General features: G+C 70.6%; 43 protein-coding genes, 1 tRNA gene and 1 pseudogene (1 of these 45 running past the window's edge). 22 read left to right on the forward strand and 23 right to left on the reverse strand.

What is annotated here, in order from left to right; all coding sequences use genetic code 11:
• Window positions 1–390: 390 nt before the first annotated feature.
• Both ACK4UM_RS12380 and ACK4UM_RS12385 read right to left on the reverse strand, forming a co-directional pair.
• The gene (locus ACK4UM_RS12380; protein WP_409799294.1) at window positions 391–1,353 is read right to left on the reverse strand and encodes a bifunctional riboflavin kinase/FAD synthetase; all 963 of its coding nucleotides are present in this window, start codon (window positions 1,351–1,353) and stop codon (window positions 391–393) included.
• A 71-nt stretch (window positions 1,354–1,424) separates the two neighbouring features.
• On the reverse strand, window positions 1,425–1,814 hold the full coding sequence (locus ACK4UM_RS12385; RefSeq protein WP_409799454.1) for a MaoC family dehydratase: 390 nt from the start codon (window positions 1,812–1,814) through the stop codon (window positions 1,425–1,427).
• Window positions 1,815–2,140: 326 nt separating this feature from the next.
• On the opposite strand from ACK4UM_RS12385, the gene ACK4UM_RS12390 reads away from it, so the two are divergent.
• From ACK4UM_RS12390 to ACK4UM_RS12400, 3 genes are all read left to right on the forward strand, one after another.
• Complete coding sequence (locus ACK4UM_RS12390; RefSeq protein ID WP_409799297.1) at window positions 2,141–2,524, forward strand: response regulator; 384 nt, start codon at window positions 2,141–2,143, stop codon at window positions 2,522–2,524.
• A gap of 71 nt (window positions 2,525–2,595) precedes the next feature.
• On the forward strand, window positions 2,596–3,180 hold the full coding sequence (locus ACK4UM_RS12395) for a protein phosphatase CheZ (protein ID WP_409799300.1): 585 nt from the start codon (window positions 2,596–2,598) through the stop codon (window positions 3,178–3,180).
• A gap of 76 nt (window positions 3,181–3,256) precedes the next feature.
• Window positions 3,257–4,027 (forward strand): TetR/AcrR family transcriptional regulator, encoded by a 771-nt coding sequence (locus ACK4UM_RS12400; RefSeq protein WP_409799303.1) that lies wholly within the window; start codon window positions 3,257–3,259, stop codon window positions 4,025–4,027.
• 22 nt (window positions 4,028–4,049) lie between these two features.
• On the opposite strand, the gene ACK4UM_RS12405 is transcribed toward ACK4UM_RS12400, so the two are convergent.
• From ACK4UM_RS12405 to ACK4UM_RS12425, 5 genes are all read right to left on the reverse strand, one after another.
• Entirely contained in the window at window positions 4,050–4,838 is a 789-nt protein-coding gene (locus tag ACK4UM_RS12405; RefSeq protein WP_409799306.1) for a class I SAM-dependent methyltransferase, read from the reverse strand.
• A gap of 83 nt (window positions 4,839–4,921) precedes the next feature.
• On the reverse strand, window positions 4,922–5,785 hold the full coding sequence (locus ACK4UM_RS12410; RefSeq protein WP_409799310.1) for a universal stress protein: 864 nt from the start codon (window positions 5,783–5,785) through the stop codon (window positions 4,922–4,924).
• Between the two features lie 99 nt (window positions 5,786–5,884).
• Window positions 5,885–6,382 (reverse strand): YHS domain-containing (seleno)protein, encoded by a 498-nt coding sequence (locus ACK4UM_RS12415; protein ID WP_409799313.1) that lies wholly within the window; start codon window positions 6,380–6,382, stop codon window positions 5,885–5,887.
• 111 nt (window positions 6,383–6,493) lie between these two features.
• Window positions 6,494–7,399, reverse strand: a complete 906-nt coding sequence (gene rpoH / locus ACK4UM_RS12420; protein WP_409799316.1) for an RNA polymerase sigma factor RpoH — start codon at window positions 7,397–7,399, stop codon at window positions 6,494–6,496.
• 229 nt (window positions 7,400–7,628) lie between these two features.
• Complete coding sequence (locus ACK4UM_RS12425) at window positions 7,629–8,621, reverse strand: RluA family pseudouridine synthase (RefSeq protein WP_409799457.1); 993 nt, start codon at window positions 8,619–8,621, stop codon at window positions 7,629–7,631.
• Between the two features lie 222 nt (window positions 8,622–8,843).
• Between ACK4UM_RS12425 and ACK4UM_RS12430 the strand changes: the two genes are divergently transcribed.
• Window positions 8,844–8,919 (forward strand) — tRNA-Glu (locus tag ACK4UM_RS12430).
• Window positions 8,920–9,025: 106 nt separating this feature from the next.
• On the opposite strand, the gene ACK4UM_RS12435 is transcribed toward ACK4UM_RS12430, so the two are convergent.
• The gene (locus ACK4UM_RS12435) at window positions 9,026–11,098 is read right to left on the reverse strand and encodes a hypothetical protein (protein WP_409799319.1); all 2,073 of its coding nucleotides are present in this window, start codon (window positions 11,096–11,098) and stop codon (window positions 9,026–9,028) included.
• Window positions 11,099–11,344: 246 nt separating this feature from the next.
• Between ACK4UM_RS12435 and ACK4UM_RS12440 the strand changes: the two genes are divergently transcribed.
• From ACK4UM_RS12440 to ACK4UM_RS12450, 3 genes are read left to right on the forward strand one after another with little or no spacing between them, the layout of a single operon-like run.
• A complete protein-coding gene (locus ACK4UM_RS12440; RefSeq protein ID WP_409799322.1) occupies window positions 11,345–12,034 on the forward strand; it encodes a glycosyltransferase family 2 protein in 690 nt (229 codons plus the stop codon).
• Window positions 12,031–12,369, forward strand: a complete 339-nt coding sequence (locus ACK4UM_RS12445; RefSeq protein ID WP_409799325.1) for a DUF2304 family protein — start codon at window positions 12,031–12,033, stop codon at window positions 12,367–12,369. Before ACK4UM_RS12440 ends, ACK4UM_RS12445 begins: the two co-directional genes overlap by 4 nt.
• The gene (locus ACK4UM_RS12450) at window positions 12,366–12,716 is read left to right on the forward strand and encodes a transporter (RefSeq protein ID WP_409799328.1); all 351 of its coding nucleotides are present in this window, start codon (window positions 12,366–12,368) and stop codon (window positions 12,714–12,716) included. The genes ACK4UM_RS12445 and ACK4UM_RS12450 overlap by 4 nt, the downstream gene beginning before the upstream one ends.
• Here the strand turns inward: ACK4UM_RS12450 and ACK4UM_RS12455 are convergent.
• Window positions 12,700–13,611 (reverse strand): class I SAM-dependent methyltransferase, encoded by a 912-nt coding sequence (locus tag ACK4UM_RS12455; RefSeq protein ID WP_409799331.1) that lies wholly within the window; start codon window positions 13,609–13,611, stop codon window positions 12,700–12,702. The genes ACK4UM_RS12450 and ACK4UM_RS12455 overlap by 17 nt on opposite strands.
• A gap of 151 nt (window positions 13,612–13,762) precedes the next feature.
• Here ACK4UM_RS12455 and ACK4UM_RS12460 point away from each other — a divergent pair, with 151 nt between their 5' ends.
• The 3 genes from ACK4UM_RS12460 to ACK4UM_RS12470 are packed head-to-tail and all read left to right on the forward strand — an operon-like array spanning window position 13,763 to window position 16,719.
• The gene (locus ACK4UM_RS12460; RefSeq protein ID WP_409799333.1) at window positions 13,763–14,551 is read left to right on the forward strand and encodes an ABC transporter permease; all 789 of its coding nucleotides are present in this window, start codon (window positions 13,763–13,765) and stop codon (window positions 14,549–14,551) included.
• A 12-nt stretch (window positions 14,552–14,563) separates the two neighbouring features.
• On the forward strand, window positions 14,564–15,802 hold the full coding sequence (locus ACK4UM_RS12465) for an ABC transporter ATP-binding protein (protein WP_409799336.1): 1,239 nt from the start codon (window positions 14,564–14,566) through the stop codon (window positions 15,800–15,802).
• A gap of 32 nt (window positions 15,803–15,834) precedes the next feature.
• Window positions 15,835–16,719 (forward strand): class I SAM-dependent methyltransferase, encoded by an 885-nt coding sequence (locus ACK4UM_RS12470; RefSeq protein WP_409799339.1) that lies wholly within the window; start codon window positions 15,835–15,837, stop codon window positions 16,717–16,719.
• 15 nt (window positions 16,720–16,734) lie between these two features.
• Here the strand turns inward: ACK4UM_RS12470 and ACK4UM_RS12475 are convergent, their stop codons facing one another.
• The 4 genes from ACK4UM_RS12475 to ACK4UM_RS12490 are packed head-to-tail and all read right to left on the reverse strand — an operon-like array spanning window position 16,735 to window position 21,036.
• Complete coding sequence (locus ACK4UM_RS12475) at window positions 16,735–17,409, reverse strand: class I SAM-dependent methyltransferase (RefSeq protein ID WP_409799342.1); 675 nt, start codon at window positions 17,407–17,409, stop codon at window positions 16,735–16,737.
• A gap of 44 nt (window positions 17,410–17,453) precedes the next feature.
• The gene (locus tag ACK4UM_RS12480) at window positions 17,454–18,578 is read right to left on the reverse strand and encodes a glycosyltransferase family 4 protein (RefSeq protein ID WP_409799345.1); all 1,125 of its coding nucleotides are present in this window, start codon (window positions 18,576–18,578) and stop codon (window positions 17,454–17,456) included.
• Window positions 18,575–20,323, reverse strand: coding sequence for an FkbM family methyltransferase (locus ACK4UM_RS12485; protein WP_409799460.1), 1,749 nt, complete (start codon window positions 20,321–20,323; stop codon window positions 18,575–18,577). Before ACK4UM_RS12485 ends, ACK4UM_RS12480 begins: the two co-directional genes overlap by 4 nt.
• A 2-nt stretch (window positions 20,324–20,325) precedes the next feature.
• Window positions 20,326–21,036 (reverse strand): hypothetical protein, encoded by a 711-nt coding sequence (locus ACK4UM_RS12490; protein WP_409799348.1) that lies wholly within the window; start codon window positions 21,034–21,036, stop codon window positions 20,326–20,328.
• A gap of 79 nt (window positions 21,037–21,115) precedes the next feature.
• Between ACK4UM_RS12490 and ACK4UM_RS12495 the strand changes: the two genes are divergently transcribed.
• The 3 genes from ACK4UM_RS12495 (at window position 21,116) to ACK4UM_RS12505 (ending at window position 24,573) form a co-directional block, all read left to right on the forward strand.
• On the forward strand, window positions 21,116–22,144 hold the full coding sequence (locus tag ACK4UM_RS12495) for a glycosyltransferase (RefSeq protein WP_409799351.1): 1,029 nt from the start codon (window positions 21,116–21,118) through the stop codon (window positions 22,142–22,144).
• A 153-nt stretch (window positions 22,145–22,297) separates the two neighbouring features.
• The gene (locus ACK4UM_RS12500) at window positions 22,298–23,197 is read left to right on the forward strand and encodes an NAD-dependent epimerase/dehydratase family protein (RefSeq protein ID WP_409799354.1); all 900 of its coding nucleotides are present in this window, start codon (window positions 22,298–22,300) and stop codon (window positions 23,195–23,197) included.
• Window positions 23,194–24,573, forward strand: coding sequence for a glycosyltransferase (locus ACK4UM_RS12505; RefSeq protein ID WP_409799357.1), 1,380 nt, complete (start codon window positions 23,194–23,196; stop codon window positions 24,571–24,573). The genes ACK4UM_RS12500 and ACK4UM_RS12505 overlap by 4 nt, the downstream gene beginning before the upstream one ends.
• Here the strand turns inward: ACK4UM_RS12505 and ACK4UM_RS12510 are convergent.
• The 7 genes from ACK4UM_RS12510 to ACK4UM_RS12540 all read right to left on the reverse strand — a co-directional run bounded on the left by ACK4UM_RS12510 (window position 24,506) and on the right by ACK4UM_RS12540 (window position 31,553).
• On the reverse strand, window positions 24,506–25,621 hold the full coding sequence (locus ACK4UM_RS12510) for a glycosyltransferase (protein ID WP_409799359.1): 1,116 nt from the start codon (window positions 25,619–25,621) through the stop codon (window positions 24,506–24,508). The genes ACK4UM_RS12505 and ACK4UM_RS12510 overlap by 68 nt on opposite strands.
• The gene (locus ACK4UM_RS12515) at window positions 25,618–26,826 is read right to left on the reverse strand and encodes a glycosyltransferase family 4 protein (RefSeq protein ID WP_409799362.1); all 1,209 of its coding nucleotides are present in this window, start codon (window positions 26,824–26,826) and stop codon (window positions 25,618–25,620) included. Before ACK4UM_RS12515 ends, ACK4UM_RS12510 begins: the two co-directional genes overlap by 4 nt.
• Before the next feature lie 3 nt (window positions 26,827–26,829).
• Complete coding sequence (locus tag ACK4UM_RS12520) at window positions 26,830–28,773, reverse strand: polysaccharide biosynthesis protein (RefSeq protein ID WP_409799365.1); 1,944 nt, start codon at window positions 28,771–28,773, stop codon at window positions 26,830–26,832.
• 193 nt (window positions 28,774–28,966) lie between these two features.
• Entirely contained in the window at window positions 28,967–30,466 is a 1,500-nt protein-coding gene (locus ACK4UM_RS12525; RefSeq protein WP_409799368.1) for a phosphomannomutase/phosphoglucomutase, read from the reverse strand.
• Between the two features lie 179 nt (window positions 30,467–30,645).
• Window positions 30,646–30,912 (reverse strand): DUF5985 family protein, encoded by a 267-nt coding sequence (locus ACK4UM_RS12530; protein ID WP_409799371.1) that lies wholly within the window; start codon window positions 30,910–30,912, stop codon window positions 30,646–30,648.
• A 12-nt stretch (window positions 30,913–30,924) separates the two neighbouring features.
• On the reverse strand, window positions 30,925–31,185 hold the full coding sequence (locus ACK4UM_RS12535) for a DUF5985 family protein (RefSeq protein ID WP_409799374.1): 261 nt from the start codon (window positions 31,183–31,185) through the stop codon (window positions 30,925–30,927).
• Window positions 31,185–31,553, reverse strand: coding sequence for a hypothetical protein (locus ACK4UM_RS12540; RefSeq protein WP_409799376.1), 369 nt, complete (start codon window positions 31,551–31,553; stop codon window positions 31,185–31,187). Before ACK4UM_RS12540 ends, ACK4UM_RS12535 begins: the two co-directional genes overlap by 1 nt.
• Before the next feature lie 196 nt (window positions 31,554–31,749).
• Here ACK4UM_RS12540 and ACK4UM_RS12545 point away from each other — a divergent pair, with 196 nt between their 5' ends.
• Together ACK4UM_RS12545 and ACK4UM_RS12550 are read left to right on the forward strand one after the other, a co-directional pair.
• Window positions 31,750–37,584, forward strand: coding sequence for a HAMP domain-containing protein (locus ACK4UM_RS12545; RefSeq protein ID WP_409799379.1), 5,835 nt, complete (start codon window positions 31,750–31,752; stop codon window positions 37,582–37,584).
• On the forward strand, window positions 37,581–39,635 hold the full coding sequence (locus tag ACK4UM_RS12550; RefSeq protein ID WP_409799382.1) for a response regulator: 2,055 nt from the start codon (window positions 37,581–37,583) through the stop codon (window positions 39,633–39,635). The genes ACK4UM_RS12545 and ACK4UM_RS12550 overlap by 4 nt, the downstream gene beginning before the upstream one ends.
• A gap of 188 nt (window positions 39,636–39,823) precedes the next feature.
• Here ACK4UM_RS12550 and ACK4UM_RS12555 read toward each other — a convergent pair.
• Window positions 39,824–42,823: pseudogene (locus ACK4UM_RS12555) on the reverse strand (efflux RND transporter permease subunit); the annotation flags it as partial.
• Between the two features lie 2 nt (window positions 42,824–42,825).
• Window positions 42,826–43,908, reverse strand: a complete 1,083-nt coding sequence (locus tag ACK4UM_RS12560) for an efflux RND transporter periplasmic adaptor subunit (RefSeq protein ID WP_409799385.1) — start codon at window positions 43,906–43,908, stop codon at window positions 42,826–42,828.
• A gap of 100 nt (window positions 43,909–44,008) precedes the next feature.
• Between ACK4UM_RS12560 and ACK4UM_RS12565 the strand changes: the two genes are divergently transcribed.
• A complete protein-coding gene (locus tag ACK4UM_RS12565; protein WP_409799388.1) occupies window positions 44,009–44,638 on the forward strand; it encodes a TetR/AcrR family transcriptional regulator in 630 nt (209 codons plus the stop codon).
• Between the two features lie 27 nt (window positions 44,639–44,665).
• Here ACK4UM_RS12565 and ACK4UM_RS12570 read toward each other — a convergent pair whose 3' ends face one another.
• Entirely contained in the window at window positions 44,666–45,220 is a 555-nt protein-coding gene (locus ACK4UM_RS12570; protein ID WP_409799391.1) for a TetR/AcrR family transcriptional regulator, read from the reverse strand.
• A 153-nt stretch (window positions 45,221–45,373) separates the two neighbouring features.
• Between ACK4UM_RS12570 and ACK4UM_RS12575 the strand changes: the two genes are divergently transcribed.
• From ACK4UM_RS12575 to ACK4UM_RS12600, 6 genes are all read left to right on the forward strand, one after another.
• Entirely contained in the window at window positions 45,374–46,498 is a 1,125-nt protein-coding gene (locus tag ACK4UM_RS12575; RefSeq protein WP_409799394.1) for an efflux RND transporter periplasmic adaptor subunit, read from the forward strand.
• Entirely contained in the window at window positions 46,495–49,599 is a 3,105-nt protein-coding gene (locus ACK4UM_RS12580; protein WP_409799397.1) for an efflux RND transporter permease subunit, read from the forward strand. Before ACK4UM_RS12575 ends, ACK4UM_RS12580 begins: the two co-directional genes overlap by 4 nt.
• Before the next feature lie 497 nt (window positions 49,600–50,096).
• Window positions 50,097–54,206 carry a hypothetical protein gene (locus ACK4UM_RS12585; protein WP_409799400.1) on the forward strand — a complete coding sequence of 1,370 codons (4,110 nt, stop codon included), beginning with the start codon at window positions 50,097–50,099 and terminating at the stop codon, window positions 54,204–54,206.
• Window positions 54,207–54,338: 132 nt separating this feature from the next.
• Entirely contained in the window at window positions 54,339–55,265 is a 927-nt protein-coding gene (locus tag ACK4UM_RS12590; RefSeq protein WP_409799403.1) for a sulfite exporter TauE/SafE family protein, read from the forward strand.
• Window positions 55,262–56,047 (forward strand): TIGR02186 family protein, encoded by a 786-nt coding sequence (locus ACK4UM_RS12595; protein WP_409799405.1) that lies wholly within the window; start codon window positions 55,262–55,264, stop codon window positions 56,045–56,047. The genes ACK4UM_RS12590 and ACK4UM_RS12595 overlap by 4 nt, the downstream gene beginning before the upstream one ends.
• Window positions 56,048–56,207: 160 nt before the next feature.
• A protein-coding gene (locus ACK4UM_RS12600) for a M20 family metallopeptidase (RefSeq protein ID WP_409799463.1) crosses the window boundary here: on the forward strand, window positions 56,208–57,284 show its 5' portion. It continues 24 nt past the right edge of the window; only the first 1,077 of its 1,101 coding nucleotides appear in the window; its start codon is at window positions 56,208–56,210; the stop codon falls past the right edge of the window.

Consider the following 57,284-nt stretch of genomic DNA (forward strand, 5'->3'; position numbering starts at 1 on the left):
CTCCTTCCCCTCAGGGGAAGGTGGCCCGGCGCCGAAGGCGACGGGTCGGATGGGGTTTTTCGCCGCGACAGCGGCGAAGGGGCGTTGTCGTAAAGCTCCTTACGTGAGGCGGCTCCCGACGCCCCTTCGCTCCTTCGGAGCGAATGACCCCATCCGTCTCCGCCCCCTGTTCGGGGTCGGAGCCACCTTCCCCTGAGGGGAAGGAGAGGGAGCGTCCTGATGTGTGCACTCCGTAGCCCGAAGGAGGGTGGCCTCCGAGCCGAAGGCGACGGAGGTCGGGTGGGGCCCGGGTGGAGGCCGTCCTCCGCACGTCGTGCCCCGCCCGGCCTTTCTCGGCTCGCGCCTCGAAAGTCCACCCTCCCCTACGGGGAGGGATTTGCGCTCTCGCCCTCAAATCATCGAATCGAGCCCATCCTGCGCCGCGAGGCGGGTGCGGGCGGTGGCGGCGTCGCGGTCCATCTGGGCGACGAGCGCCTGCGCGCTGTCGAAGCGCTCCTCGCCGCGCAGCCGGGCGACGAGCTCGACCGCGACCCTCTTGCCGTAGAGATCCCCGGCGAAATCGAACGCGAAGGTCTCGAAGAGCGGCGCGCCGTCGTCGAAGGTCGGCCGCCGGCCCCAGCTCGCGACGCCGTCGTGGACGCGCCCGTCGATCGCGATCCGCACCGCGTAGATGCCGTGGGCGAGGCGGCAGCCCTCCGGCAGGCGCATGTTGGCGGTCGGATAGCCCAATGTGCGCCCGCGCTTGTCGCCGTGGACGATCTCGCCGAAGGCGAACCAGCGATAGCCGAGGAGCGCGTTCGCCCGCTCGACCGCCCCCTCTTCCAGCGCCGCGCGCACCGCGCTCGACGAGACCGGCGCGCCCGCCTCCTCGACGACCGGCACGATCGTGCAGGACAGGCCGCGGGCGGCGCACAGAGCCTCGAGCACCGCCGGCGTGCCGGCGCGCTTGGCGCCGAAATGGAAATCGTAGCCGACGACGACGCCCGCCGCGCGCAGCTCGCCGACCAGAAGGCCGTCGACGAAGGCCTCCGGCGAGAGCGCGGCGAGGGCGGCATCGAAGGTGCGCTCGTGGACGGTATCGATCCCGAGCCGATCCAGCACCCGCCGCTTCTCGGCCGCGGGCGTGATCCGGAAGAAGGGCACGTCGGGCTGGAAGAAGGCGCGCGGATGCGGCTCGAAGGTCAAAACCGCGCTCGGCGCGTGCAAAGCGGCGGCGGCGTCCCGCGTCGCCGAGACGAGGGTGCGGTGCCCGCGATGGACGCCGTCGAAATTGCCGATGGCGACCACCGGGCCGCGCGTCCCCACGCGGGGCGCGCGCCCGTCCTCGTGACGATGATGTGCGAGCGTGCTCATGGCGCGGTGTGGTGCGCGCTTCCGCGTGCGCGGTCAAGTGCGACCTTCAACCCGGCCCGCGGCGGGCGATCTCAGCGGCGCGTGCGCGAGGGCACCGCGACCCAGGCCTCGCCCTCGAGCACCGGCTTGCCGTCGACGCGGGCCTCGCAGAAGAGGCGTGCGCGCCGCCGCTCGGGCACGAGCTCGACCACCTCGACATAGGCCGCGACCACGTCGCCGATCTTGACGGGGGCGAGGAACTGGATCGTCTGCGAGAGATAGACGGCGCCCGGCCCCGGCAGGCGTGTCCCGAGCAGCGCCGAGATCAGGCTCGCCGTGAACATGCCGTGGGCGATGCGCTGACCGAACTTGGTCGTGGCCGCGAAATCGTCGCAGACGTGAATCGGGTTGTCGTCCCCCGAGATCTCGGCGAAGCGGTCGAGATCGCGCACCATGACGGTGCGCATCAGGCTCTCGCTCATCCCGACCCGCAGGTCCTCGAAGAAGAGCCCTTCCGGCAGGCGGGGCTTCGGTGCGGGCGGGACGGCCGCGGCGAGGGCTGGTGCGGGCATCGGGGGAGATCCTTCCGTTCGAGGGAGAAGGTATGGCGCGGGCGCCCCTCTCGCCATGAGACTTTGGTCCCGCCCGTCATCGCGCGCTTCGCCGCGCGCCGATTAACCGGTTTTCAAGAGGGCGTGGATTAAGTGGAGACACGAACGGCGGGTCCTCACGGGCTGCCGCGTGAAAAATCACTCTCGATGTCGCCCGTGGGGAGGCGGCATCGTGCAATCGAACCGGAGCTCGGGACATGGCCCTCGACCTTTCGATGCCGATCCTCGTCGTGGACGATTACCAGACGATGGTGCGCATCATCCGCAACCTGCTCAAGCAGCTCGGCTTCGAGGACGTCGACGATGCCTCGGACGGCACCGCCGCGCTCGCGAAGCTCAAGGAGAAGAAGTACGGCCTCGTCATCTCCGACTGGAACATGGAGCCGATGACGGGCTACGAGCTCCTGCGCCACGTTCGTTCCGACGAGCAGCTGCGCGCCACGCCCTTCATCATGGTCACCGCCGAGTCGAAGACGGAGAACGTCATCGCGGCGAAGAAGGCGGGCGTGAACAACTACATCGTCAAGCCCTTCAACGCGCAGACCCTGAAGTCGAAGATCGAGGCGGTCTGCGGGACCTGATCGCAGAGCGGCGGAGGCACCGCCGCCGAGCGCCCGACCGAGATCGCCCGACACCAGAGAGGCCGACGAGGATGGCGTCCGCTGCCATGAAGCCGCACGCGACCGCGTGTGCCGATCCGCTCGCGCCGCCCGACGGCGCCGCGAGCGGGCCGATCGATCTCGGCATGATCCTGCGCGAGCTGCAGGGCGTGGCCGACTACGTGATGCGCATCAAGCAGGAGATCGGGGCGCTGCGCGCCAACGAGCTCTACCGCTCGCGCATCCCCGTCGCCCACGACGAGCTCGGCAACGTCGTCAACGCCACGCAATCGGCGACGAACACGATCATGGCCGCCGCCGAGGAGATCCTCGGCTCGGCGGAGGAGGATTTCGAGGCCTACCGCACCCTCGTCCAGACGAAGGTGATGGAGATCTTCGAGGCGTGCTCCTTCCAGGACATCACCGGCCAGCGCATCTCCAAGGTGTCCGAGCAGCTCGCCCAGGTGGAGAAGCGCCTCTCGCGCTTCGCCGCCGCGGTGAATGCCCGCGACGTCGCGGTGCAGCTCGACGCCGACGAGGCGCGCCGAGAGGCGCGCAAGCAGGAATTGATTCTCCACGGCCCTCAGGGCGAGGGCGAAGGCGTCAGCCAGAACGACATCGACGCGCTCTTCGACTGAGCCCGCGTCGTCGGCCTGCTTCCATCCGCGCGCTCGCGCGTTATTGTCTCGTCCGGGAACAAGGAGACGAGACGACATGGCCAGAGCCGCGAAACCGTCCGACAAGAGCCCGACCGCCGCGAGCGGGGGGCGCAACGGCGCCGATTCCGACCGCGAGGCGATCGTCGACGCGCTGATGACGCTCGCCGCCGACCGGCCCTACGACGACATCGAGATCCCCGACATCTGCGAGAAGGCGGACCTCTCGCTCGCCCGCTTTCGCGCGTGCTTCCCGTCGAAGGGCGCGGTGCTCGCCGCCTTCTCGAAGCGAATCGACCGCGAGGTGCTCGAGGGCACCACCGACGAGCTTGCCCACGAGCCCGCCCGCGAGCGCCTGTTCGACGTCTACATGCGCCGGATCGACGCGCTCGCGCCCTACAAGGCGGCCCTGCGGCGCATCGCCTACGCGGTGCGGCGCGATCCGCTCGCGCTCGCGGCGCTCAACCAGGAGGCGTTGAACTCGCAGCGCTTCATGCTCGCCGCCGCCGGCATCCCCACCGAGGATTCGCTCGGGCTCGTGCGCCTGCAGGGGGCGGTCCTGGTGTTCTCGAACACGCTCGAGACCTGGTATTCCGACGACAGCGTCGACCTGGCCCGCACCATGGCGCGGCTCGATCGCGAGCTGCGCCGCGGCGAGCGGATCATGGAGCGCGCCCAGGACGCCGAGCGCATGGCGGCCCCGCTGCGCGCGCTCGCCGACGCCCTGATGCAGGGCGGCCGCCGCCTCGCCCGCGGCGAGGCCTTCGGCGGATCCCGCCGCCGCGACGAGCCGACCGGCGAGGAACGCGACCCGGCGGCGGCGATCTGAGGGCGGCGCCCGGACCGATCCCTCAGCGCGGCCGCACGCAGCGCAGGTGGAGGAAGATCGGCGCGATGCGCGTATCGGCGACGACCGGCTCGGCCGTCGCCTCCGCCAAGCTCGCTCGCGGCTCGCCGAGCGCCTCGACCACGAGCCCCGCTGCGGCGATTCTTGAGAACCAGGTCGAGAGCGTGGCGTGGAAGCGGGGGACGCGGAACGGCTTCGTCGCGTCGCGCTCCTCGGGCGAGAGCGTCGAGAAGGTCCAGGTCTCGACGCGCCCCTCCGTCTCCTCGAAATAGCCGCCGATCTCGATTGCGACGAGCTCGCCCGCCGCATCGCGGACATTGCGATGCCGTGGCGGCATGAAGCACGGGTGCAGGATCGAGAACTGGAGGAACCCTCCCGGCCGGAGCACGCGCTGCGCCTCGGCGAGCGCGCGCGCCTGATCGGGCATGTCCATCAGCGACATGAAGGCGGTCGCGAAGTCGAACGACGCGGGGGGGAAGGGCAGCGCGGCGGCGTCGGCCACGTGGTAGGCGATCCCGAGCGGCTGCTCGCGCTCGCTCGCCTGCGCGAGGCGCACGAAGCTCGGGGCGATGTCGATCCCGGTCATGCGCGCGCCGAGCCCGGCGACCGCCCGCGTCCCGGCACCCTCGCCGCAGCCGAGATCGAGCCCCTCGAGACCGGCGACCGGGGGCAGCATGGCCAGGAAGGCCGGCATGTTGAGGACGTCGCGGCAGCGATCGTGCCCCGCCCGCACGAGGCGGGTCCAGGTCGGCGCGTTCTCCTCCCAGAGACGGGCGACGTCTCGCGTGTCCATGCTGCACCTCCGCGGGGGCGTGCTCGTAGACCGGAGAGCCGCACGTTGCAAGCGAAAGCGCGACACGCACCCGGCGCGCTCCCTCACCCCCGCTGCGGCGGCACGGCGAGCACGTCGATCTCGACCTTGCGCAGGAGCGCGTCGGCGACGCTGCCCATCAGCACGCGGTCGAGGCCGGTGGCGCCGCGGGTGCCGATGACGAGGAGGTCGGCGCCGGTCTCCGGGATCGCGCCCTGCACCACGCTTTCGGGCGCGCCTTCCTCGATGCGCAGATCGACGCGCGCGGGATCGAGATCGAGGCTCGCGCGGAACGCTTCCAGCGCGCGCCGCGCGGCGAGCGCCTCCTCGCTCACGTGGCCCTGCACGAGCCGCTCCTCGACGCCGGCGATCAGCATCATGTCCTTGGCGGGCGCCGTGAAGGCGTTGAGCAGCGTGAGGCGCGCGCCATCCAGGAGGCCGAGCGCGCGCGCCGTGCGCACGGCGTGGAGCGCGGTGTCGGAGAAATCGATGGCGGCGAGGATCGCGGCATGCGGCGCGGGGCTCGCGGCATTCGCCATCAGGACCGGCACGCTCGCCCGGCGGATCACCCGCTCGATCGTCGTGCCGACGAAGATGTCGGCGAGGATGCGCCGGCGGTGGGCGCCCATCACCACGAGATCCGCGCCTTCCTCCGCGGCGAGCGCCGCGATCGCGCCGGCCGGATGGCCCGCCCGCACCACGATCTCGGCGCGCAGGCCGTGCGTCTCCTCGATCGCCTCCGCGATCTCCGCGAGCGCGGTCCGCGCCTCGCGCGCGTCCTCGCCGAGGATGTGGGCGGGCAGGTCCTCGTCGATCACGTGGAGTATCGTGAGCCGAGCGTGGACGCGCGCGGCGAGTTCGGCCCCGCGCGCGATCGCGCGGTCGCTGCGGGCGGAGAGGTCGGTGGCGACGAGTACGTGGTGCAGCATCGGTCGAGAGCGCCTGTGTCGTTTCGCGAGGCGCCATCATGAGCGACGCGAGCGCCCCGGGAAACGCGGGCGATCACGGAGGGGAAGGAGCGTCGCGGCTCAACGCCCGGCGAGCCCCGGCCAGTTCGCGTCGGCGCGCGCCACGTTGCCGTGCACGTCGCCCACCCAGCGCCGATGGACGGAGGCGTTGAAATTGAGGAAGAGCCGCCCGTCGACGATGCGCCAATGGCGCGGATCCCCCGGCGCGAGGTAGTTCTCCGCCGCCGCCCAGGCGCAATGGCCGCCATAAGCGGGCGCGTAGCGGGTCGGGTCCGCCACGAAGGCGTCGCGGCTCTCCGCGCTCGAGAAGCGCCAGACGGCTCCGTTCCAGCGGGCCTGAAGGGCGCGCGACCCGCGCACCGCCTCGCCGCGCGTGAAATAGGCGACCACGTCGTACCCGCCCGCAGCGACGTCGCCGGCCGAGAGATGGACCGTCTGCCCGCTCGCGGGCGCCGCCCGCAGAGCGCTCGCGAGGCCGATCGCGAGGGGTAAAGCGAGGAGGGCGCGGCGGGAGAGGCGGGTGCGCGGATCGGGATCGCGGGTCGGATCGCAGGACATCGCCGGGGCTCCGGGAGAGCGGGATGGCGATGATCATGGCGCAGGGCGCGCGCAGGCGCGATGCACGTTGCCTTCACGCGCGCTGACGAGGCCGTGAGGAGCCGCCGCCCCTCACCGCGCGTGCGTCAATTCCCGTCGCCCCTCGCCCTCTTCGATCGCGGCCATGTTCCGCTTGACCGCCTCCTGCACCTTCTCGAAGGCGCGGACCTCGATCTGGCGGACGCGCTCGCGGGAGACGCCGAACTCGGTGGAGAGGTCTTCCAGCGTGATCGGGTCCTCGGAGAGGCGGCGGGCCTCGAAGATGCGGCGCTCGCGGGGGTTCAGCACCTCGAGCGCGGTGCGCAGAGCGGAGAGCCGGTTCTGGCCCTCCTCCTGCTCGGCGAGCACGTTCTCCTGGCTCGCGGAATCGTCGACGAGCCAGTCCTGCCACTCGCCCTCGCCCTCCTCGCGCAGGGGCGCGTTGAGCGAGGCGTCGCCGCCGAGCCGGCGGTTCATGTCGATCACGTCCTGCTCGGTGACGCCGAGCCGCGTCGCGATCTCCTTGACCTGATCGGGGCGCAGGTCGCCCTCCTCCAGCGCGGAAATGCGGCTCTTGGCCTTGCGCAGGTTGAAGAAGAGCTTCTTCTGGTTGGCTGTGGTGCCCATCTTCACGAGGGACCACGAGCGCAGGATGTATTCCTGGATCGCGGCCTTGATCCACCACATCGCATAGGTCGCGAGGCGGAAGCCCTTGTCGGGCTCGAAGCGCTTGATCGCCTGCATGAGCCCGACATTGCCCTCCGAGACGACCTCGGAGATCGGCAAGCCGTAGCCGCGATAGCCCATCGCGATCTTGGCGACGAGGCGCAGGTGGGAGGTCACGAGCCGATGGGCCGCGTCCGAATCGCCGTGCTCGCGCCAGCGCTTGGCGAGCATGTACTCCTCGGCCGGATCGAGCATCGGAAATTTCCGAATCTCGTCCAGATAGCGAGACAGACCGCCTTCGTTGGCGAGTGTGGGCAGCGCGCCGGACGCCATGGTCACCTCCTTCGGCCCCCCTTGCGAGGGCGAGCCAGCCCGACCTCCTTCGGGACGGTCGCGCCGACTCCTCGATATAATGGATGCGCACCCTCCTTCCAAGGGCACGCCACCGAATCACCGTCCGAGTCTAACGCGCGAAGCGATGATAGTTCTCTAGCGTGGCCGCAATTGGGTCGCCTGCCGGGCGCGACTCACGGTCTCGTGAGCATGGCACGCGCGGCTTGCGTCACGCTGTCGCGCCCTCCGCCTCCAGGGCCGCGATCAGACGGGCGAGATCCTCGGGCGGCGGGCTCTCGAAGTGGAGCGCCTCGCCGCTCGCCGGGTGGGCGAAGCCGAGGATCGTGGCGTGGAGCGCCTGGCGCGAGAGCGCGTCGAGCGCCGCGCGCGCCGCCTCCCCGAGCCGCTTCGCCTTGGTGCGAAAGCCAGCGCCGTAGAGGCCGTCGCCCATGAGCGGGTGGCCGAGATGGGCCATGTGGACGCGGATCTGGTGCGTGCGCCCGGTCTCGAGCGCGCAGCGCACGAGGCTCGCGATCGGCGCTTGCGGGTCTCCGTAGACCGCCTCGATCTCGAAATGCGTGATCGCGACGCGTCCCCCCCGCCCCGCCGGGAGCACGGCCATCTTCTCGCGATTGTGCGGCGCCCGCCCGATCTCGGTCTCGATCGTGCCGTGACGCCGCGAGGGCACGCCCCAGACGAGGGCGAGATATTCGCGCTCGAGCGGGCCCGTGCGGCCGTGATCGGCGAATTGCGCCGAGAGCGCCTTGTGTGCGCGGTCGTTCTTGGCGACGACGAGGAGCCCGCTCGTGTCCTTGTCGAGCCGGTGCACGATGCCGGGCCGGCGCACGCCGCCGATGCCCGACAGGCTCTCCCCGCAATGGGCGACGAGCGCGTTGACGAGCGTGCCCGTCTCGTGGCCCGCGGCCGGGTGGACGACGAGCCCCGCCGGCTTGTCGATCACGATCAGGTCGTCGTCCTCGTGGACGATCGCGAGCGGGATGTCTTCCGGCTCCGGCGCGGCCGGCGCGGGCGGGGGGACGCGCAGCGCGAGGCGCGCGCCGGGGCGCACCTTCGCGGAGGCGCTCGCGGCTGCCGCCCCGTCGACCTCGGCGCGCCCGTCCCGGATCAGATCCTGCACGCGGGCGCGGGAGAGCTCCGGGAAGGCGCGGGCCAGCGCGCGATCGAGCCGCTCGGGCTCGCCCTCGTGCACACCCTCGCGCAGCGCCTCCCCCGCCGACCCGCCGTCGCCCGCAGCGTCGAGAGACGCCTCGTCCGCGTCCTCGTCGACGAGGACCGCCTGCGCGCGCCCCGTCGCCCCATCCCGATTTCCGTCCCGTCCGATCCCGCCCACGCCGTGTCCGCTCCCGCTCTTCGCGAAATAAATCGCCCGAGGGGCTTGCCCCCGCCGCGTCGCCTGGATATACGAACGCCCATCCGCCGGCCAGCTCCCTTCGTCTAGCGGTCTAGGACGTCGCCCTCTCACGGCGAAAACAGGGGTTCGAGTCCCCTAGGGAGCGCCACCCGGCCGATCGTGCCGTCTGATCCGCCGAAAAATCCGTCTCCCGTCCGCACCCTCACGTCGGTGAAGACCGACGCGACGGGACGTGCCGGTCTCGGTCGCGCCCCTCAGGCTTCGTCGACGAGCGTCCGCTGTCGGCCGGGCGGCGCGGAGGCGGTGGCGAGTCGTGCCGCCGGGATTGCCGCAGCGTAGGCGACCAAGGCGGCGAAGAAGAGCGACAGCGCGCTCAGAGCGGATTCGATCGTCAGAAGCCATCGGGCTCGTTCGTCGAGCAGGGCGACGCTGCGCCGCGAATCGCCGACGGCGTAGAGGTCGACCGTTTCCTCTCCGAAATCGGACGAGATCGTCACCATGCCGGACCAGGGATGGGAGACGAAGGTCAAGATCACCCGTTCGGCCGCAGGCGCCTGCATGGTCAGGCGCGCCGGCGCGCCGCCGACGAAGACCCATGCACCGGGCCGCCGCTCCCAAGCGCCTTCGGGCGCGAAGGCGTCGAGCGGGATCTCGACGCCGGATGCCGTGCGGGCGTCGACCAGCCACACCTCGGACCCGTGACCGCCCGCGCGGCGATCGCCGCCGGCCGTGATCGCCACGCTGCCTGCGCCCGCGGCCGGCGCGAGCGACGCCAAAGACGGAACCGGCGGCGCCGGAAACCAGGAGGCGAGGAGGGCGGCGACCAGCGACGCCACGAGGAGGGCCGGCGGCTTCCGCCATTCCCCGCTGGAAATCGCCACCCATCCCGCCGCGGCGAGGGCGACGAGCAAGCCGACCAAAACGACGGGACGCTCGCCGAACCAGACGACCGCAAGGACGAGGCAAGCGAACGCGCCGCTCGCGGTCGCGATCGCGCCGAGCCACGCCGACCACGGCCGCGCCTCAGCAATGGCCGATGCCAATACAGGTGCGGGTCGCGAAACCGCCGCCGCGCCCCACATTCGCGCACCGCCCCATCCGAGGAGCAGGACGGCCGCGAGCAGCGTCGTGGTGATCATCCAATGCGAGTAGCGATAGTCTCCGGACATCGCGATGAAGAAGAGGCCGGCCATGTGGCACAGACCGCTGGCGAGGAGCGCGGCCGCGAGCAGGGGCACCTCGTCGCGCGTGCGCAGAGCCGCGACCAGGGCGGCGGGCGCCAGGACGCAGGCGAGCGCGAGAAAGATCCACGGCGCGAAGAATCCGGAATGGAGGATCTGCGCGAGACCCGTGCCGAGCCGCGTCTCGGGGCGCGGTTGCACGCGCGCGACATGCGCCGCGGGTCCGGGGTCGATGCGCGTCCACACCGGGTCCCAGAGCGGCCAGCCTCCCAGGCCGAGAAGGCTGCCGAAAACGGCGCTGCGATGGGAGAGATAGGCGGCCGGGGCGCCGCGCACGCCCTCGAGCCAGGCCGACGCGACCGCGCGCCGCTGCTCCGGCTCGATCAGCCACGGTACCCGTGCGCGCTGCGTCGACGCGGCCTCTGCGGAGTGGATCTGAACGCCCGTCATCAGGGGGATGACGGAGCGCGGCGTGTAGAGCGCGCGGATGTCCTCTTCCGTCGCGGGCAGGAACATCTCCAGGGGTTCGGTGGTGCCCGAGCGCAAGGCGGTGCCGATGACGTCGTATTTCGCGAGCACGGTCCAGAAATGGGTCTTCTTCTCGACCACCGCGGCCGAAAAGGCCTGGCTCGCGATGAACAGGCCGATCGTGGCGAGGGCGGCGACGAGCGTCGAGCGAATCAGAGCCGGCTCGCCCGTTCGGCGCAGGGACGCGGTCGCGAAGGCCCAGACGAGGAGAGGCGCCACGGCCGCGAGCGCGTTGTGGCGCGCGCCGACGGCGACGAAGACGAGGAGCGCCGCGCACCCCCACGCGCCGATCGCGATCGCTCGGCGCATCGTTCCCGACAGGGCCACGAGGCCGACGGCCCCCAGGAGCGCCGCCGCCATCAGGACGTCGCTCCAGAGCGCGCCGACGATCCCGAGCACCGGCGGCATGGCCATCACGACCACGACGGCGGGAGGAAAGAGCCGGTGCAGGCGCGGCGCGTAGGCGGCCGCCACGGCGCCGATGCCGCCGAAGAACAGCGCGAGCTGCAGGGCGAGCATCAGAGCGGGATCGTCCGTGAGCGCCTGAACCCCTCCCCAGAGAACCGCGAGGATCGGCGGAAAGGAGTCCGATATGGCGCCGGTGCGCCCCTGATGCATGAGCGTGATCGTATCGGTCGATATTCCGCCAGGATACACGCAGACGAAGATCAATGCCGCCCATGCGAGCGCCAGTAACAACATGCGACACTGCCAAGTTTGGAAGACCAAAGTCACACGCCCCTCGGCTGTCCGCTATTTCTCCCTTAGGTCCGCTGCCGGCTTTACGCAACGCAAGAATTCAATCGATTCTGTGGACGGCAGCAATTCGTGGCGATATAAACTGCCGCGAAACTGGAGAGCAGCATGGCCGCCGTGGACGGAGCCTGGGTCGTCATCCCCGCGTTCGACGAGGCCGCGAGCGGCGTCGTGGGGCGGACGGTCGCCGACGTGCGACGTGCATTCCCCAACGTCGTCGTCGTGGACGACTGCTCGAGCGACGCCACCGGCGATCAGGCGCTCGCCGCCGGGGCTCATGTCTGCCGGCACGCGATCAATCTCGGCCAGGGAGCGGCGCTCGCGACGGGGATCCGTTACGCGCTCGAACGCGGCGCGGAGATCGTCGTCACCTTCGATGCCGACGGCCAGCACCGCGTCGCGGACGCGCTGGCGATGATCGATCGGCTCCGGGAGACCGGCGTCGACGTCGTTCTCGGATCGCGTTTCCTCGGGCGAGCGGTCGGCATGTCCGAGCGCAAGCGCCTGTTCCTGCGGCTTGCGACCGCCTTCACCCGCGTGACCTCCGGCCTCCCGGTGACCGATACCCACAACGGCTTGCGGGTGCTGAGCGCACGGGCCGCGCGGGCGATCGTCATCCGGCAGAATCGCATGGCGCACGCCTCCGAGATCCTCGACGAGATCCGCTCGCGCGGGCTGGCCTTCGTCGAGCACCCGGTGGAGATCGCCTACACGGATTATTCGATGGCGAAGGGCCAGCGCATGTCCGGGGCGTTCGCCATCGTCGCCGATCTCACGATGCGGAAGCTCTATCGATGATCGCTCAGATCGGTCTCCTCGGCGCCCTCGCGGCGCTGGCTCTCTACGCCTTGTCGCAGCGACGGCGCACGCCCTTCGTCGCGATCGCGATCGCCGCGGGCGCCGTGACGGGCGCCGTCCTGGTGGCGGCGCCGGGCATGGCGACGGACGTCGCGCTCGCGGTGGGCATCGGCCGTGGCGCGGACCTCGTCTTCTACGTCTTCATCCTCCTGACGCTGGCGGCGGTCTTCAACCTGCACCTTCGCCAGAGAGCCCAGCTCGAGACGCTCACGCAGCTCACGCGCACGCTCGCCCTGATGACCGCCCGCCAGCCGACGCCGGACGAGCGTCCATGAGCCTGCGGATGATCGCGGCCTGCATCGTGGTGGCGATCGCGCTCGCCGCGGGTCAGGTGCTGTTCAAGCTGGCCGCGACCCAGATCGCATCCCGCAGCGGAACGCTCCTGTCGGCGCTCGCGTCGCCGTGGCTGGCGGTCGCGCTCCTCGTCTACGCGATCGCGACGGCGTTGTGGATCTGGGTGTTGACGCAGGTGCCGCTGACCCGGGCCTATCCCTTCGCGCTCGTCTCGATGGCGATGGTGCCGATCGCCGGCGCGCTGCTCTTCTCCGAGCCCCTCTCCGCGCGCTACCTCGTCGGATTCGGCCTCGTTCTGGCCGGCTTGGCCGTCATTCAGAGCGCGTGACGGGCTCGCGAGCCGCGCCGCGCGACGCCTCCGCGATCAGGATCCCGGTCGGGAGGGGTGCCGCCAGGTTCGGCGGCAGCAGGCGTCCGAGGGCGCTCAGACGCAAGACCTCGAGGAGGTAGCGCACGCTGTATCCGACGTTCAGCGGACGCGCGGCGAGCTTCAACGCGTCCTCGCCGTAGCCGAGCGACGTCGCCGCACGGCGCAGCGCGGCGATCGCCCCCGCCCGCGTCGGGATCGACACGTGCTCTCCGGGCTCGAAATACGGCCAGCGGCGGCGCAGCACGCGAAAGGCGAGCGAGCCGGAATCGGGCGTGACGAGGACGAGCCGCCCGCCCGGAGCGACGAGCGACAGGCAATCGCGCGCGAAGGAGGCCGGGTCGAGCACGTGCTCCCATACCGCCACCGAGAAGACGAGATCGTAACGGCCTGCGAAGCCGTCCGTCCAGTCCGATCGGTTGAGGTCGCGCTCGTGATAGGCGACGTCCGCGGCGAGGCGTGCGGGGCGCGGGCCGATGTCGATCGCGGTGCCGGTCCAGCCGGGGAGCGCATCGCGCAGGCGCGTCGCCACCTCCCCGTGCCCCGCCCCGATGTCGATCCAGCGTCCGCGCTCGTGGGCGGCCCGTCGCGCGATCGTGCGCGCGTAGAAGGCATATTGCGGCTCGAGGGCCGAGTCGCGGGCGGCGGCGGCGTACCAATCGGGCCGCAGCGCGTCGTAATCGGCGTAGAACGCCGCGAGCCGCTCAGCCGAGGGCGGCGTGCAGGTCCCCAGCGAGCCGCAATCGCGGCACGCGAACAGGTCGAAGGGGCCGAAGGACCGGTCCACCTTGTGGCGCACGTCGCGGAACGCGACGACGAGATCCTCGCCTCCGCAATAGGGACAGGTCGCTGCCATGTTTCGTCGGCTCCCGGCCAATGCGCCTCGGCCGGGGATCGATACGTGATACCCTGGCCGACCGCAATGTGCGCCGCGCTTGTATGCGGGCGCGAGAGCGGTTAGACGGACGGGCGCGGCGCAGCCGCCGCGCGACGGGATCTCGGGACGGATGAGAACGCACTCGCTCCACGCCTTGAGCTGGAGGCAAAACGTCAATCTCGTGCGGGTGCTCGCCCGGCGCGACCTGCGGGCGATGCTGAGCCGGACGCTTCTCGGCTATGCCTGGACGCTGGCGCTGCCGCTCACCTACGTGATGGTGTTCTCGTTCTATCGGCTGATCTTCGGCATCTCGCTCGGGAGCGGCGTGCCCTACGTGCCCTTCACCTTCGGCGGGATCATGCTGTGGATGCTCTTCTCGAGCATCGTGGCGGGCAGCTACCAGTCGATCGCCTCGAACGCGAGCGTCCTCAAGAAGATGGACACGCCGCGCGAGGTGTTCTTCGCGACCGCCTTCGTGGTGCCGTCGATCAATTTCGGCGTCTCGCTGGTCTTCTTCCTCCTGATCTGCGCGTTCTTCGGCGTCTTCGGCTGGGGCATCCTCTGGCTGCCGGTCGCGTTGGCGCTGGTCTATCTGCTGGCGGCGGGGATCGGGATGCTCACGGTCGCGGTCGGCGTCTATCGTCACGACGTCGTGGTGGCGGTGCCGATCGTGCTGCAGGTCTGGATGCTGATGACGCCGATCTTCTATCCGGTCGAGCTCATCCCCGAGAGCGTCCGCTGGCTCGTCTATCTCAACCCGATGGCAGGCATCGTGGCGACCTTCCGCGAGCCGTTCTTCCTCGGCACTCCCGTCTCTCTCGCGATCCTCCTGCCGACCGCGCTCGGCACCTTCCTCGTCGCGGCGATCGGGTATTACCTGTTCCGGCGCACCGGACGCTACCTCGCCGACATCATGTGAGCCGATAGACCCATGTCCGACGACGACGTCATCCTCTCCGTTCGCGGCGTCTCCAAGCGCTACGGCCTGCCGCCGCTCCTGCCGTGGAGGAAGCGTCCGGAAGGCGGCCATTACGCTCTGCGCGACATCGATTTCGAGGTGCGGCGCGGCGAGAGCTTCGGGATCCTGGGCCCGAACGGGGCGGGCAAGAGCACGCTCCTCAAGGTGCTCGCCGGCGTCACGCCGCCCGACGAGGGCGAGGTCGAGGTCCGCGGGCGCCTCTTCCCGATGATCGAGCTGAACGCCGGCATGCACATGGAGCTGCCCGGGCGCGACAATATCGAGGTGCTCGGTGCGATCATGGGCATGAGCGCGACCGAGATCCGGGAGAAGATGCCCCGCATCGAGGCGTTCTCCGAGCTCGGGGAATGGCTGGACAAGCCGCTGTGGAGCTATTCGAGCGGCATGATCGCACGTCTCGGCTTCTCGATCGCGATCAACGTCGACGCCGAGATCCTGCTCGTCGACGAGGTGCTCGCGGTGGGCGACATCGCGTTCCAGAAGAAGTGCATGACGCGGATCCACGAGCTCGCCGCGGCCGGCGTCACCATCCTGCTCGTCTCCCACAGTCCCTACCAGGTCGAGCGCATCTGCGACCGCGCGCTCCTCGTCGATCACGGGCGCATGCTCGAGATCGGCTCGGCGAAGGACGTGATGAAGCGCTATTTCGCGATGATGGACGCCAAGATCGTCGCGGCCGGCGAGGGCGAGGCGAAGCCCGAGGCCAAGCGCCGCGGCACCGGCGACATCCGCGTCCAGCGCATCGAGATCCTCGACGCGAACGGCAACCCGACCGACACCGTGGAGACCTGCAGCCCCGTCACGTTCCGTCTGCACTACGTCGCCAAGGAGGACATCCGGCGGCCGAATTTCGCGCTGCGCCTCGTCGACCGGCAGAACGCGCTCCTCATGTCGATGTCCTCCGTCGCCGACCGACCCGAATTGATCCCGCAAGGCGAGCACGTGGTCGATTGCCGGGTCGACGGCATCCCGTTGACGACGAACAAGCTGTCCTTGTCGGTGAAGGTGTCGAACGCCGTGGTTCTAGACGCGGTCGAGGACTTCCTGCGCTTCGACATTCGCGCGACCGAGCACCAATCGATCCGAACCGGAGGCGTGGGAACCGCCTACGGCGAGAGCGCGTGGGACTTCGGCAGCGCCTCGCAGGCCGTGTCATCCGACGCGCGACGGGCCGTGGGAGGTCTCTCTTGAACCGCTCCTCCTTGAATTGGATCAGCGGGGACGTGCCGCTCGGGAAGTGGGAGGCGCGTGCCTGGATTTGGCTCAACCAGCTGAGCGCGAGCCTCCCGCAGCCGTCGCTCCAGCCGATCCTGACCTTCCGGCCGGAATCGATCGCCTATCCGAGCGAAGCGATCGCCGCGATCTGCTCGCCATCGCGCGTGTTGTCCAACCTCTTCTGGCAGAACCTCGATGCGCAGCGCATTCGCGCAGCCCTGGGGCCGTTGCGTCTGCTCGACGTCGGTTGCGGCAAGGGCGGGTACATGCGCCTCTTGGAGGAGTCGATCGGACCGGTCGAAACCTATCGCGGCATCGACATCGCGAAGCGCCCGAGCTGGGCGGAGATCGCGGCATCGGATCCGCGGTGCTCGTTCGTCGAGACATCTGCGACGACGCTCGGTCCCGAGCTCCTCGACGACGTGAACTTCGTCTTCTCGCAATCCGCGCTGGAGCACTTCAAGGACGACCTCTCCCTCGTCCGTTCGATCGCCGGGTCTCTGCGGCGCCGCCCCCGCCCGATGATCCAGGTCCACCTCGTGCCGCCGCCGCTCAGCTGGCGCCTCTATGGGCCGCATGGCTATCGCGGCTACGGACAGCGCGAGATCGCCAGGCTGCTCGCCGCCTTCGACGGCGCGCGGTCGGCGTTGTTCCTCCTCGGCGGGCCGCATGCCAATGATTGCCACTACCGCTGGATCGCCGACTATGCGGCCGACGGGCTCCACGATCGCCGGGAGACCGACCTCGATCGGTATGCCGAGGATGTCCGTGCGAGTCTGGCCCGCGATCTGGAGACGCCGCCGAAGTCGCTCGCCGATGCGGCCTTCGTGGCGATCGTCGTCTGCTCCGGGATCGACGTAGCCCCGGAGCAAATGGTCGGTCGTGCGTCCTGAGCGCCGACGCCCCGCTCACGCGCTTTTGCGCATCAGCATCGAGAAGCCCGTCCCGCAGCTGTTCGGCTCGTTCCAGTAATTCGCGCGGTCGCGCACCGCGGTGATCGCGGTCGGGTACCAATCCGATCGCACGACCTCCAGCATGTCGAAGAGATACCCCATCGCCGAGGGCGTGCACCGCCAATGGTCGCCGAAATGCGCGCCCTCGTGGATCGGATAGAAGAACGGCATCGCGATGTAGAGGTGTCCGCCCGGCCGCACGAGGCTCGCGATCTTGTCGGCGGCGCGCCAGGGACGGTCGATATGCTCGATCACCGACATCGCGAGCACGAGATCGGCCGGCGCGGGAGCGGTCGCCAGGACGTGGAGGTCGTCCTGGATGTGGCGGGGGTGGTCGACGGGGGAGAGATCGAGGGTCCGGAAATCGGCGCCCGGAAAGTAGGCTTCGTAGGTCGCCCCCTCCTTGTCGCCCGCGTCGGGCTTGGCACCGAGATTGATGATCGTCCGCGCACCGAGGCCGGCGCAATAGTCCCGCAGGAACTTGTTCTGGTGGCGGCGAAAGATCGAGGTCGGCCCGTATTCCTCGATCGCGATCGCGGGAGCGGCCGCGGGCGACGGGACCTCGGTCGCTCGTGCCGAGGCGGCATCATCGGTCGTCTGCGCGCTCTTGTTCTTGCTCCAGGGCCACATCGCTCGTCTCCTCGTCTCGATTGGTCTCGTATCCGCCTCGTCCCTCACCCGTCGCCCATCGCGGCGACGTGGACCGCCACCTCCCGCTCCTCGATCACGTCGAGCGCGAGATGCGCCAGCACGGTGGCGCGGGCGGCGGCGCCGAGGCGTTCGGCGCGCGCCCGGTCGTCGAGGAGGCCCGAGATCGCGGCGGCGAGGCTCTCGGGCTCGGGCTCGGCGAGGAGGCCGGTCTCGCCGTCGGCGATCGCCTCCGCGATTCCGGGAACGCGCGTGCCGACGACGGGCGTTCCCGCGGACATCGCCTCGAGCAGCGTCTTGGGATGGCCCTCGTAGAGGCTCGGCAGGACGAACAGCGAGGCCTCGCGCAGGCGCTCGGGCAGCGCCGCGTTCGGCAGCGCGCCGAGGAAGCGGACGCGCGCGCCGACCTCCGCCGCGAGCGTCTCGATCGACGCGCGCAGCAAGCCCTCGCCGACGATCTCGAGCTCGGCATCGGCGATCGCGGCGGCGCGCACGAGCGCGGGGAGGTTCTTCTGCGGCTCGAGCCGGCCGACGAACAGGATTCGTCGCGGCGCCCGCGCCCGGCTCGGGTCCGGCGCGAAGAGATCGGTGTCGACGTAGTTCGGGACGATCGCGACGCGCTCCGGGTCGAGCCCGTAATCGGCGACGACACGCTCTCTCATCGCTGGCGTCGTCACGATGCCGCGGGTCGCGCCGCGGAAGACGTCCTTTTCGAGCGCCCGCGCCGCGTCGGCTTCCGGCGAGGCGATGCCGTGGCGCCGTTCGGTGAAGTCCGAGAGGAGATAGCCGCAGCGCGCGACGAAGGGGCGCCCGATGCGGCGCGCGAAACCGAGCGCGGCGTCCGCGCCGTAGATCTGGTTCGACTTGACGACGATCCGCCGGCGCCCGCACGGGAAGCGCCGATGCAGCCGGGCGAGATAGGCGTCCTGTTCGTGCTCGGTCGTATTGCAGACGAGGCGGATGCCGCCGAGCCGGCTGCGGAAGTCCCGCTCCGCCCGCCCGCCCCAGGAGACGAGCGTCACGCCACGCAGCCGCTCGCGCAGCCGCCGATAGAGGGCGAGCTCGCGCTCGAGAAGGCCGCCCGCCTCCCAGCCGGCGAGGCTGCCGCCGCGCGTCAGGAAGACGACGAGCTCGATGTCCGAGGGCTTCATTCCCAATCCAGCCAGAGCTTGTCGGAAAAATCGCGGTGGCGGCGCAGGTCGAGCCGCGCGAGCGTCGGACGCAAGGCCGGGATCTTGCGCTCGTGCGTCTCGACGAAGATCGCGGGCAGCTGCGCCATCAGCCCGGACGCGACGAGGCGATCGAGCACGCGCCCCTCGGCGCCTTCGATGTCGATCTTCACGAGCGCCGGCGGACGCTCGAGGGCCTCGACGAAGGCGGCGAGATCGACGGTCTCGACCTCGACGGCGTTGCGCGCGTCGACATTCGCCTTCTCCGAGACGAGAGACGCGCCCTGCGACCAATAGAGAGGGTCCTCGGCGGCGTTCACGTGCTGAAAGAGGAGCGCCGTGCCGGCCGTCGCGTCGACGGCGGCGCGATGCAGGTGGACGTTCGGGAGGTCCGCCACGCGCCGCTCCAGCGCGGCGAAGGCGTGCGGGTTCGGCTCGAAGGCGTGGACGGTCGCGCCGGTGCGCGCCATCGCCTCCGTGTATTCGCCGACATTCGCCCCGCAATCGACGGCGATGTCCCCCGGACCCAGGCGCGCGATCGCCGCCGCGAAGGCGTCCTTCGTGCGCGCGACCGCCGCCGCGGCCCGCGCCTGCGCCGAGAGGTCCGGCGGGCGCGTTCCGTCTTCGGCGAAGGCGAGGATCGCCTCCGCTCGGCGCTCGTAGGCGAGCGCGGGCGCGAGGCGCGCGCCGGCCGCCGCGAGCGCCTGCCCGTAATCGGGGTCGTCGAGCACCTGGGATATGACGCGGGCGCAATCCGCCGGGTCGTCGGGCGCGAAGAAGGCCGCCTCGCGGTCGTTCAGCCAATGGCGCAGAGCCGGGATCTCGCTCGCCACGACCGGGCGCTGCGCGGCGAGGTACTCGCCGAGCTTCACCGGGCTCGTCCAGGCCGCGCTCGGATGATCGGCCGACGGCGGCAGGATCAGCGCGTCGGCGTCCCACAGATGGGCCGGAACCGCCCCGAGCGGCTTCAGCCCGTGCAGGACGACGTTGCCGAGCCCACGCTCGGAGACGATGCGCGCGCAGCGCGCGACATCGTCCGGCAGGCCGCCGACGAGCTCGAAGCGGATCGCCGGGAGGCGCTCGGCGGCGGCCAGGACCGTCGGAATGCCCTTGTAGTCGTAGAGATGACCCGCATAGACCACGCGCCGCACGCCGTCCGTCTGCGAGCGCGGCCGGGCTCCCTTCGGAGCGAACAGGTCGAGATCGACCGCATCGGGCAGGACCAGGATCTTCTCCTGCGGCACGCCCCGCGCGGCGAAGCTCTCGGCCAGCGTCGGCGCGATGGTGACGAGCCCCCGGTAGGCCTTGCGCCGCGCCCCGGCCACCATCCGCGCGAGCGGAGCGGACGCGTTGTCGGGCCAGGCATGCGATTCGGAGATCGTCGCGATCCCGAGCGCCGCCGTCGCGGACGGCAGGACGAAGCTGCGGCTGAAGACGAGATCCGGACGCAGCGCGAGCACGATCGGCAGAGCCTGCAGGGCGAAATGCCAATGCGCGTCGAGCACGCGCGCGCCGAGATTCGGGCGGACCTGATGCCAGCGCAGCCGGGCGGACAGGCCGTAGACCCGCGCGAGCGCCTGCTCGTCGAGCGCTCCGGAAGCCGGGCGGCGGCAGACGAGATGGACGTCGTGCCCCAGACGCGCGAAGCCCTCCGCGGTCTTGACGGTGTTGATGGCGTGGGCGAGCGCGCTCCCCGCCTCGAAGGACGAACCGACGACGATCCGCATGGTCAATCCAGGACGTTCCCCCCGATCACGTTGCGGTAATCGGGGCCGTACAGGGGTTTGTCGGGGTCGAGGGCGAGATCGAAGCGCTCGGGGACCTCGGGCGAGCCGTCGCCGCGGAAGCCGAGGCAGAACAGGTAGATCGAGGCCCGGTCCGCGCCGTTCGCCGAGCAATATCGCAGCGCAAGCCCGTTCTCCTCGTAGAGACGCTTCATCGTCTGCGGCGTGAATCGCCAGAAGTCGCCGTAGCCCGAGCCGTGCATCTGCTGGATGTAGGGGACGACGATCATCACCGCGTTCCTCGCCATGGCAGCGAGGTTCGCGAAAGCTCGGCGGCAATCGAAGACGTGCTCGAGCGTGGTATGATTGAAGACAAGATCGAAGCGGCCGAGGAGATCGGGCGGCAGCGGGGCCTCGAGATCGAGGAACACCTCGCCTTCCGTGCGTTGCAGGCCCTTGCCGTCGTCGAAGTTCGTCGTCTTGTACTCGCTCGCGGAGCAGAAGTAGTCGCGGTAGAAGCCGCCCTCCTTGTCCTCGTCGGTCCAAGCGCTCACATTGACCACGGCGCCGCGGAACAGGGGGGCGAAGCGTCGGATTTCGCCATTCGACCACGAACGCGGCCTGCGAAAACGCAACCAAGCCGGATCTGGGTTGTCGGACATGGCAAAAATCCTATCCGGTTGGGAGACGATCGCTCCTAGCAGACCTGCGGCCAAGACGCTAAAGAGTTCGATGCGGCGCCCGAGGAGCGCCTTCGTCTAGCACATGCCGCCCGCCGAACAAGGGAATTGATGCGTGCCGCGACTGAGCGTCGTCATGAGCGTCTATGGTGACGTCCGCTTCCTCGACGAAGCCGTCGAGAGCGTTCTCGCCCAGACTTTCGACGACTTCGAACTCGTCGTCGTCGACGACGGCTCCGAGGATCCCGCTCCCGTCGCGTCCCTCGCGAAACGCGATGCGCGGGTCCGCACCGTCGCCAACGATCGCAATCTGGGGCTCGCCCGCTCGTTGAACCGGGGCGTCGCCCTCGCGCGGGCGCCGATCATCGCGCGGATGGATGCGGACGACATCTGCCATCCGAGCCGTCTCGAAGCCCTGTGCCGCGCGCTCGACGAAGACCCCGCGCTCACGGTCGTCGGCAGCCGCTTCGTCACGACGAACGAGGCCGGCGAGGACCAGGAGAGCATCGCCATGCCCCGCACGCATCCCGACGTCGTGTGGGCGAGCCTGTTCTTCAACCCGTTCTGCCACTCCGCCATCGCTTTCCGCCGCGACGCGTTCGAAGCCGTCGGCGGCTACGACCCGGCTTTCGAGGCCTCGCAGGACTACGACCTGTGGGTACGCATGCTGGCGTCGGGGCGAGGGGGGAACCTGGACGAGCCTCTTCTCCGCTTCCGCCTCAACCCGCGCGGCATCTCCGCCCTGAAAGCGGAGCGCCAACGGATGTTCGCGGGTCGTGCGCGCCTGCGCACGTGGGCGGCGCTCGGAATCGAGCCGCCGACCGACATCGCGTCCCTCGCGATCCTCGCCTCCGGCTTCCGATTGATGCCGATCGAGCGGCACCTGTCCGAACTCGATCTGTACCTTTCGATCTACGAGGATGTCCGACCGAGGCTCGCCGCGGCGTTCCCGTCTCTGCGCGCCGAGGAGGTGGACGACATCGGCATGCGGCTGCGCGCGGAGGCGCGGCACTACCTCACTCTGGTCGATCCTGCCCTCGATGGCGCGCGCGCGGTGGCCGCCCGCTGCGACGAAATCGCGCGCGCGCTCGGATCCGAGCCCGAGCTTCCTCCGGAAGAGCCAAGGCCTCCCAAGGGCTTCTGATACCGATCGGGTCCGCGTCCATGCCCTGCCGGTTCGCCGCGGCGAAAGAGGCGCCGCACCACGCGCGTCGCGTCGCGCGGCCTCGCTTGACCCCAAACGGATTGAGAAATAAGCATCCCGAGAACGCCGACGCGTCCGGAGCCGCTGGGTACAATGACCAGTTATTTGATTACTGGTGGAGCTGGTTTCATCGGCTCTCACCTGTGCGAGACGCTCTTGCGGAACGGACACGCCGTCCGTGTGCTGGACGATCTCAGTAGCGGCAAGACGGCGAATCTCCCGCAATCCGCCGATCTCGTTGTCGGCGACATCCGCGATCGCTCGGCCGTGCGCGCGGCGATGGCGGGGGTCGACGGGTGCTTCCACCTCGCTGCCGTCGCCTCCGTGACGCGGAGCGTCGAGGAGCCGGCCCTCACGGCGGGCGTCAACATCCAGGGCACGGTGGAGGTCTTCGCGGCGGCGCTCGAGGTCGGCGTCCCCGTGGTCTACGCCTCCTCGGCCGCCGTCTACGGTCGTTCCGGCGAGCCCGGCGCGCCCTTGGCGGAGGACGCGGCCCCCCAGCCGCTCTCCCCCTATGCCACCGAGAAGCTCGCGAACGAGCATTACGCGCGCGCGCTCGGCGAGACCCGCGGCCTCAGGAGCTTCGGCTTGCGCTTCTTCAACGTCTACGGCCCGCGTCAGGACCCAAGTTCCCCCTATTCGGGCGTGATCTCGATCTTCAAGGATCGCGCCGCGGCGGGGGTGGCGATCACGATCCTCGGAGACGGCGAGCAGACGCGCGATTTCGTGCACGTCTCGGACGTCGTCTCCTTTCTGGATGCCGCGATGGCGCGGGCGTGCGCGTCGGCTCCGGTCGCCAACGTGGCGACGGGGCGTGCGGTCACGGTCCGGCATCTCGCCGAGACGATCGCGCGCCGCAGCGGCGTGGACATCGTTCACGCGCCGGCGCGAGGCGGCGACGTGCGCCATTCCTGCGGCGCGACGAAAACGGCGGAACGCCTTCTGGGGACGAAAGCCGCCATTTCCCTCGAGAATGGGCTCGATACGCTATGACGACGCGGCGTCCTCGTGTGATGGTGGTGATCGGCACGCTGGAAGTCGGCGGGGCCGAGATGGATCTCGTGCGCAACCTCCCCGCGATCGACCGCGAGAAGTTCGAGGTCGTCGTCTACACCTTCACGGCGCCCGGCCCGCTCGCAGCCACGATGGAGGCGGCGGGCATCCCGGTGCATCACGGCGTCGCGCGGCGTCCGGGGGCAGTGGCGGAACGGCTCGAGCGCGAGGCCGCCACGGACGCCTCGGATTCAGACGCCGCGCCGCCCCCGAGCCGAGGGTTCCTGTATCGTACGGCGCGCTCGATCGTGCATCGCCTCCTCTGCCGGGCGCCGAAAGACGTCGTCTCGCTTTATTGGAAAGCCCGGAATCGCCTCGCGCTCGGCAAGGAATTCATGAAGGTGATCGCGCCGATGGCGCGCTTCATCCGGCAGCATCGGATCGACGTCGTCCATTGCATTCTGCCGAACGCCTATTTCTACGGCACCATCGCGGCGCTGCTGTCGGGGCGCACGAACATCGTCATGAGCCGCCTGTCCTTGAACCATTACCAGAAGACGATGCCCTTCTACTTCACCGCCGAGCGCAGATTCCTGCATCGGTTCGTGAAGGTCGCGGTCGGGAACGCGAAATCCGTCCTCGACGACCTCGTCGAGGAGGGTATTCCCGAGCGCAAGCTCTTCCTGCTCTACAACGGCATCGTCGTCGACGGGTATCGACCCTCGGCCGAGCGACGCGCGCGGGCGCGGGAGATGCTCGGCCTCGCCCCGGAGACGCTCGTCGTCACGGCCGTCGGAAACCTGCATCCGTACAAGGGGCACGCCGATCTGATCGCGGCCGTGGCGCGCATCGCGGACGACCTGCCGAGCCCGTGGCGGCTCCTCATCGCGGGAAGCGATCGGGCCGGGCACGAAGCGGTGCTGCGGCGCATGATCTCCGAACTCGCCCTCGAGGAGCGCGTGATGCTGCTCGGCCATCGCGACGACGTGCCGGAGATCCTCGCCGCCGCCGACATCCACGCGATGCCTTCCCACGAGGAGGGCCTGCCGAATTCGATCATCGAGGCGATGGCGTCCGGGCTGCCGATCGTGGCGAGCCGTGTCGGCGGGATACCGGAGCTCGTCGTCGAGGGCGAGAACGGCCTCCTCGTCGAGCCTCGCGATCCTGACGGCCTGTCCGCGGCGCTTCTCGCGCTCGCGCGCGACCCCGATCGTCGTGCACGCATCGGCGCTGCGAACGAAGCGCGCGTGCGCGCCCATTTCTCGCTCGAAAGAAGCGTCGCGCGGTACGAGGAGCTCTACGAGAGCCTCACGAAGCGGGCCGGCCGGCCGATCCTTCTGCGATCCTTCGGTAAAGCGCAGCGTAGCGCCGCCTGACGGACTCGATCCCGAAGCGTTCGGCGATCGCGCGCTGCGCATCCGCGTGGCCGGCCGGGTCGACGAGTGCGGTCTCGAGCGCGCGCACGCAGCCTGCCGCGTCGCCGGCGTCGAAGAGGTGCGATTCGGGCAAGCCGATGAGGGGGACGTCGCCGACGCGGCTCGCCACGACGGGCTTCCCCATGGCGGCCGCCTCGATCACCGTCATCGGAAAGGCCTCGCCGAAGGACGGCAGGACGATCGCGTCGCACGCCGCGTAAACGCGCTCGATGTCCGGCTGGGCTTCGAGGAGGGTCGCGTGCTCCAGAAGACCCGCCGCGGCGAGGCGCTCGCGCAACCTCGGCGCCGTGCACGAGCGGCCGACGAAGACGAGGTGGAGCGTCTCTCGCAGCCGAGCGTCCGCGGCGACCGCGTCGACCAGGAATTCGTGCCCCTTGCCCGCTTCGAACCGCGCCACCATGCCGAGCACGCGGCGCCCTGGAGCAGGCGCGATCCGCGGGTCCGGCAGCGCGGCTGCGGGCGAGAAGCGAGCGAGATCCACCCCGTTCGGCACGACGATGCCGCGTTCTGACGCGTAGCCCTGCGCCTCGTGCAGTCGCCGCGCGGCCTGCGAGACGTACACGATCGCGCTCGGGACGATCCGCGACAGGACGGCGCAGCCGCGGTTCACGAGCCGTGTCGTCGCCTTCGCCTCGCCGGGAACGAGATGGGTGTTGTGGATCGACCAGACGATCCGCGCGCCGGATCCGAGGGCGAGCACGGATGCGAGATTGGCATGATACATCCATGCGTGCACGACCCGAGGCCGCACCTGCCGGACGATCCTCCGAACGTGACGCACCAGCGCCGGATCGAGCCGCCCGCGCCGGCTCGGGCCGGCATGGAAGCGCTCTTCGTCGACGCGGAAGAACGGCTCGGCCGCCATCATCGTGCAGACGTGGTGGTCGATCTCGTCCCCGCCGTCGCGCACGAGGTTCGCCAGCATCGCCTCGGCGCCGCCTTGCTCCAGGCTGGTCACGAGGTGGAGGACGCGGATCGGCTCGCTCATGGTGCCGCGCGCGCCTCTCCGGGCCGGGGAGCGCCGACCGGCACTGCCGCCGGCCGAATCTTCTCGTAGGCGGAGAGGAGGCGCTCCGTCACGACCGCACTGGTGAACCCCTCGAGGATGCGCGCGCGCCCCCGCTCGCCCATGCGCCGACGCAGATCCTCGGAGGCGACGAGACGCTCGAGCGCTCGGGCGAGGGCCTCGGGATCCTCCGGCGGCACCACGAAGCCTTCGATCCCGTCGCGTATCACGTGACGGCAACCGGGCACGTCGGTGACGACGAGCGGCTTGCCGCAGGCCGCCGCTTCGAGAACGCTGCGCGGCATGCCCTCTCGGCTTCGAGCGGCGAGAACGGCGATGTCGCATGCATTCCAAGCGCGCGCGGCGTCGTCCGTCCGACCGTGCCAGACGACGCCCTCGCCGGCGCAGATGGCGTTCAGCACGCCCTCGTCGAGCGCCTCCGGATTGCCGGGGTCGATGTCGCCGTAGAGGTGCAGTTCCACCGCCAGGCCGCGGGCGCGCAGGAGCGCATGAGCCTCGGCGAGGACGTCGATCCCCTTGGAGCGGATCATGCGGGCGAGGCAGCCGATCACGATCGGTCCGTCGGCACGGCGCGAGGTCGGGCGGTATTCCTCCGGGTCGATGCCCGCGCCCGGCAAGAGCCGCGCTTCGGAGAGCGGCAGCCCCGCGCGTGCGAGGTCGGCGAGATCGTCCTCGTTCTCCGCGAGCGCGATCCAAGGCCGCTTTCGCATCGCCATGCGAACCGCGCCCATCGAGATCCGGCGTGCGAGGCGGATGCGGGGCGCGTCGGAGATGAAGAGGTGGCCGAGACCCGTGAAATGAAACGCGAGCGGGCGCCCGGGCAGCATCAAGGCCGCGAGCGAGCCGATGACGATCGGCTTCATCGCGACGAGGTGCAGCGCCTCGAGGCGACGCTCGCGTGCGATCGCCGCGAGCCGCCGCGCCGTCGCGAGCTGGTCCGCGACGCCGAGCGAGCGACGCCCCCAATCGAGATCGACGACCTCCACCCCCAAGGCGGCGAGCTCGCGGCTGCGCTCCGACAGACGCGCGATCACGGTCGTCTGGCGCGCCACCGAGCCGAGCGCGGCGATCAGCGGTTTGAAATGCGAGAGCGCGAACCAGTCCTCCGTGATGCACAGCCCGATCCGCTCGAAACGGCGGGTCGTGCCCGCGGGGCCGCGCTCCATGTCTCAGCTCCCCCCGAGCTCGCGCCGAGCACCGCCGCGAAGGGAGACCACGTTCGCCGAAGGCCGCTCCGCCTCCGGGACCGCGCGCGGCGCGACGAGCTGCAGCTCGCCCCTGACGGCGTCGTCGCGACCGTCTCGCGCGGCCTGTTCGAGACGCTCCAGCAAGGCGGTGATCGTCGCGAGATCCATCAGGCGAGCCGTTGCGACGAAGACGCCGTCCGCGCCGGACGGAACGGTGGTCTCGTCCTTTTCGAAGAGTTCCTCGAACAGCTTTTCGCCCGGGCGCAGACCCGTATAGACGATCGGGATGTCGATCTCCGGCCGCTTCCCCGACAAGGCGATCATCGTCCGCGCGAGATCGACGATGCGCACCGGCTCGCCCATGTCGAGGACGGAGATGCGACCGCGCTGATGCGGGCTCGAAACGCCGCCGGCGGCCGCCTGGAGAACGAGCTCGACGGCCTCGCCGACGGTCATGAAATAGCGGCGCATCTCGGGATCCGTCACCGTGACGGGACCGCCGGTCTCGATCTGGCGCCTGAACAGCGGCACCACGGAGCCGGTCGAGCCCAGCACGTTCCCGAAGCGGACCGTCACGAAGCGCGTGCGCACGCCCGACACGTCGAGCGCCTGACAATAGGCCTCCGCCGCACGCTTGGTCGCGCCCATCACGCTGGTCGGCCGGATGGCCTTGTCGGTCGAGATCAGCACGACGGCGTCGACGCCGGTCGCCACGGCGGCGTCCGCGACGTTGCGCGTCCCGATGACGTTCGTCATCGCCCCCTCGCAGGGATTGGCCTCGACGAGCGGCACGTGCTTCAAGGCCGCCGCATGGAAGACGAGGGCCGGTCGCTCCGCGGCGAGGAGCCGCTCGATGCGGGATCTCTCGCGAACGTCGCCGATGACCGCGCGTCTGGGGAGATCGGGAGCCTCCTCGGCAAGCGCGCGATCGATGCGATAGAGCGCGTATTCGGAGCTGTCCACGAGCACGAGACGCGCCGGCGCGAGGCGGGCGATCTGCAGGACGAGTTCGGAGCCGATCGAGCCGCCGGCGCCCGTGACGAGGACATGCCGCCCGGCGATCATCGCGCGGATGTTCTCGAGATCGAGCCGAACCGGCGGGCGCCCGAGCAGGTCCTCCAGCGTCAGCGCGGCGAGGTCCGGATCGTCGTCGGTCAGAGGCTTGGGGGCGACGCGCCGCAGCGGGAGACCCAGCCGCGCCGCGCTCGCCAGGAGATTCTGCATCCGCTCCCGATCGGCCGTCGGCGCGGCGAAGATCGCGGCGTCGATGGTCACGCCGGCCCGTGCGAGCCGCGCGACGATGTCCTCGAGCTCGGAGACGTCCCCGACGATCGGCACGCCGCGCACGTTGCGCCCGCGCTTCTGCGAGGTGTAGTCGATGATCCCCCGCACCCGATACCGGCGGGATCCCTCCAGACCATAGGTGCGGATGACGCGGTCGGCTTCGCTCGCGCTGCCCACGATCAGCACGTTCTCGCACCCGTCGGGATGGAGGTCGCGCGGGCGGACATGGGCGAGGCCCCCGTCCTTCAAGGCGCGATAGACGAGCCGCGGCGCGCCAACGAGGACGATCATCACGAACCAGGCGATCACCGGCGAGGTGCGCGGAAAGCCCTCGAGGCGGTTGACCAGGAAGAGCAGCGCCATGAAGGCGACGACGGTGACCGTCGCCGCAAGCACGATCGCGCGCAGATCGGTGATCGACGCGAACCGCCACATGCCGCGGCCGAGCCCGAACGCCCTGAAGACGATGGCGGCGATCGCCATGAACCCGAAGACCCAGGTCGCGATCACCTCGGTCTGCGGCAATTCCTCCACGCCGTAACGCGCGACGAGCGCCACGAGCAGCGCGAGCCCGGCCATCAGCGTGTCGTGCGCGCTCGCGAGGAGACGCTTCCAGGAGAAGAGCGAGCGGATGACGGGCATGCGACACGGTTTCGTTGGGCATCGCGCGGCTGCGCGGCGGATCATCCGCTATCACGTGAGGGGAGGAGAGGCAATTTTCGGCGGGCGAGGGGATCGCCCGCGCTCATCGTCTCGCATCGGCCATGGCGGCGATCAGCTCCGGACCGAGCCCGATCCGCCAGTGGAGCGGGTCCCACCACAGCGTGTCGTCCCGTCAGATCGTCTGATTGTAGGCCCCCACCTCCGCGTTCTCCCGCAACACCCCGTCGAGGCTCGCGAACATCGCCCGCATGCGCGCCTCCGAGACCGGGCTCTCGACCACGACGACGAGCTCGGGCTTGTTGGAGGAGGCGCGCACGAGGCCCCAGGTGCCGTCCTCGAGCGTGACGCGCACGCCGTTGACGGTGACGACGTCGACGATGGCCGCGTCGGCGAGGGGCGCGCCTGCGGCCCGGAGCGCCTCGATGCGCGCGGTGACCCGGGCGACGACGTCGTATTTCACCTCGTCGGCGCATTTCGGGGACATCGTCGGCGTGCCCCAGGTCTTCGGGACCGCCGCGTAGAGGTCGCTCATCGTGCGCGCGGGATTGCGGTCGAGCATCTCGAGGATCGCGATCGCGGTGAGGAGCCCGTCGTCGTAGCCCCGGCCGATCGGCGGGCCGAAGAAGAAATGCCCAGACTTCTCGAAACCCGCGAGCGCGGACAGCTCTGCCACCCGTGCCTTGATGTAGCTGTGGCCGGTCTTCCAATAGTCGGTCGTGGCGCCGAGGCGCTGCAGCTCCGGGTCCGAGGCGAACAGGCCCGTCGACTTCACGTCGACGACGAACCGCGCGTTCGGGTGGCGCGCCGCGAGGTCGCGGGCGAGCATCACGCCGATCTTGTCGGCGAAGATCTCGGCGCCCGCCTCGTCGACGACGCCGCAGCGATCCCCGTCCCCGTCGAAGCCGAGCCCGAGATCGGCACCCGTCCTGCGCACCTCGTCCGCGAGCGCGTGGAGCATTTCCAGGTCTTCCGGGTTGGGGTTGTAGCGCGGGAAGGTGTGGTCGAGATCGCAATCGAGCGGGATCACCTCGACCCCGAGCCGCTCGAGCAGACGCGGGGCGAAGGCGCCGGCCGTGCCGTTGCCGCAGGCGGCGACCACCTTCAGCTTCCGAGAGAGCGAGCGACCGCGCGCGAGATCCTCGAGATAGGTCTCTCCGAAGCCGTCCACGTACTCGTAGGCGCCGCCCGCTCGCGCGCGGCCCTCCCCGGCGAGCACGATCTCCTTGAGCCGGCTCATCTGGGCGGGGCCGAAGGTGAGCGGGCGGGCCATGCCCATCTTCACGCCCGTCCAGCCATTGTCGTTGTGCGAGGCGGTGACCATCGCGACGCAGGGGCAATCGAGCGCGAACTGGCCGAAATAGGCCATCGGCGAGAGCGCGAGGCCGATATCCACCACCTCCATCCCGCCCGCCATCAGGCCCGCGACCAAAGCGAGCTTGATCGAGGCCGAATAGGCGCGGAAATCGTGGCCTACCACGATCCGCGGGGCGACCCCCGCCTCGTGGACGAGGGTCGCAAGCCCGAGCCCGAGCGCCTGCACGCCCATCAGGTTCAGCTCCGAGCCGAACAGCCAGCGCGCGTCGTATTCGCGAAAACCGGTCGGCTTGACGAGCGGCAGCGTCTCGTAGGCGAGCGTGTTCGGCGCGAGCGCCGCGTGGGGCTTGGGGAGCATCGTGCGTCTCGGCTTCTCGTCGGACACGTCCTCGGAGCCGGACCCGACCTCGATCGGCTCGAACGGGATCTTGCCGGAATTGCCGTCGCGGTGGAAGGCGCCGGGCGCGACGAAGGTCGACCCCGGGAAGGGATGCGCGGCATCCGAACGCGCGGCGAGCGCCCGCTCCGCGCGTTCGCTCAGCCGCCGCGGCGCGCGGCGAGGTTCTTCGAGACGATCGCCACGATGATGAGGAGGAAGGCGGCGAGCCGCAGGAGATAGACCCAGCTCTGCTCCTCGCGCGGAAGGCCGAAGAGCGCCACGATCGCGTGGTTCGCCGCGAGCAGCCAGAAGGCGGCGGCGAAGGCGAGGAAGAGGCGGTCGCGGCTGCGGCTCCAGAATCGTGCGAAGAACAGCCCGACGACGAAGAAGCCCATGCTGATCAGGCCGGCGGTGAAATCGAACATCGCGCGCTCCGCCTATTCGCTTTCCCAGATGAGCCCGAACAGCAAGACCCCCGCCGCGGCGAGCGCCGCGAGATGGCGCAGCGCGACGAGACCGAAGCCGGGCAGGACGATCAGGTCGACGACGACGAGGAGATTGTTGAGCGCCAGGAATCCGAAGGCGACGGCGCTCCACAGGAGGAGCCGCGTCCTGTTCTCGAGATAGCTGCGCATCAGGAGCCAGGCGCAGACGGCGCTGGTGGCGAGGCAGAGCAGGTAGACGATCTCGAGCAGCATCAATCGCGCCTCAGCTTGAACGCGTCCGAGAAGGTCTGGAGCTTGTCCCCCGGAGCCGAGTGGATCGCGCGGATCACGCTGCTCGGCTTCTGCGCGTAGATGGTCTCCAGCTTGGCCGCCAGCAGATCGAGGAGCGGCGCGCTCGGCGCGTATTGCAGCCTGTCGCCGTCCACCGCGATCAGCCCGGCTTCGAGGAGGCCCGTGGCGCCCTGCGACACCACCGATTCGCTGCCGCGCAGCTCGCGCACCAGCTCGTCCGGCCCCCAGCTGCGATGGCTGTTCCGCCTCAGATACAGGAGCATCTCCAGCATCCAGACGGACTTGATCGAGCTCTGGATAAAGGAATGCAGGTCCTCGTCGATGATCAACGCTCCGCCGTCGGCTGCCCGAAAACGGGCGGAAACTATCCCACAGCGGCAGTCTGTGCAATCGACGCAGCCGAATAAATTCTTGGTGACTCAACGGAACTAACGCTCCGCCGATGCGTTTTCCAAGGCCCGATTGCGTGCTCGGGCGCTCGTGAGTAGAGCCGCGATCGCGGCGACGTGTGTTCGAGGGGGCGACATGCAACAGGCCGCGACTGCAGCGCAGCAGCTTGACCCCAAGCTGCTGCTCAAGACCCTGCGCGCTTTTCGCCGGGGCGACTTCACGGCACGCCTGCCCCTCGACCTGACCGGGATCGACGGCGAGATCGCCGAGGCCTTCAACGATATCGCCGAGCTCAATCAGGGCCTCTCGCGCGAGCTCGACCGCGTCGCCCGCGCGGTGGGCAAGGAGGGACGCATCGGCGATCGCGGCCGGCTCGCGTCGGCGACGGGGTGCTGGAACGAGTGCATCGAGTCCGTCAATGCCATGATCGGCGATCTCGTCCAGCCGACGACGGAGGTCGCGCGCGTGATCGGCGCCGTCGCCAAGGGCGACCTCTCCCAGACGATGCAGCTCGAAATCGAGGGGCGCCCGCTGCGCGGCGAGTTCCTGCGCATCGGCAAGGTGGTCAACACCATGGTCGGGCAGCTCGGCTCCTTCGCCTCGGAGGTGACGCGCGTCGCCCGCGAGGTGGGCTCGGACGGCAAGCTCGGCGGCCAGGCGCAGGTCAAGGGCGTCGCCGGCACCTGGAAGGACCTTACCGACAACGTCAACCTGATGGCCGAGAACCTGACGGGTCAGGTCCGCAACATCGCCGAGGTGACGACGGCCGTCGCGAAGGGCGATCTGTCGAAGAAGATCACGGTGGACGTCAAGGGCGAGATCCTCGACCTCAAGACGACCATCAACACCATGGTCGACCAGCTCAATTCCTTCGCCGGCGAGGTGACCCGCGTCGCCCGCGAGGTCGGCACCGAGGGCAAGCTCGGCGGCCAGGCTCAGGTCAAGGGCGTCGCCGGCATCTGGAAGGATCTCACCGACAACGTGAACATGATGGCGGAGAACCTGACCTCCCAGGTCCGCAACATCGCCGAGGTGACGACCGCGGTCGCGCGCGGCGACCTCTCGAAGAAGATCACGGTGGACGTGAAGGGCGAGATCCTGGAGCTGAAATCGACCATCAACACCATGGTCGACCAGCTCAATTCCTTCGCCTCGGAAGTGACCCGCGTCGCCCGCGAGGTCGGCACGGAAGGCAAGCTCGGCGGCCAGGCGGACGTGCAGGGCGTCGGCGGCACCTGGAAGGACCTCACCGACAACGTCAACATGATGGCCGCCAACCTCACCGGCCAGGTCCGCAACATCGCCGAGGTCACCACCGCGGTCGCGAACGGCGACCTCTCGAAGAAGATCACGGTCGATGTCCGCGGGGAGATCCTCGAGCTGAAATCGACGATCAACACCATGGTCGATCAGCTCAATTCCTTTGCCGGCGAAGTGACGCGCGTAGCCAAGGAAGTGGGCTCGGAGGGCAAGCTCGGCGGCCAGGCCCAGGTCAAGGGCGTCGCGGGCACCTGGAAGGACCTCACCGACAACGTCAACCTCATGGCCGAGAACCTCACCTCGCAGGTGCGCAACATCGCCGAGGTGACGACGGCGGTGGCGCGCGGCGACCTGTCGAAGAAGATCACGGTCGACGTGCGCGGCGAGATCCTCGAGCTGAAATCGACGATCAACACGACGGTCGACCAGCTCAATTCCTTCGCCGGGGAGGTGACCCGCGTCGCCCGCGAGGTGGGATCGGAAGGCAAGCTCGGCGGCCAGGCGCGGGTCGAAGGCGTCGCCGGCACCTGGAAGGACCTCACCGACAACGTCAACCTGATGGCCGAGAACCTGACCGGCCAGGTCCGCAACATCGCCGAGGTGACGACGGCGGTCGCGCGCGGCGACCTGTCGAAGAAGATCACGGTCGACGTGAAGGGCGAGATCCTCGACCTGAAGACGACCATCAACACCATGGTCGACCAGCTCAATTCCTTCGCCTCGGAAGTCACCCGCGTCGCCCGCGAGGTCGGCACCGAGGGCAAGCTCGGCGGACAGGCCGAGGTGCGGGGCGTCGGCGGCACCTGGAAGGACCTCACCGACAACGTGAACATGATGGCCGCCAACCTGACGGGCCAGGTGCGCAACATCGCGGAGGTGACGACCGCCGTCGCGAACGGAGATCTCTCGAAGACCATCACGGTCGAGGTCGAGGGCGAGATCCTCGAGCTCAAGAACACCATCAACACGATGGTCGACCAGCTCAATTCCTTCGCCTCGGAAGTCACCCGCGTCGCGCGCGAAGTCGGCATCGAAGGCAAGCTCGGCGGTCAGGCGCAGGTGAAGGGCGTCGGCGGCACCTGGAAGGACCTCACCGACAACGTGAACATGATGGCCGCGAACCTCACCGGTCAGGTCCGCAACATCGCCGAGGTCACGACCGCGGTGGCGAACGGCGACCTGTCGAAGAAGATCACGGTGGATGTCCGCGGGGAGATCCTCGAGCTCAAATCGACCATCAACACCATGGTCGATCAGCTCAATTCCTTTGCCGGCGAAGTGACCCGCGTCGCCAAGGAAGTCGGCTCGGAGGGCAAGCTCGGCGGCCAGGCCCAGGTGAAGGGCGTCGCGGGCACCTGGAAGGACCTCACCGACAACGTGAACATGATGGCGGCCAATCTCACGGGCCAGGTGCGCGGCATCGCGAGCGTCGTGACCGCTGTCGCCGACGGCGACCTGAAGCGCAAGCTGACGCTGGACGCCAAGGGCGAGATCGCCGCGCTCGCCGACACGATCAACGGCATGATCGACACGCTCGCGATCTTCGCCGACCAGGTGACCAACGTCGCGCGCGAGGTGGGCGTCGAGGGCAAGCTCGGCGGACAGGCGCGCGTGCCCGGCGCCGCCGGCCTGTGGCGCGACCTCACCGACAACGTCAACCAGCTCGCGGCGAACCTCACCACGCAGGTGCGCGCCATCGCCGAGGTCGCCACCGCGGTGACGAAGGGCGATCTCACGCGGTCGATCGCCGTCGAGGCCTCCGGCGAGGTCGCCTCGTTGAAGGACAACATCAACGAGATGATCCGCAACCTGCGCGACACGACGCTCAAGAACGCCGAGCAGGATTGGCTGAAGACGAACCTCGCCAAGTTCACCCGCATGCTGCAGGGCGAGCGCGATCTCGTCACGGTCTCGAACCTGATCCTGTCCGAGATCGCGCCGCTCGTGAACGCGCAGCGCGGCGTCTTCTACGTCATGGACGAGGAGGACGGCGAGCCGGTCCTCGATCTCGTGGCGAGCTACGCCTTCACCGAGCGCAAGAGCCTGTCGAGCAGCTTCCGGCTGCGTCAGGGCCTCGTCGGCCAGTGCGCCTTCGATAAGAAGCGCATCCTCCTCACCAACGTGCCGCACGATTACATCACGATCCGCTCGGCGCTCGGGGAGGCGCCGCCGCTCAACATCGTCGTCCTGCCCGTTTTGTTCGAGCAGGAGGTCAAGGCGGTGATCGAGCTCGCCTCCTTCAGCCGGTTCAGCGAGACCTTCCTGTCCTTCCTCGACCAGCTCACGGAATCGATCGGCATCGTGCTGAACACGATCGCCGCCAACATGCGCACCGAGGGCCTCCTGAAGCAGTCGCAGCTCCTCACGAGCGAGCTGCAGAGCCAGCAGGAGGAGCTCAAGAAGACCAACGACCGCCTCGAACAGCAGGCCGCGAGCCTCAGGCAGTCGGAGGAATTGCTGCGCACGCAGCAGGATCGGCTCCAGCAGACGAACGAGGAGCTCGAGGAGAAGGCGAGCCTGCTCGAGATCCAGAAGCGCGAGGTCGAGACGAAGAACCGCGAGGTGCTCGTCGCCAAGTCGGCCCTCGAGGAGAAGGCCGAGCAGCTCGCGCTGACCTCGCGCTACAAGTCGCAATTCCTCGCCAATATGAGCCACGAGCTGCGCACGCCGCTCAACAGCCTCCTGATCCTCTCGAAACTCCTCGCCGACAACCCGGATCGCAACCTCACCGACAAGCAGCGCGAATTCGCCAAGACGATCCACGCGGCCGGCAGCGACCTCCTCGCGCTCATCAACGAGATCCTCGATCTGTCGAAGATCGAATCCGGGACCGTCTCCGTCGAGATCGGCGAGGTTCCCTTCGAGCGGCTCGCTCAGGACCTCGAACGCACCTTCCGCCAGGTCGCCGACGAGCGCCGGCTCGCCTTCGAGATCGAGATCGACGGCTCCCTGCCGAAGGCCTTCCGCACGGACTACAAGCGCCTCCAGCAGATCCTGCGCAACCTCCTCTCGAACGCCTTCAAGTTCACGGAAGCCGGCCGGGTGCGGGTCGGGGTGGGGCGCGCGGAGAGCATGCCCCTGCGCTCGGGCTCTGATTGGCTCGCCTTCCAGGTGTCCGATACGGGGATCGGCATTCCCCTCGAGAAGCAGCGCATCGTCTTCGAGGCCTTCCAGCAGGCGGACGGGACGACGAGCCGCAAATACGGCGGCACCGGGCTCGGGCTCGCCATCAGCCGCGAGATCGCACGCCTTCTCGGCGGCGAGATCGTCGTCGCGAGCGCCGCCGGGGAGGGCTCGACCTTCACGCTCCTCCTGCCGATGGAGCCGCCCGCCGCCGCCCAGGCGGCGATGCGCGGCGCCGGCTCCGAGCCGGAGGGCACGCTCCTCGGACGGGCGCCCTCGGTCGCGATGTCGGTCGTCAACGCGCTCGACGATCGCAGCAGCATCCTGCCGGGCGACCATGTCGTGCTGATCATCGAGGACGACGCGATGTTCGCCTCCGTCCTGCTCGAGCTCGCGCGCGAGCGCGGCTTCAAGGGCCTCGTGGCGAACGACGGCGCGAGCGCGCTCGCGCTCGCCTACCGCTACAGCCCGCACGCGATCACCCTCGACATCGGGCTTCCGGACATGGACGGCTGGGCGCTCCTCGATCTCCTCAAGCACGATCCGCGCACGCGCCACGTGCCGATCCACGTCATCTCCGTCGACGAGCAGCGCAAGCGCGGCCTCAAGGCGGGCGCCTTCGGCTTCCTCGAGAAGCCCGTCGACCGCGAGGAGCTGCTCGACGCGCTCAACCGCACCAAGGACTACATCGACAGCCCCATGCGCATGCTGCTCCTCGTCGAGGACGACGACACGCAGCGGCAGACGCTGAGCACCCTTCTCAGCGGCGAGGGCGTCGACGTGTTCGCCGTCGGCACGGCCAAGGCCGCGCTCGAGGCCATCGAGGCGCGCCGCTTCGATTGCGCCGTCGTCGACCTCAACCTCCCCGACATGCCGGGCGCCGACCTGATCGAAGCGATCAGGGCCACCCGGACGGGCGCCACCCTGCCGATCATCGTCTGCACGGGGCGCGACCTCACCGCCGCGGAGCGCGCGCGGCTCGACGATCTCGCCTCGACGATCATCGTCAAGGGCGCGGAGACCTCCGAGCAATTGCTGAGCGACACGGACCGCTTCCTCCACCGCGCCATCGCGGCGGTGCCGCCGGAGAGCCGCATCGTCGTCGAGCGGCCCTCGAGCTCGGCGCTCGCCGGGCGTCGCGTGCTCATCGTGGACGACGACATGCGCAACATCTTCTCGCTGACCGGCGCCCTCGAACAGCACGGGATGGAGGTGAGCTTCGCCGAGAACGGCCAGGACGCGCTCGATCTCCTCGCGGCCGGCCCGGCGCCGGACGCCGTCCTCGTCGACATCATGATGCCGGGCATGGACGGCTACGCGACCATGCGGGCGATCCGCGAGATGCCGGATCTCGCCGCCCTGCCGCTCATCGCGGTCACCGCCAAGGCCATGGTCGGCGACCGCGAGCTGTGTCTCGAGGCGGGGGCGAGCGATTACGTCTCCAAGCCCGTCGACATCGACCGCCTGCTCGCCGTCCTCAGGGTGCAGATGTCGAAGCCGGCGACCGGACGCCCCGCGCCGCGCAACGGTTCGGCGCAGGACGCGGCGAGCCCGGAAGCGGGCGAGAGCGGGGTCCGCCCTTCATGAGCACGCATCCCGCGACGACGGACGCGTCCCAGGACGCGCCGATCCCGGCGAAGATCCTCATCGCCGACGACGACCAGCGCAACCTGCTCGCGGCCGAGGAGATCCTGCGCGAGCCGGGCATCGAGATCGTGCTCGCGCGCTCGGGCGCGGAGGTGCTGCGGCACGTGCTCACCGAGGATTTCGCGGCGATCCTGCTCGACGTGCAGATGCCGGGCATGGACGGCTACGAGGTCGCCTCGATGGTGCGCGCGCGGCCGCGCTCCTCGTGCATCCCGATCATCTTCCTCACCGCCTACAACAAGGACGACATCCACGTCTTCCGCGGCTATTCCGCCGGCGCGGTGGATTACGTCTTCAAGCCGATCGAGCCGTTGATCATCAAGTCGAAGGTCGGCGTGTTCGTCGAGCTCTACCGCAAGGGCGAGGAGATCCGCCGCCAGGCCGAGCACGAGCGCGCCCTGCTCCTCGAGAATCTGCGCGTGCGCAGCGAGAAGCTCGAGGCCGAGCGGCGGCTGCGTCGGCGCGAGGAGCAGCAGTCGCGGGTGCTCGAGAACCTGCCGATCGCCCTCTACACCTCGACCTCGGAGGGAGCGGACCGGCGCCTGGGCTTCGTCAACCCGAACGTCGAGCGGATCACCGGATACCCTCCCGCGCGCTTCGAGGAGGAGGGTTTCTGGGCGCAGCGCCTGCACCCGGACGATCGCGAGCGGGTGCTGCGCGCGCTCGCCGAGCTGCCGCGGCAGGGTCTCGCGACGCTCGAATATCGCTGGCGCTGCGCGGACGAATCCTATCGCGACATCATCGACCAATGCGTCCACGCGGACGGCCCCGCCGACGCTCCCGCGGGGATGGGGCTCTGGTTCGACGAGACCGATCGCAAGCGCCTCGAACAGCAGCTCCTGCACGCGAGCAAGCTCGAGGCGGTGGGCCGCCTCACGGGAGGGATCGCGCACGACTTCAACAACATGCTCGCCGTCGTCGTGGGCAGCCTCGACCTGCTGCGGCGCAAGCCGGGCGACGAGAAGGCGCAGAAGCGGATCACGCTCGCGATGGAAGCGGCGACCCGCTGCGCCAATCTGACGAAGCGGCTGATGCTGTTCTCGCGGCGCCAGCACCTCGAATCGACGCTCCTCGACCCGAGCGCCCTCGCCCGCGGGCTCGTCGACATGCTCCAGCGGACGATCGGCGACAATGTCGAACTCGGCATCGCCGCCCCCGACGCGATCTGGCCCGTTCTCGTCGACCGCGCCCAGCTCGAGGCCGCGTTGATGAACCTCGCGGTCAATGCGCGCGACGCGATGCAAGGGGGCGGGACCCTGACGATCGCGCTCCACAACCTCGCGGCCGACGCGCCGCGCCCGGACGGGGCGCCTGCGGGCGAGTGCGTGGAGATCGCCGTCTCCGACACCGGCTCAGGGATCCCCGCCGCCCTCCTCGACCGCGTCTTCGAGCCCTTCTTCACCACCAAGGAGGCGGGTCGGGGAACGGGGCTCGGCCTGTCGATGATCTACGGCTTCATCAAGCAGTCGGGCGGTCACGTCGCGATCGAGAGCGTCGAGGGTCGCGGCACGACCGTGCGCATCCTGCTGCCGCGGGGCGACGGCGAGGTCGAAGCCGGCTCGGCCCGGCCGGACGCCCTCGTCGAGCCGATCGCCGAGACGGCCCGCGTGCTCGTGGTGGAGGACGACGAGGACGTGCGCCAGATCGCGGTGGCGGAGCTCTCCGAGATCGGCCTGTCCACCTGCGAGGCCCGCGACGCCGCGCACGCGATCGACCTGCTCGCGTCGGGCGAGGAGGTCGATCTCGTGTTCAGCGACGTCAGCATGCCCGGCGAGATGACCGGCATCGACCTCGCCCGCGAGGTGGGACGGCGCTGGCCGGACCTGCCGGTGCTCCTCACCTCGGGCTACGCCGCCGCCGAGACGGTCGAGGGGCACGCCGACGTGCTCCAGAAGCCGTATCGGCTCGGCGACCTGCGCGATCGGGTGGCCGCCCTCATCGCCGAGCGGCGGGCGGCGCAGAGCCCGCGCCGCCGCCGCGCGGGGGCGTGAGCGGCGCGCGACGAGCGCGCTCCCCCCGAGCGTCCGCGCGCCTCGTCATTCCGCCGCAAGGCGTTCGGGCGACGGGCGTTCGGGGGACGGGGTTGGGGCTCGCGCCATCCCGAGACGGGGTGCGCGCCCCCCGGCGGCGCCGGCCCCTCCGCTCTGCGCTCGCGGCGCAGATAGGTGTGGTAGAGCGCGGGCACGCCGATCAGGGTGAGCACCGAGGCGAAGCCGAGGCCGGCCATGATCGTCACCGCCATCGACGCGAAGAAGCCGTCCCACAGAAGCGGCGCCATGCCGAGGATGGTCGTCGCGGCAGCCAGCGTCACCGGACGCAGGCGCGAGACGGACGCCGCGACGATCGCGTCCGATTGCGGCAGCGCCTCCTCCGCCTTCAGACGGTCGATCTCCTCGACGAGGACGATCGCGTTCTTGATGAGCATGCCCGAGAGGCTGAGAAGGCCGAGCAGCGCCGTGAAGCTGAAGGGCAGGCCCGTGACGAGAAGCCCGATCGCGGCGCCCGTCACCGCCATCGGCACGATCGTCCAGATGACGGCCGTCTGGCGGAGCTTGCCGAACAGGAGCACAGTGATCAGCAGCATGGTGCCGAAGGCGAGCGGCATCTGGCGCGCGAGGCTCGCCTGCGCCTGCGAGGCGCTCTCGAACTCGCCGCCCCATTCCATGCGATAGCCCGGCGGCAGCGCGAGCGCCTCGATCCCCGCCCGCACCTCGGCGAAGGCTTGCGGCGCGAGCACGCCGGGGATCGCGAAGGCCTGGACGGAGAGCGTCGGCACGCGGTCGCGGCGATGGACGAGCGTGTCGCGCGCCACCACCTCGAACCCGTCGACCACCTGCGCGAGCGGCACGAAATCGCCCGCCGCCGGCGCCCAGACGAGCCGATCGAGCAGCGCGCCGTCGCCCGCGACCTCGTCTCGCCGCGGGGTGCGCACGAGGATCGGGATCTGCCGGTCGCGCTCGCGCACCCGTCCCGCCTCGACGCCGTCGGTCGCGAGTGCGATCGTCTGCGCGACGGCCGCCCGGTCGATGCCGAGCGCCTGGGCGCGGTCGCCCGCATGGACGGGCCGGGTGACGAGCTCGCGTTCGCGCCAATCGCTGCGGATCAGCGCGAGCGACGCGCCGTCGCGGACGAGCACGCTCTTGGCCTCCTCCGCGATGGCGCGCAGGACGTCCGGGTCCGGGCCGGAGAAGCGGATCTCGACGTCCGCGCTCGTCGGCGGGCCGTAGATGATCTCCTGCACGCGCGTCTCCGCCCAGGGCAGAGCGTCCTCCGCGAAAGCGGAGAGCGCCGCGCGCAAGGGGGGGATCGCCTCGCGCGAGGCGGCGCGCACGATCAGCTGGCCGAAGGACGGGTCGGGTTGCGCGGGATCGTAGGTGAGGAGGAAGCGGCTCGTGCCGCGCCCGGCGCTCGTCGTGACGGCGACGACGTCCTCGCGGGCGATGAGCCAATCCTCGAGGATTTCGAGATCGCGCAGCGTCGCCGCGATGGGTGTTCCTTGAGCGGCCTTGTAGTTCACGTAGAAGAGCGGCGTGTCGGCGGGCGGGAAGAATTGCTGCTTCACCCCGCCGAAGGCCGCGAATCCCGCCGCCGTGCAGCCGAGGAGGCCGAAGATCGCGAGCCGGCGCCAGCGCAAAGTGCCGCGCACGAGCCCGGCATAGGTCCGGAAGACGGCGCCCTCGTACACCGCCCCCTCGTCTGCACCGCCGACTGGGAAGAGCCGCGCGGCAAGCAGCGGCGCGACCGTGACGGCGAGCAGCCAGGAGAGCATCAGCGAGATCGCGATCACCGCGAAGAGCGAGAACATGAACTCGCCCGACGCGTCCGGAGACAGGCCGATGCCGGCGAACGCCATGATGCCGATCACGGTCGCGCCCAGAAGCGGCACCTGCGTGCGGCGCGCGACCTCCGCCGCCGCATCCGCCGCGCGGCGACCTTTTCGCATCTCGACCTGCATGCCCTCCGCGATCACGATCGCGTTGTCGACGAGCATGCCCATGGCGATGATCAGCGCGCCGAGCGAGATGCGCTCGACCTTGATGTCGAACAAGGCCATGAAGGCGAAGGTCGCGGTGACCGTCATCAGGAGCGTGCCGCCCACCACGATCGCCGCGCGCCAGCCCATGAAGAGCGCGAGCACGCCGACGACGACGCCGACGGACAGAGCGAGGCTCAGGAGAAAGTCGGAATTCGCCTCGTCGACGACGCGGTGCTGCTCGTAGACCGGGTGGATCTCGACGCCGACCGGCAGAAGCGGCGCGATCTCGGCGAGCCGCGCCTCGACCCGGGCGCCGACATCGACGATGTTCGCCGAGGTGAGCCCCGCGATGGCCAGCGTGAAGGCCTCGACGCCGTCGTGGCGGATCACGTGTTCGGGCCGCTCGACGCGCCCGCGCGAGATCGCGGCGAGGTCGACGAGGTTGAGCGCGCGCCCCTCGAAGCCGAAGGCGAGATCGGAGAGCCCCGCGACGTCGTCCTGCGCGCGCGGGCGGTCGATGCGCACCTCGCGCACGCCGTCTCCCGTCGCGCCCGTCGGATCGACCGCGCTCGCGGCGGCGATGGCGCCGAGGATCACGTCCGGCGGCACGCCGAGATTGGCGAGCGCGCGCGAGGAGGGCTCGACGAAGATCGCCTCCTCGGGCAGCCCCCCGAGCTCGGCATTGGCGACGCCCGCCACGGCGAGCATCTCGCGGCGCAGGAAGCTCGCGACCTCGTGGATCTCCGCATCGGAGAAGCCGGGCGCGGTCACCGCGTAGAGGAGGCCGAAGACGTCGCCGAAGGCGTCGTCGACGATCGGCGCGCGGGCGCCGTCCGGCAGGCGCGGGATCGCGTCCGCGACGCGCCGGCGCAGATGGTCGAAGACCTGCGGCAGCTCGCTGCCGTCGTAGGTGTCCTTGATCGTGACCGTGATCACGGAGAGGCCGGGCGTGTTGCGGGAGACGACGAAATCGATCTCGTCGAGCCTCTGGATCGCGCTCTCGAGGGGTTCGGACACCTCGCGCGCCACCTCGTCGGCGGTGGCGCCCGGATAGGCGGTGATCACGAGGGCGGTCTTCAGCGTAAAGACCGGGTCCTCGAGCTTGCCGACCGAGAGATAGCCGGCGGCGCCGCCGACGAGGCAGAACAGAGCGAGGAGCCAGGTGTAGAGCGGCCGCTCGACGGCGAGGCGTGCGATGCTCATCCTCAGCGCTCCTCGACCACGAGCCCGGTCCAGCGGCGAACCGCCTGCCCGTCGCTCACCCGATGCGCGCCCGCCGCGACGATCTCGACGCCGGGCTCGACGCCCTCGACGAGAAAGCCCGTGCCGGTCTTCGAGCGTACGGTCACGGGCCGGCGGCGCGCGATCGCGGGCTCCTCGCCTTCGAGGACGAAGAGCGCCGCGTCGCGATTGGGCCCGGAGACGAGCGCGCTCGCGGGCACCGCGATCCCCGGCGCGTCGGCGGGCACGCTCGCGACGACGCTCGCGGAGGCGCCCGGCACGAGACGCGGATCGCGGGCGACGGCGTCGGGCAGAGCGAGGGTGACCGTGAAGGTCTGGCCGATCCGGTCCGCTTCCGCGCGGATCTCGACCAGGGTCAGCGGAACGGGCGCGACGACGCCCGGAAGCTCGGCCACGAAGCGGGCGCGCGCGACGTCGCCGATCTCGGTCAGCAGCCGCTCGGGCAATTCGAAGACGACGTCGACGCGCGACATGTCGTGCAATCGGAGAACGGCCTGTCCAGGCTCGACGAAGGCGAAGGCCGGCGCCAGGCGCGCGGCGACGAGGGCGTCGAAGGGGGCGGCGAGCCGCGCATGGCCGAGCGCCTCGCGGGCCTCCTCGAGCGCGAGCGCGGCGAGGTCGCGGGCGGTCGCGGCATCGTCGGCGCGGGCGCGGGAGGCGGCGTCGCGCTCGGCGAGCGTCGCGGCGCGGGAGAAGTCGCGCTCGGCCTGGGCGAGGGCGAGCTCGGCGCGGGCGACGGCGCGTTCGAAGGGGGCGGCGTCGAGCTCCGCGAGCGGCGTTCCGGCAGCAAGCCGCGCGCCCTGCGGCGCGTCGAGCGACACGAGCCGTCCGCCGACCTCGAAGGCGAGGTCGAGCGTGTCGCGTGCGGCGATGCGGCCGAAGAAGCGGCGGGTCGCCTGCGCCGCCGGGGGCTCCAGGACGAGCGTGCGCACGGCGGCGGGCGGGGGTTCGGCGGCGATGGTCGGCGGCGCTGCGAGCGAGAGCGCGAGCGCGAGGCCCGCAACGGCCGCCGCAGCGGCGGGAAAACCCTGCCTGTCTTGTCGCATCGCCCTTGGCGTCATGGCGCCCATCCCCTATCTTGCGAGGAAAACCAGCCCCTACCGATCGGTAGGGAGGCTACCGGTCGGCAGGGAGGTAGAGCCGCTGATGAACGCGTCAAGCGGGACGAGCGACGGAAATTTCGATCGGCGTGCCGAGATCGTCCGGGTCGCGACGGCCCTGTTCCTGGAGAAGGGCTACGCCGCGGCGTCCCTGAGCCGGATCGCCGAGGAGGTCGGCATCCGCAAAGCGAGCCTCTACCATCATTTCCCGAGCAAGGAGGCGCTGTTCGTCGCGTGCGCGACCGACGGCTTCGAGGAGGCGGTGGTGGCGCTCGCGGCGATCCGCGAAGACCCGTCGCTCACCGACGAAGAGCGCCTGCGCCGGGCGATCGCGCAGCTCTACGTGATCAATGTCGATTCCAACACGGGCCGCATGTCGCCGCTGATCGCCGAAGTCTCGCTCCGCTTCCCCGAGGTCGCGCGCGCCTTCCGCAAGGAATTCATCGAGCGCCAGCACGCGATCCTGATGGAGATCCTCGATCGCGGCGTCGCGCGCGGTTCCTTCGCCGCGCACGACCGGCTCGGGGTCGAGCACGTGATCTTCGGCCCCGTCGTCAATCTCTGCTTGTCGCGGCAGATGTTCGCGCCCTGCGAGGATCTCGAGGATTGGCTGCCGGTCGAGCGCATCCGCGACAGCCATTGCGACATGGTCCTGCGGCTGGTGCGCGCCGGGTGAGCGGAAACGCGCTGGACGTCCCTTAGGTCAGTCCCCGAGCCGCGCCTTCAGCGCCCGCGCCGCGCCGGCGGCCTCCGCCTCGGTCAGGATGTCGAGGCCGAGGATCTCGAGGCTGCGGATGCCGTGCATGGCGAGGAAGGCGGCGGTGGCGAAATCGGGGTCGTCGGCATTGGCGCGGATCGCGTCGAGAAAGGCGCGCTCGCTGCGGCGGATCGGGTCGAGGATGCTCGGATTCTCGATGAGCGCCGCGACGAGCCCGCAGCTCGGCGGCGCCTTGGCGATGCGCTCGGCCATGAAGGCGTCGAGATAGGCGGCGATCACGCCGTCGGGACGTCGGCTCGCCTCCTCGGGGCGCAGAGCCGCCTCGAAGCGGGCGAGATAGAGCTCGACGAGCCCCTCCATCAGCTTGGCCTTGTTGGGGAAGTGGTACAGGAGCCCGCCCTTGGAGACGCCGGCGCGCGCCGCGACCGCCTCGAGCGAGAGGCTCGCGGGCCCCGTTTCCTGTGCGAGCGCTTCGGCCGCGGAAAGGATGCGATCGCGCGTGTCGGGCGCAGGGCCGGCCGTGCGTCGTTCGTTCGTCATGGGAACGCTCCTTGACATCGGCGCCCTGAGGGTGCACTTCCAAACCGTCCGGACGGTATAGTCCTTTCGGACCGAGACGCAAGCGGGGCGGCGGCACAGGCGCCCCGGCCATCGCGTCCAGACATTCTCCGGCAGAGAGAAGAGACCGCTCCGATGATCAAGCGCCTCGTCGCCGCAATCGTGCTCCTCGCCCTGGTGGGCGGAGGCCTCGTCGGCTTCAACCTGTTTCGCGACCGCATGATCGCGGATTTCTTCGCGAACATGCCCGTCGCCCCCTCTCCGGTCGCCACCGTCGAGGCGCAGCCCGTCTCCTGGCAGCCGGCGATCGACGCGATCGGGACGGCGAACGCCGCGCAGGGCGTCGATCTCACGGTGGAGGCCGCCGGCATCGTGCGCGAGATCGCCTTCCGCTCGAACACGCGCGTCGAGGCGGGCGATCTCCTGGTGCGGCTCGACGACACGATCCAGCGCGCGGAGGTCGAGGCGGCGCGCACGCGCTGGGAGCTCGACGTGCAGAGCCTCGAGCGCGCGCGCGATCTCCAGGCCCGCGGCGCGGGCACCAATGTCGGCGTCGAGACCGCCGAGAGCGCCGCGCGCGCCTCCGAGGCGCAGCTCGCCCGCGCGCTCGCCGTGCTCGAGCAGCGCACCGTCGTCGCGCCCTTCGCCGGCACGATCGGCCTGCCCCGCGTCGATCTCGGGCAGTTCCTGTCGCCCGGCACGGCGGTGGCGACGCTCCAGGATCTCGACACGATGCGCGTCGATTTTCTCCTGCCCGAGCAGGAATTGCCGAACGTCGCCATCGGCCAGCCGGTCCATGTCCGCATCGAGGGCGGGGCGAGCGCCTATGACGGCGAGATCGTCGGCATCGACCCGCGCGTCGACCCGTCGAGCCGGCTCTTCGCCGTGCGCGCCTCGATCACGGAGACGCGCGGCACGCTCACGCCCGGCCAGTTCGTGCGCATCGCGATCGACCTGCCGCGCGAGGACGGCGTCATCGCGCTGCCGCAGACGGCGCTGATCTCGAGCCTCTACGGCGATTTCGTCTATGTCGTGCGCCCCTCCGAGGGCGATCCCGAGCGCCTCGAGGCGCGGCAGGTCTTCGTCGAGCCGGGCCGCCGCCTCGACGGGCGCGTCGAGATCCGCTCGGGGCTCGAGGCCGGCGCCGTCGTCGTCGCCGCGGGTCAGAACCGCCTCTCGAACGGGTCGCCCGTCACCCTCTCGCCGACACCCGCCTCCGATCGCTCCCCGATCCAGGCCAGCGAGGCCGCCGCGCAATGAGCCCCTCGGACGTCTTCATCAAGCGCCCCGTCCTCTCGACGGTGCTCGGCGCGCTGGTCCTGCTCCTGGGCTTCCAGGGGCTGTTCTCGCTGCAGACGCGGCAATATCCGCAGGTCGACGAGACCGTGATCACGATCACGACCGTCTATCCGGGTGCGGCCGCCGACCTGATCCAGGGCTTCGTCACCGCGCCGATCGCGACCGCGGTCGCGACCGCGGAGAACGTCGACTACGTCACCACGCAGTCGCGTCCCTCCGCCTCCGTCGTGACGGTGAACATGCGGCTCGGGTCGAACCCGGACGCGGCGCTCACCGAGATCATGTCCAAGGTCCAGGAGGTGCGCAGCCGCCTGCCGCAGGACGCGCAGGACCCGAGCATCGTCAAGGGCACGGGCATGACCTTCGCGACGATGTATCTCGCGGTCCAGAACCCGCAGATGACCCCGACGCAGGTGACGGAATACATCGAGCGCGTCATTCGCCCGCGCATGTCGACGATTCCCGGCGTCGCCGAGAGCCAGGTGCTCGGCGGGCAGAAATTCGCCATGCGCGTCTGGATCGACCCCGTGCGCCTCGCCGCCCGCGGCCTGACCGCCGCCGAGGTGCGCACGGCGATCAACGCCTCGAGCTTCCTCGCCGCGCCCGGCCGCACCCGCAACGAGCTCGTCACCTACGCGATCGCGATGGATTCGACGCTGCAGAGCCCCGAGAGCTTCGGCGCGCTCGCGATCTCCGGCTCCGGCGACGGGGTCGTGCGGCTGCGCGACGTCGCGCGCATCGAACTCGCCGCGGAATCGACCGACACCATCGTCGAGTTCGACGGCCGGCCCGGCACCTTCATCGGCGTGTTCCCGACGCCGGGCGCGAACCCCCTCGACATGGCCGCCGCCGTCGTCGCCGAGCTGCCCGCCATCCAGGCGAGCCTGCCGGAGGGCATGACGATGACGCTCATGTACGATTCGACCGAGCAGATCGCCGCCTCGATTCGGGAGGTGTTCCGCACCATCGTCGAGGCGACTGTGATCGTCGCCCTCGTCATCCTCCTCTTCCTCGGCTCGTTCCGCTCGGTCGCGATGCCGCTCGTCGCGATCCCGCTCTCGCTCGTCGGCGTGCTCTTCGTCCTCTTCCTGATGGGCTATTCGATCAACCTCCTGACGCTGCTCGCGATGGTGCTCGCGATCGGGCTCGTCGTCGACGACGCGATCATCGTCGTCGAGAACGTGCAGCGTCACATCGAGGAGGGCATGAGCCCGCGCGGGGCGGCCTTCGTCGCGATGAAGGAGCTGTTCACGCCGATCATCGCCATGATGCTCACGCTGGTGGCGGTGTTCACGCCGCTCTTCTTCACCGGCGGGCTCACCGGCGCCTTGTTCCGCGAATTCGCGGTGACGCTCGCGGGCGCCGTGTTCATCTCGGGCATCGTCGCCCTGACGATCTCGCCGATGATGGCCGCGCGCGTCCTCAAGGGGGGAGAGCCCGGCCGCTTCCAGCGCGCCGTCGACCGCTCCTTCACCCGGCTCGAGGGCTGGTACGAGCGCCGCGTCGCGGGCTCCTTCCGGGTGAAGCCGGTCACGATCCTGATCGTCGTCGTGCTCACCGCGCTGACCGGCTGGCTCTTCACCAAGACCTCGAGCGAGCTCGCGCCCGAGGAGGACGTCGGCGCGCTCTTCGCCATCGTCAACGCCCCCGCCTACGCCACGTCGGACTACACCCGCCGCTACGTCGAGGAGATCCGCGACCGCACGCAGGACCTGCCGGAGCTCTCGGCGAGCTTCTCCGTCGTCGGCTTCGGCGGCGGCACGAATTCCGGCATCGCGTTGTGGGCCTTCGAAGACTGGGCGCAGCGCGACCGCTCGCAGAAGGAGATCCAGGGCGATCTCCAGGCGCGCATCGCCCCGGTCGACGGCGTCCAGGCCTTCGTCTTCTCGCCGCCCTCGCTGCCGGGCGCCGGCGGCGGGCTGCCGATCTCCCTCGTCCTCCAGACGACGGGCGACCCCGCACGCGTCTACGAGGTCGCCGAGCGCATCCGTCAGGAGGCGCAGGCGTCAGGGCGCTTCATCGTCGTCCAGAACTCGATGTCCTACGACACGACGCAGGTCGTCGTGAGCATCGACCGCGACCGCGCGGCGGCGCTCAACGTGCCGCCGAGCCAGATCGGCGCGACGCTCGGCCTCCTCGTCGGCGGGGGCGCAATCGGGCAGTTCGACCGCGATTCGAACTCCTACGACGTGATCATGCAGGTGCCGGCCGAGTTCCGGGACAATCCCGAGCGGCTCGGGCGCTTCTACCTGCGCTCGACGACGGGCGACATGGTGCCGCTCTCGGCCGTCGTGCGCATCGACACCCGCGCCGCGCCGGCCGCGATCGAGCAATTCGACCAGCTCAACTCGGCGACGATCACCGCGCTGCCGCTGCCGGGCGTCTCGACGGGCGACGGCCTCGCGCTCATCGAGGAGATCGCGCGCCCGCTCCTGCCGGACGGGTTCTTCGTCGACTACGCCGCGCAATCGCGCCTGGAGGTGAGCGAGGGTAACACGATCGTGATCGCCTTCGCCCTCGCGATCGTCGTCATCTTCCTCGTGCTCGCGGCGCAGTTCGAGAGCTTCCGCGACCCCTTCGTGATCCTGATGTCGGTGCCGCTCTCGATCTTCGGCGTGATCGTGCCGCTCAATCTCGGCCTCTCGACGCTCAACATCTACACGCAGGTGGGGATGATCACGCTGATCGGTCTGATCACGAAGCACGGCATCCTGCTCGTCGAATTCGCCAACCAGATGCGGCGCGAGCGCGGGATGACCCGCGAGGAGGGCATGATCGCGGCCGCGCGGTTGCGCCTGCGGCCGATCCTGATGACGACGGCGGCGACCGCGATCGGCGTCGTGCCTCTGATGACGGCGGACGGGGCGGGCGCTGCGGCGCGCTTCTCGATGGGCCTCGTGATCTTCTCGGGCATCACCGTCGGGACGCTGTTCACCCTGTTCGTGGTGCCGACCGTCTACGTGCTCGTCTCGCGCAGGGAGCTCGCGCCGCAGACGCTGCCGGGCGACCCCGACGCCCCGCTGGAGGAAGGACCGCCGGCTGCGCCGCACCCCGCGACGTGAGCGGGGGAGGCCGAAAAAGAAAAGACCGCCCGGAGAGCCGAGCGGTCGACGAGGCCTTCATCGCGAAGTCGTCAGTGTCGGAGCACAGGGGCGCGTGCCGCCGATCCCGTCATGAAACCACGAAGCGGGGCGGCAGTGGGAGTCGGGGAGAATCCGATCCGCGTAATCCCGGATCGTCGGCGCGCGCCCGTCCTGGCGCCGCCCACCCGGTTCAATGAGCGATCGTGCGGCGCCTGTCGCGGGCGCGCGGCGGTCGCGGACACGATTCGTAAAGAAAGACGCCGCTCCCATTAACCGGACATTTACGTTGATGGCCAAATGTCGAGGTGTCGGCGCATGCCCGCAACCGTGTCGTAACGGTCTGCCGGGGCGGGCGCGGTGCCGACGGGGAGGCGCTCGGGGCGTCGCCTCTCCCGTGGCCCTCGCAAGGGCCGCTCGACATGTCCCGGGGGGCCGTCGTCGCGAGGCCGGCGGCTCAGAGGACCGAGAGTGCGGCGATGCGGCAGAGCGTTCAACAGAGCTTCAATCTCGAGGGTTTGGACCCCGACGTCCGCGACGCCGCGCGCGAGGCCGCGCGCCGCGCCGGGATGAGCCTCGACGAATGGTTGTCCGTCACGATCGCCGACCGCGCCGCGCGCGCCTATTCCGGCGAGACGCCGCGTCGCCGGGCCGCGCCCGCGAGCGGGGGCGCTTACGAGGATCTCGACAGCGTCGCCTCGCGGCTCGGCCGCGTCACCCGCAATCCGCGCGCGTCCGCCGCCGCGGCGCCGGCCGGCGGCGGCCAGCCGCGCAGCATCGACCAGGTCATCGCGGCGCTCACAGCCGAGCAGGATCGTCGCGCCCGCGAGAGCGCCTCGAAGACGGCGGAGGCGCTCGATTCGGTCGCGCGCTGGATCGAGCGCGCCGAGGATCGCATGAGCGAGACGACGCGCACCGTCGCCGAGCGTCAGGACCGCACGGCGAACGTGCTCGGCGAGGCGCTCGGCTTGATGACGCGCCGGCTCGACGACATCGAGCGCAAGGTCGCCGAGGGCAACCCGGCCTCCGTCTCCGCGGCCCTGAAGGCGGTGGAGAAGCTCGAGCAGCACATCGCCCGCGCCGAGGCCGAGCGCCGCGCGGCCGGCGACGTCGCCAAGGAGAGCGAGACGCGGCTCGACGCCCGCCTCGCCGAGGCGCTCGCCGGCTTCGAGAGCCGCATCGCCGCGATCGGCGAGCGGATGGCGCCCGCCCCCTCCAATCCCGCCCCGTCCGTGCCCGGACGGCCCCTGGGCCGCCGCGGCCTCTCGGTGCGCGACGAGCTCGTCGGCGCGGTGGCCGAGATCCGCTCGCGTCAGGCCGAGCTCGAGGCGCCCGGCCTTGCCCGCGGCGCGCAGGAGCCGGCCGGCGCCCGAACCCATTCGGACATCCTCGGCAGCCTGCGCGCCGACATCGCCAAGCTCGCCGGCCAGCTCGACACGCTCAAGCCGCGCGGCGAGGCGCCGGCCGCCGAGAGCGTGCGGGCCGAGATCGCGATGCTGCGCGATCGGGTCTCCGCGCTCGCCACGCGCGAGGAGATCGGCGCGCTCGAAGGCGTCCTGCGCGATCTCGCCCGCGAGGCCTCCCAGAGCCTCCTCCAGGCCAAGCTCGGCGTCGGCGCGCCCGATGCCGGGGCGATCGGCGCGACGCTCTCGCGGCTCGAGAGCGAGATGCGCCGCCTCTCCGACGAGGTCGCGCGGGTCTCGCCGCACACGCTCGTGGGCGTCGTCGAGGAATTGTCGCACAAGATCGACCTCGTCGCCGATGCCGGCGTCGAGCCGCGCATCGTGCAGGGGCTCGCCGATCAGCTCGCCGACCTGCGTGCGCTCCTCGCCGAGATCGCCGAGCCGAGCCGCGTCGACGGTCTCGCCGAGCAGGTCGCCGAACTCACCGCCCAGGTCGCGCGCATCGCCCGCGCCCAGATCGACCCGATCGATTTCGCGGGCGTGCGCAGCGCGGTCGAGGAGATCCGCGGCAGCACGGCGCGGCGCGAGGCCGAGGAGGCCGCCGCTCGCGAGGCGGTCGCCGCCCGCGAGAGCGCGCTCGCCGCGCTCGTCGACCGTATCGAGGGCCTCGGCGAGAAGCTCGATTCGATCGCCGGGATGGTCTCGGGCTCCGACCTCGGCGCGCTCGCCCGCCAGATCGAGACGCTCTCGCGATCGGCGGCCCGCGTCGAGACGGGCGCGAGCGTCGACCTCTCCCCGCTCGCCGGCCAGATCGAGACGCTGGGCGCGCGCATCGACGCGCTCGCGGCGCGCGAGCCCGGCGCGCCCGACCTCTCCCCCGTCGCCCGCGAGATCGCCGCGCTCGAGGCGCGGCTCTCCGAATCGCTCTCGGGGAGCCTCTCCGAGCGTCTCTCGGAAGGCCTCTCGGCGCGCCTCTCGGCCTCGCTCGCGGCGCCCTCCGGCTCGGTCGCGCCCGCGGCCCTCGTCGCGCGGCTCGACGTGCTCGCCGAGAAGCTCGACGCGATGCGCGAGGCGCCCCCCGCCTCGCACGGGCTCGACATCGAGGGGCTGATGCGCCGGCTCGACCGGATCGACGAGAGCCTCGCGCGCCCGCGCGACCGCAGCGAATTCGAGCCGTTGGAGCAGATGCTCGGCAAGCTCGCCGAGAAGATCGACCGCGCCGGCAACGAGGACGGGCTCGAGGCGCTCGAGCGGCAGATCGGGGAGATCGCCGCACGCCTCGACCGCGAGGCCGCGCCCGATCCGGCGCTCGCGAGCCTCGAGCGCAGCATGAGCGCGCTGATGGCGCAGGTGGAGGGTCTCAAGGACGAGCTGCGCGAGCCGGCTGCACGCGCCGAGGACGATGACGAGGACGACGCCGCCCTCGCTCTGATCGAGCGCTCGCTCGGCGAGTTGAGGGCCGCGCAGAGCGACGCCGATCGCAAGAGCCGCGACACGCTGTCGGCCGTCCATACCACCTTGGAGGCGCTCGTCGGCCGTCTCGCCGGGCTCGAGCAGGCGCCGCGCGCCGACGGCGCGAAGGACGCGCGGCGTCCTCGCCCGAAGGCCGGCGCCGCCCCTGCAGAGCGGGGAGAGCCCGAGGCCGCACCCGCGCGCGAACTCGACCCGATCGAGCGCCTCGCGCGGCGCACGCAGGCGATCGCCGCTGGCGAGCCGATGGCGGCCGCGCCCGCTTCGCGCGCGCCGCGGCGCGAGGGCGCGGACGACCCGCTCGCGAGCCTCGACGACATCCTGCTCGAGCCGGGCTCCGGCCGCCCCGACGGCGGTCGCGGCTCGGCCGCCGCGAGCGACCTCGCGCGCCCGCGCAATCTCGGAGAGGAGGCGGAGCCGGGGGACATCAAGGCGAGCTTCATCGCCGCTGCCCGTCGCGCCGCCCAATCCGCCGCGGCCGAGGCCGCGGCCGCCGCCCGCAGCGAGCCGGAAAAGGCGATCGAGACCGGACGCGCCGCCCCCGCGAGCCTCGCCCAGCGCATGCGCGGCTTGATCGAGCGGCGCCGCAAGCCCCTTCTGATGGGGCTCGCCGCGATCGTGCTCGCGCTCGGCGCCCTGCAGATCGGCCGCGCCGTCGTCACGGCGCCCGAGGCGCCCGCCGAAATGGCCGAACCCGTCCGCGCCCCTGTCGAGGAGCGCCTCGCCGCCCCCGCGCCCGAGATCGCCGCTCCCGTCGCGACGACGGAGCCGAGCGTCACCGCGAGCGGACGGGCGCCGGATCCGGGTGCCGATCCGGAGGAAGACCTGTTCGTGCCCGAGACGACGGAGGCGCTCCCCGAACCCGGGCCGCGTGCGCCGACCTTCGCCATGGGCGGCGTCGCGGGACCGGCGGCCGTGATCCCCGCCGACGATCTCGTCCGCTCCGGCCCGGGCGGGATGTCGGGCATGGTGCTGCCGCCGCGGCGCGACGGCCTCGCGGCCGTGATCGGCGGCACGCCGACGATCGTCGCCGGCGTCGAGGTCCCCGCGAGCGTCGGCACGCAGCGGCTGCGCGAGGCCGCCCGCGACGGCGACCGGATCGCGCTCTACGTCCTCGCCGAGCAGCTCTCCGCGGGGCGCGCCCTCCCGCGCGCCGCCGAGACGGCGGCGCGGCTGTTCGAGCGTGCCGCCGAGGCCGGGCTCGTGCCGGCGCAATATCGGATCGGCCAGATCCACGACAAGGGCATCGGGGTCGCCCGCGATCCGCAATCGGCCGAGATCTGGTACCGGCGCGCGGCGGAGAGCGGCAACGTCACCGCCATGCACAACCTCGCCGTCCTCCTCGCCGAGGGCGTCGCGGGCACGCCGGATTATACCGGCGCGATCGGCTGGTTCCGCCGCGCGGCGGAGCACGGGGTGCGCGACAGCCAGTACAATCTCGCCGTCCTCCTCGCGCGGGGCCTCGGCACACCGCAGGATCTCGTGGCGTCCTATACCTGGTTCGCGATCGCCGCCGCGGGCGGCGATTCCGACGCGGCCGCCCGCAAGGAGGAGGTCGGCTTGCGCCTCGCGGAGGCCGATCGCCTCGCCGCCGACGCCGCCGCCGGCGTCTGGAGACCCGAAACGCCCGATCCGGCCGCGAACGAGGTTGCGATTCCGGCCGAGGGGTGGAACGATCGCTCCGCGGGCATCTCCTTGCGCGCATCCTTCGCCTGAGCCCGTCGCCAGCGGCGGCGCGCCGCATCCTGACGGCCACGACATCGTCACCGGCGGGGGCTAATCCGATTCGCGCGGGCGGGAGACCGGCCGCGCGCGATCGTCGTTCGCCGCGTGTTCGAGGAAGGGCCCTTGTCGATCTATCTGCCCGTCGCCGAGATGTCGGTCAGCCTGTTCCTGATCCTGGGGCTGGGCGCCGCCGTCGGCTTCATTTCCGGGCTGTTCGGCATCGGCGGCGGCTTCCTGATGACGCCGCTGCTGATCTTCCTCGGCATTCCCCCCGCCGTGGCGGTGGCGACGCAGACCGCTCAGATCGTCGCGGCCTCGACCACGAGCGGTCTTTCGGCGCTGCGGCGACGGGCGCTCGATCTCAAGCTCGGGGCGGTTCTCGTCTGCGGCGGCCTCGTCGGGTCCGGGCTGGGCGTCCTCGCCTTCGCCGCCGTGCGCCGCGCGGGCCAGCTCGATTTGCTGATCGTGGTCTCGTACGTGACCCTGTTCACGGTGGTCGGCGGCCTGATGCTGCGCGAGAGCGTTCGCGAGCTCCTGCAATCGCGCAAGGGCAAGGTCCGCGTCCGGCGTCGCGCGGGCGAGCACCCGGCCTATCTCGGGCTGCCCTTCCGCATGCGCTTCCACCGGTCGCAGCTCTACATGAGCATTCTGCCGCTTCTGGGGATCGCCTTCCTGATCGGCTTCGCGGGCGCGATGCTCGGCATCGGCGGCGGCTTCATCCTGGTGCCGGCGCTGCTCTACCTGTTCCGCGTGCCCACCGCCGTGGTCGTCGGCACGTCGCAATTCCAGATCCTGTGCACGACCTTCGCCGCCTTGGTGCTGCACGCGGTCTTCAACCAGGCGGTCGATCTCGTGCTCGCGCTCATGCTGATCGTCGGGGGCGTGTTCGGGGCCCAGTTCGGCGCGCGGGCGAGTGCGGGCCTGCGCGCGGACATGTTCCGCCTCCTGCTCGCGCTCCTCATCCTCGGGGTCGGCCTGCGCTTCGGGGTCGAGCTCGTCGTGCGCCCGGCCGAGCTGTTCTCGATCGTGGTGACCGGGGGCGGCCGATGATCGGTCTCCTGCGCCCGCTCCGTGTCTTCCTCGCGCTTCTCGCCGGTCTCCTCGCCGCGATCGGGACGGCGCGCGCCGAACAGCTCGTCACCTCCCTGTCGAGCCACCAGGTCCAGATCACCTCGACCTATGTCGGCACGCAGGTCGTGCTGTTCGGTGCCGTGCGCCGCGATGCCCAGACGATCGCGCGCTCGGGCGCCTACCACGCCGCCATCATCGTGCGCGGGCCGCCGCAGACCCTGACGGTCCGCCTGCGCGAGCGGCGCGGGCCGATCTGGATCAACGGCGAGCAGCAGAAATTCGCGCAGGTGCCCGCCTATTACGCGGTGCTCTCCTCCGCGCCGATCGAGGACATCACGACCCCGCCCGTGCGCGAGCGCCTGCGGCTCGGTCTGCGCGCGCTCGCCGAGAGCCCGGGCGAGACGGTCGAGCGCGAAGGCCGCGAGGCCGTGTTCCAGGAGGCTCTCGTGCGGCTGCGCGCCCGCGCGGGGCTCTATCGCGAGAACCCGCGCGGCGTCACATTCCTGCGCCCGGACATCTTCCGCGCCGCGATTTCGGTGCCGGCGGACGCCCCGCCGGGGAGTTACGAGGTGGAGGTGCTGCTCTTCGCCGACGGCATCCTGCTCGCCCGCGACATCACCGCCTTCGAACTCGTCAAGACCGGCGTCGAGCAGCGGATCGCGGAGGCGGCGGAGACGCAGCCGCTCGCCTACGGCCTCGCCACGGGGATGCTCGCGATCTTCCTCGGCTGGCTCGCGAGCGTGGTGTTCCGGCGCGACTGAGCCTCGGGGCGGGGCGCGCAGGCGGGTTTTCGCGTCGCGCACCCTTGGACGCGGCACGCGGAGCCTCTAGCCTCGCAAGACCGGTCCCCGCCCGAGGAGATGCCCCGTGCCCGCCAATGCCGATGCCGTCGCCGCCTGGCTCGCCGAGCGCGAGCCCGACATGATCGCGCTCCTCGAAGAGGTCGTGAACATCGATTCGGGCTCCTACGACAAGCCGGGGGTCGACGCCGTCGTCGCGCGCTTCGCCCGCTTCTTTTCCGAGCACGGCATCGAGACGACGACGATCGCCAACGAACGCTTCGGCGACGCCTTGAAGGCCTTCGTGCCGGGCGGCGGCGGCGGCAACGAGCCGATCGTGCTGATGGGCCATTGCGACACGGTCTTCCCCAAAGGCGAGGTCGCGCGCCGGCCGTTCCGCATCGAGGACGGGCGCGCCACCGGGCCGGGCGTCTGCGACATGAAGGCGGGGCTCGTCATGAACGCCTTCGTGCTCGCCGGCTGGCACGCCTGCGGCGGCGCGGCGCGTCCGCTTCTCGGCCTGTTCACGAGCGACGAGGAGATCGGCTCGCCCGCCTGCCGGCCCCTGATCGAGGCGACGGCGCGGGAGGCGCGCGCCGTCCTGAATTCCGAGCCCGGCCGGCCCTCCGGCAACGTGGTGACCGGCCGCAAGGGCGGCGTCTTCATGGGGCTCGAGGTGACCGGCAAAGCCGCGCATTCGGGCGGCAATTTCGCGGAGGGCATCTCGGCGATCGGCGAGCTCGCCCACAAGATCGTGGCTCTGCACGCCCTCACCGATCTCGAGCGCGGCATCACGCTCAATGTCGGCCTCGTGCGCGGCGGGCAATCGGTCAACACGGTCGCGCCGCTCGCCGAGGCGGAGATCGACCTGCGCTACGTCACGCCCGATCAGCGCGCCGAGGCGATGGGCAAGATCGAGGCGATCGTCGCGCACGCCACCGTGCCGGGCGCGAGCGCGCGGCTGTGGATCAAGGGCGAGTTCTACCCGCTCGTCCAGGACGAGGGCTCGAAGGCTCTGTTCTCCGATTATGCCGAGGCCGCGCGGGAGGCGGGTCTCGCGGTCGCGGGCGAGTTCGCCGGCGGCTGCGCGGATTCCGGCTTCACCGCGAGCGTCGGCTGCCCGACCTTGTGCGCCGTCGGCCCCGTCGGCGGCAACGCCCATTCGCCGCAGGAATGGATGGCGGTCGACAGCATCGTGCCGCGCGCGCAGGCGATGGCG

Origin of the sequence: Salinarimonas sp. (assembly GCF_046292825.1) — a bacterium.
Lineage (GTDB): Bacteria > Pseudomonadota > Alphaproteobacteria > Rhizobiales > Beijerinckiaceae > Salinarimonas.

Bases quoted from the DNA above. Each gene is read 5' to 3' on its own strand.
- ACK4UM_RS12515 (WP_409799362.1), bottom strand. From the start codon at position 26,826: ATGGAGCGCGGCCCCGCGGGCACGACCCGCCGTTTCGAGCGGATCGGG.
- ACK4UM_RS12435 (WP_409799319.1), bottom strand. From the start codon at position 11,098: ATGCATCAGGGGCGCACCGGCGCCATATCGGACTCCTTTCCGCCGATC.
- ACK4UM_RS12520 (WP_409799365.1), bottom strand. From the start codon at position 28,773: ATGCCCGTCATCCGCTCGCTCTTCTCCTGGAAGCGTCTCCTCGCGAGC.
- ACK4UM_RS12390 (WP_409799297.1), top strand. From the start codon at position 2,141: ATGGCCCTCGACCTTTCGATGCCGATCCTCGTCGTGGACGATTACCAG.
- ACK4UM_RS12475 (WP_409799342.1), bottom strand. From the start codon at position 17,409: ATGTGGCCCTGGAGCAAGAACAAGAGCGCGCAGACGACCGATGATGCC.
- ACK4UM_RS12535 (WP_409799374.1), bottom strand. From the start codon at position 31,185: ATGCTGCTCGAGATCGTCTACCTGCTCTGCCTCGCCACCAGCGCCGTC.
- ACK4UM_RS12575 (WP_409799394.1), top strand. From the start codon at position 45,374: ATGATCAAGCGCCTCGTCGCCGCAATCGTGCTCCTCGCCCTGGTGGGC.
- ACK4UM_RS12410 (WP_409799310.1), bottom strand. From the start codon at position 5,785: ATGCTGCACCACGTACTCGTCGCCACCGACCTCTCCGCCCGCAGCGAC.
- ACK4UM_RS12500 (WP_409799354.1), top strand. From the start codon at position 22,298: ATGACCAGTTATTTGATTACTGGTGGAGCTGGTTTCATCGGCTCTCAC.
- ACK4UM_RS12505 (WP_409799357.1), top strand. From the start codon at position 23,194: ATGACGACGCGGCGTCCTCGTGTGATGGTGGTGATCGGCACGCTGGAA.
- ACK4UM_RS12595 (WP_409799405.1), top strand. From the start codon at position 55,262: ATGATCGGTCTCCTGCGCCCGCTCCGTGTCTTCCTCGCGCTTCTCGCC.
- ACK4UM_RS12440 (WP_409799322.1), top strand. From the start codon at position 11,345: ATGGCCGCCGTGGACGGAGCCTGGGTCGTCATCCCCGCGTTCGACGAG.
- ACK4UM_RS12485 (WP_409799460.1), bottom strand. From the start codon at position 20,323: ATGCGGATCGTCGTCGGTTCGTCCTTCGAGGCGGGGAGCGCGCTCGCC.
- ACK4UM_RS12580 (WP_409799397.1), top strand. From the start codon at position 46,495: ATGAGCCCCTCGGACGTCTTCATCAAGCGCCCCGTCCTCTCGACGGTG.
- ACK4UM_RS12400 (WP_409799303.1), top strand. From the start codon at position 3,257: ATGGCCAGAGCCGCGAAACCGTCCGACAAGAGCCCGACCGCCGCGAGC.
- ACK4UM_RS12560 (WP_409799385.1), bottom strand. From the start codon at position 43,908: ATGCGACAAGACAGGCAGGGTTTTCCCGCCGCTGCGGCGGCCGTTGCG.
- ACK4UM_RS12465 (WP_409799336.1), top strand. From the start codon at position 14,564: ATGTCCGACGACGACGTCATCCTCTCCGTTCGCGGCGTCTCCAAGCGC.
- ACK4UM_RS12385 (WP_409799454.1), bottom strand. From the start codon at position 1,814: ATGAGCGAGAGCCTGATGCGCACCGTCATGGTGCGCGATCTCGACCGC.
- ACK4UM_RS12380 (WP_409799294.1), bottom strand. From the start codon at position 1,353: ATGAGCACGCTCGCACATCATCGTCACGAGGACGGGCGCGCGCCCCGC.
- ACK4UM_RS12480 (WP_409799345.1), bottom strand. From the start codon at position 18,578: ATGAAGCCCTCGGACATCGAGCTCGTCGTCTTCCTGACGCGCGGCGGC.
- ACK4UM_RS12455 (WP_409799331.1), bottom strand. From the start codon at position 13,611: ATGGCAGCGACCTGTCCCTATTGCGGAGGCGAGGATCTCGTCGTCGCG.
- ACK4UM_RS12525 (WP_409799368.1), bottom strand. From the start codon at position 30,466: ATGCTCCCCAAGCCCCACGCGGCGCTCGCGCCGAACACGCTCGCCTAC.
- ACK4UM_RS12395 (WP_409799300.1), top strand. From the start codon at position 2,596: ATGGCGTCCGCTGCCATGAAGCCGCACGCGACCGCGTGTGCCGATCCG.
- ACK4UM_RS12545 (WP_409799379.1), top strand. From the start codon at position 31,750: ATGCAACAGGCCGCGACTGCAGCGCAGCAGCTTGACCCCAAGCTGCTG.
- ACK4UM_RS12415 (WP_409799313.1), bottom strand. From the start codon at position 6,382: ATGTCCTGCGATCCGACCCGCGATCCCGATCCGCGCACCCGCCTCTCC.
- ACK4UM_RS12405 (WP_409799306.1), bottom strand. From the start codon at position 4,838: ATGGACACGCGAGACGTCGCCCGTCTCTGGGAGGAGAACGCGCCGACC.
- ACK4UM_RS12530 (WP_409799371.1), bottom strand. From the start codon at position 30,912: ATGTTCGATTTCACCGCCGGCCTGATCAGCATGGGCTTCTTCGTCGTC.
- ACK4UM_RS12445 (WP_409799325.1), top strand. From the start codon at position 12,031: ATGATCGCTCAGATCGGTCTCCTCGGCGCCCTCGCGGCGCTGGCTCTC.
- ACK4UM_RS12565 (WP_409799388.1), top strand. From the start codon at position 44,009: ATGAACGCGTCAAGCGGGACGAGCGACGGAAATTTCGATCGGCGTGCC.
- ACK4UM_RS12510 (WP_409799359.1), bottom strand. From the start codon at position 25,621: ATGAGCGAGCCGATCCGCGTCCTCCACCTCGTGACCAGCCTGGAGCAA.
- rpoH (WP_409799316.1), bottom strand. From the start codon at position 7,399: ATGGCGTCCGGCGCGCTGCCCACACTCGCCAACGAAGGCGGTCTGTCT.
- ACK4UM_RS12450 (WP_409799328.1), top strand. From the start codon at position 12,366: ATGAGCCTGCGGATGATCGCGGCCTGCATCGTGGTGGCGATCGCGCTC.
- ACK4UM_RS12550 (WP_409799382.1), top strand. From the start codon at position 37,581: ATGAGCACGCATCCCGCGACGACGGACGCGTCCCAGGACGCGCCGATC.
- ACK4UM_RS12570 (WP_409799391.1), bottom strand. From the start codon at position 45,220: ATGACGAACGAACGACGCACGGCCGGCCCTGCGCCCGACACGCGCGAT.
- ACK4UM_RS12585 (WP_409799400.1), top strand. From the start codon at position 50,097: ATGCGGCAGAGCGTTCAACAGAGCTTCAATCTCGAGGGTTTGGACCCC.
- ACK4UM_RS12460 (WP_409799333.1), top strand. From the start codon at position 13,763: ATGAGAACGCACTCGCTCCACGCCTTGAGCTGGAGGCAAAACGTCAAT.